46 protein-coding genes and 1 pseudogene (2 of these 47 cut by a window edge) are annotated in these 57,671 nt (G+C 42.7%); 40 read left to right on the plus strand and 7 right to left on the minus strand.

What is annotated here, in order from left to right; genetic code table 11:
- The 7 genes and pseudogenes from NP165_RS19425 to NP165_RS19455 all read left to right on the plus strand — a co-directional run.
- On the plus strand, positions 1–194 hold the 3' end of the coding sequence (locus tag NP165_RS19425; RefSeq protein WP_257086112.1) for a hypothetical protein. Its footprint begins 1,525 nt before the window's first position; the window shows 194 of its 1,719 coding nt (coding positions 1,526–1,719); its start codon lies beyond the left edge, outside the window; the stop codon is at positions 192–194.
- A gap of 1 nt (position 195) precedes the next feature.
- On the plus strand, positions 196–1,431 hold the full coding sequence (locus NP165_RS19430; RefSeq protein ID WP_257086113.1) for a hypothetical protein: 1,236 nt from the start codon (positions 196–198) through the stop codon (positions 1,429–1,431).
- Positions 1,424–6,115, plus strand: coding sequence for an OmpA family protein (locus NP165_RS19435; protein WP_257086114.1), 4,692 nt, complete (start codon positions 1,424–1,426; stop codon positions 6,113–6,115). The genes NP165_RS19430 and NP165_RS19435 overlap by 8 nt, the downstream gene beginning before the upstream one ends.
- A 126-nt stretch (positions 6,116–6,241) precedes the next feature.
- Positions 6,242–7,669, plus strand: a complete 1,428-nt coding sequence (locus NP165_RS19440) for a TolB-like translocation protein (protein WP_257086115.1) — start codon at positions 6,242–6,244, stop codon at positions 7,667–7,669.
- Positions 7,651–8,758 (plus strand): annotated as a pseudogene (locus NP165_RS19445) (hypothetical protein); the annotation flags it as partial. The gene NP165_RS19440 and the pseudogene NP165_RS19445, both read left to right, overlap by 19 nt.
- A gap of 3 nt (positions 8,759–8,761) precedes the next feature.
- Positions 8,762–9,874 carry an SMP-30/gluconolactonase/LRE family protein gene (locus NP165_RS19450; protein ID WP_257086116.1) on the plus strand — a complete coding sequence of 371 codons (1,113 nt, stop codon included), beginning with the start codon at positions 8,762–8,764 and terminating at the stop codon, positions 9,872–9,874.
- Positions 9,875–9,928: 54 nt separating this feature from the next.
- Positions 9,929–10,315, plus strand: a complete 387-nt coding sequence (locus NP165_RS19455) for a hypothetical protein (protein WP_257086117.1) — start codon at positions 9,929–9,931, stop codon at positions 10,313–10,315.
- Here NP165_RS19455 and NP165_RS19460 read toward each other — a convergent pair.
- Complete coding sequence (locus tag NP165_RS19460; protein ID WP_257086118.1) at positions 10,272–11,900, minus strand: sigma-54-dependent Fis family transcriptional regulator; 1,629 nt, start codon at positions 11,898–11,900, stop codon at positions 10,272–10,274. The genes NP165_RS19455 and NP165_RS19460 overlap by 44 nt on opposite strands.
- The gene (gene tssH, locus NP165_RS19465) at positions 11,887–14,565 is read right to left on the minus strand and encodes a type VI secretion system ATPase TssH (RefSeq protein WP_257086868.1); all 2,679 of its coding nucleotides are present in this window, start codon (positions 14,563–14,565) and stop codon (positions 11,887–11,889) included. The genes NP165_RS19460 and tssH overlap by 14 nt, the downstream gene beginning before the upstream one ends.
- A 453-nt stretch (positions 14,566–15,018) precedes the next feature.
- Between tssH and NP165_RS19470 the strand changes: the two genes are divergently transcribed.
- The 13 genes from NP165_RS19470 (at position 15,019) to tssG (ending at position 30,505) form a co-directional block, all read left to right on the plus strand.
- Positions 15,019–15,537: an Hcp family type VI secretion system effector gene (locus NP165_RS19470; RefSeq protein ID WP_004748728.1), complete on the plus strand. Its 519-nt coding sequence runs from the start codon at positions 15,019–15,021 to the stop codon at positions 15,535–15,537.
- A 72-nt stretch (positions 15,538–15,609) separates the two neighbouring features.
- Positions 15,610–17,688 (plus strand): type VI secretion system Vgr family protein, encoded by a 2,079-nt coding sequence (locus NP165_RS19475; RefSeq protein WP_257086119.1) that lies wholly within the window; start codon positions 15,610–15,612, stop codon positions 17,686–17,688.
- Positions 17,688–18,170, plus strand: coding sequence for a hypothetical protein (locus NP165_RS19480; RefSeq protein WP_257086120.1), 483 nt, complete (start codon positions 17,688–17,690; stop codon positions 18,168–18,170). The genes NP165_RS19475 and NP165_RS19480 overlap by 1 nt, the downstream gene beginning before the upstream one ends.
- 24 nt (positions 18,171–18,194) lie before the next feature.
- Positions 18,195–19,514, plus strand: a complete 1,320-nt coding sequence (locus NP165_RS19485) for a hypothetical protein (protein WP_257086121.1) — start codon at positions 18,195–18,197, stop codon at positions 19,512–19,514.
- The gene (locus NP165_RS19490; RefSeq protein WP_257086122.1) at positions 19,495–20,478 is read left to right on the plus strand and encodes a DUF2169 family type VI secretion system accessory protein; all 984 of its coding nucleotides are present in this window, start codon (positions 19,495–19,497) and stop codon (positions 20,476–20,478) included. The genes NP165_RS19485 and NP165_RS19490 overlap by 20 nt, the downstream gene beginning before the upstream one ends.
- 1 nt (position 20,479) lies before the next feature.
- Entirely contained in the window at positions 20,480–21,424 is a 945-nt protein-coding gene (locus tag NP165_RS19495; protein ID WP_257086123.1) for a hypothetical protein, read from the plus strand.
- Between the two features lie 236 nt (positions 21,425–21,660).
- The gene (locus NP165_RS19500; RefSeq protein WP_257086124.1) at positions 21,661–23,652 is read left to right on the plus strand and encodes a serine/threonine protein kinase; all 1,992 of its coding nucleotides are present in this window, start codon (positions 21,661–21,663) and stop codon (positions 23,650–23,652) included.
- A 2-nt stretch (positions 23,653–23,654) separates the two neighbouring features.
- A complete protein-coding gene (gene tssA, locus NP165_RS19505; RefSeq protein WP_257086125.1) occupies positions 23,655–25,262 on the plus strand; it encodes a type VI secretion system protein TssA in 1,608 nt (535 codons plus the stop codon).
- Positions 25,263–25,288: 26 nt separating this feature from the next.
- The gene (gene tssB / locus NP165_RS19510; protein WP_257086126.1) at positions 25,289–25,792 is read left to right on the plus strand and encodes a type VI secretion system contractile sheath small subunit; all 504 of its coding nucleotides are present in this window, start codon (positions 25,289–25,291) and stop codon (positions 25,790–25,792) included.
- 11 nt (positions 25,793–25,803) lie between these two features.
- The gene (gene tssC, locus NP165_RS19515) at positions 25,804–27,279 is read left to right on the plus strand and encodes a type VI secretion system contractile sheath large subunit (protein WP_257086127.1); all 1,476 of its coding nucleotides are present in this window, start codon (positions 25,804–25,806) and stop codon (positions 27,277–27,279) included.
- Between the two features lie 61 nt (positions 27,280–27,340).
- Positions 27,341–27,751 (plus strand): type VI secretion system baseplate subunit TssE, encoded by a 411-nt coding sequence (gene tssE / locus NP165_RS19520; protein WP_257086128.1) that lies wholly within the window; start codon positions 27,341–27,343, stop codon positions 27,749–27,751.
- Positions 27,752–27,761: 10 nt separating this feature from the next.
- Positions 27,762–29,510: a type VI secretion system baseplate subunit TssF gene (gene tssF, locus NP165_RS19525; RefSeq protein WP_257086129.1), complete on the plus strand. Its 1,749-nt coding sequence runs from the start codon at positions 27,762–27,764 to the stop codon at positions 29,508–29,510.
- Positions 29,507–30,505 carry a type VI secretion system baseplate subunit TssG gene (tssG, locus tag NP165_RS19530; RefSeq protein ID WP_257086130.1) on the plus strand — a complete coding sequence of 333 codons (999 nt, stop codon included), beginning with the start codon at positions 29,507–29,509 and terminating at the stop codon, positions 30,503–30,505. The genes tssF and tssG overlap by 4 nt, the downstream gene beginning before the upstream one ends.
- A gap of 56 nt (positions 30,506–30,561) precedes the next feature.
- Here the strand turns inward: tssG and NP165_RS19535 are convergent, their stop codons facing one another.
- Both NP165_RS19535 and tssM read right to left on the minus strand, forming a co-directional pair.
- Positions 30,562–31,014: an Lrp/AsnC family transcriptional regulator gene (locus tag NP165_RS19535; RefSeq protein WP_257086131.1), complete on the minus strand. Its 453-nt coding sequence runs from the start codon at positions 31,012–31,014 to the stop codon at positions 30,562–30,564.
- A 27-nt stretch (positions 31,015–31,041) separates the two neighbouring features.
- On the minus strand, positions 31,042–34,434 hold the full coding sequence (gene tssM, locus NP165_RS19540) for a type VI secretion system membrane subunit TssM (RefSeq protein ID WP_257086132.1): 3,393 nt from the start codon (positions 34,432–34,434) through the stop codon (positions 31,042–31,044).
- 1,440 nt (positions 34,435–35,874) lie between these two features.
- Between tssM and tagH the strand changes: the two genes are divergently transcribed.
- From tagH to NP165_RS19605, 13 genes are all read left to right on the plus strand, one after another.
- Positions 35,875–37,368, plus strand: coding sequence for a type VI secretion system-associated FHA domain protein TagH (tagH, locus tag NP165_RS19545; protein WP_257086133.1), 1,494 nt, complete (start codon positions 35,875–35,877; stop codon positions 37,366–37,368).
- Positions 37,361–37,861, plus strand: a complete 501-nt coding sequence (gene tssJ, locus NP165_RS19550; RefSeq protein WP_257086134.1) for a type VI secretion system lipoprotein TssJ — start codon at positions 37,361–37,363, stop codon at positions 37,859–37,861. The genes tagH and tssJ overlap by 8 nt, the downstream gene beginning before the upstream one ends.
- An 11-nt stretch (positions 37,862–37,872) precedes the next feature.
- The gene (gene tssK, locus NP165_RS19555) at positions 37,873–39,198 is read left to right on the plus strand and encodes a type VI secretion system baseplate subunit TssK (protein ID WP_257086135.1); all 1,326 of its coding nucleotides are present in this window, start codon (positions 37,873–37,875) and stop codon (positions 39,196–39,198) included.
- The gene (gene icmH, locus NP165_RS19560; RefSeq protein ID WP_257086136.1) at positions 39,195–39,986 is read left to right on the plus strand and encodes a type IVB secretion system protein IcmH/DotU; all 792 of its coding nucleotides are present in this window, start codon (positions 39,195–39,197) and stop codon (positions 39,984–39,986) included. Before tssK ends, icmH begins: the two co-directional genes overlap by 4 nt.
- A 151-nt stretch (positions 39,987–40,137) precedes the next feature.
- On the plus strand, positions 40,138–40,284 hold the full coding sequence (locus NP165_RS19565; protein ID WP_306439769.1) for a PAAR domain-containing protein: 147 nt from the start codon (positions 40,138–40,140) through the stop codon (positions 40,282–40,284).
- Between the two features lie 264 nt (positions 40,285–40,548).
- Positions 40,549–41,124, plus strand: a complete 576-nt coding sequence (locus NP165_RS19570; RefSeq protein WP_257086137.1) for a hypothetical protein — start codon at positions 40,549–40,551, stop codon at positions 41,122–41,124.
- 9 nt (positions 41,125–41,133) lie between these two features.
- Positions 41,134–41,625 carry a hypothetical protein gene (locus NP165_RS19575; protein ID WP_257086138.1) on the plus strand — a complete coding sequence of 164 codons (492 nt, stop codon included), beginning with the start codon at positions 41,134–41,136 and terminating at the stop codon, positions 41,623–41,625.
- 278 nt (positions 41,626–41,903) lie between these two features.
- Complete coding sequence (locus tag NP165_RS19580; RefSeq protein WP_257086139.1) at positions 41,904–42,464, plus strand: hypothetical protein; 561 nt, start codon at positions 41,904–41,906, stop codon at positions 42,462–42,464.
- A gap of 365 nt (positions 42,465–42,829) precedes the next feature.
- Positions 42,830–43,417: an imm11 family protein gene (locus tag NP165_RS19585; protein ID WP_257086140.1), complete on the plus strand. Its 588-nt coding sequence runs from the start codon at positions 42,830–42,832 to the stop codon at positions 43,415–43,417.
- A gap of 92 nt (positions 43,418–43,509) precedes the next feature.
- A complete protein-coding gene (locus NP165_RS19590; protein ID WP_257086141.1) occupies positions 43,510–43,968 on the plus strand; it encodes a hypothetical protein in 459 nt (152 codons plus the stop codon).
- A gap of 255 nt (positions 43,969–44,223) precedes the next feature.
- Positions 44,224–44,796: an imm11 family protein gene (locus NP165_RS19595; protein ID WP_257086142.1), complete on the plus strand. Its 573-nt coding sequence runs from the start codon at positions 44,224–44,226 to the stop codon at positions 44,794–44,796.
- 146 nt (positions 44,797–44,942) lie between these two features.
- Positions 44,943–45,500, plus strand: coding sequence for an imm11 family protein (locus NP165_RS19600; protein WP_257086143.1), 558 nt, complete (start codon positions 44,943–44,945; stop codon positions 45,498–45,500).
- Positions 45,497–45,853, plus strand: coding sequence for a hypothetical protein (locus NP165_RS19605; RefSeq protein WP_257086144.1), 357 nt, complete (start codon positions 45,497–45,499; stop codon positions 45,851–45,853). Before NP165_RS19600 ends, NP165_RS19605 begins: the two co-directional genes overlap by 4 nt.
- Positions 45,854–46,041: 188 nt before the next feature.
- Here NP165_RS19605 and nfsA read toward each other — a convergent pair whose 3' ends face one another.
- A complete protein-coding gene (nfsA, locus tag NP165_RS19610) occupies positions 46,042–46,764 on the minus strand; it encodes an oxygen-insensitive NADPH nitroreductase (protein WP_257086145.1) in 723 nt (240 codons plus the stop codon).
- 294 nt (positions 46,765–47,058) lie between these two features.
- On the opposite strand from nfsA, the gene gcvA reads away from it, so the two are divergent.
- Complete coding sequence (gene gcvA / locus NP165_RS19615) at positions 47,059–47,985, plus strand: transcriptional regulator GcvA (RefSeq protein ID WP_257086146.1); 927 nt, start codon at positions 47,059–47,061, stop codon at positions 47,983–47,985.
- Positions 47,986–48,072: 87 nt separating this feature from the next.
- Here gcvA and NP165_RS19620 read toward each other — a convergent pair whose 3' ends face one another.
- Positions 48,073–49,803 carry a BCCT family transporter gene (locus NP165_RS19620; RefSeq protein WP_257086147.1) on the minus strand — a complete coding sequence of 577 codons (1,731 nt, stop codon included), beginning with the start codon at positions 49,801–49,803 and terminating at the stop codon, positions 48,073–48,075.
- Positions 49,804–50,123: 320 nt separating this feature from the next.
- On the opposite strand from NP165_RS19620, the gene NP165_RS19625 reads away from it, so the two are divergent.
- The 5 genes from NP165_RS19625 (at position 50,124) to NP165_RS19650 (ending at position 56,017) form a co-directional block, all read left to right on the plus strand.
- Complete coding sequence (locus NP165_RS19625) at positions 50,124–51,311, plus strand: aromatic ring-hydroxylating oxygenase subunit alpha (protein WP_257086148.1); 1,188 nt, start codon at positions 50,124–50,126, stop codon at positions 51,309–51,311.
- A 1-nt stretch (position 51,312) separates the two neighbouring features.
- Entirely contained in the window at positions 51,313–52,749 is a 1,437-nt protein-coding gene (locus NP165_RS19630; RefSeq protein ID WP_257086149.1) for an aldehyde dehydrogenase family protein, read from the plus strand.
- Between the two features lie 139 nt (positions 52,750–52,888).
- The gene (locus NP165_RS19640; protein ID WP_442538126.1) at positions 52,889–54,325 is read left to right on the plus strand and encodes an FAD-dependent oxidoreductase; all 1,437 of its coding nucleotides are present in this window, start codon (positions 52,889–52,891) and stop codon (positions 54,323–54,325) included.
- A gap of 28 nt (positions 54,326–54,353) precedes the next feature.
- The gene (locus tag NP165_RS19645; RefSeq protein ID WP_257086150.1) at positions 54,354–55,670 is read left to right on the plus strand and encodes an NAD(P)/FAD-dependent oxidoreductase; all 1,317 of its coding nucleotides are present in this window, start codon (positions 54,354–54,356) and stop codon (positions 55,668–55,670) included.
- Complete coding sequence (locus tag NP165_RS19650; protein ID WP_257086151.1) at positions 55,667–56,017, plus strand: EutQ-related cupin domain-containing protein; 351 nt, start codon at positions 55,667–55,669, stop codon at positions 56,015–56,017. Before NP165_RS19645 ends, NP165_RS19650 begins: the two co-directional genes overlap by 4 nt.
- A gap of 519 nt (positions 56,018–56,536) precedes the next feature.
- On the opposite strand, the gene NP165_RS19655 is transcribed toward NP165_RS19650, so the two are convergent.
- Positions 56,537–57,109 carry an NAD(P)H-dependent oxidoreductase gene (locus NP165_RS19655; RefSeq protein ID WP_257086152.1) on the minus strand — a complete coding sequence of 191 codons (573 nt, stop codon included), beginning with the start codon at positions 57,107–57,109 and terminating at the stop codon, positions 56,537–56,539.
- Positions 57,110–57,313: 204 nt separating this feature from the next.
- Between NP165_RS19655 and NP165_RS19660 the strand changes: the two genes are divergently transcribed.
- A protein-coding gene (locus NP165_RS19660) for a TetR/AcrR family transcriptional regulator (RefSeq protein ID WP_257086153.1) crosses the window boundary here: on the plus strand, positions 57,314–57,671 show its 5' portion. It continues 194 nt past the right edge of the window; 358 of the gene's 552 nt are visible here — the first part of the coding sequence; it begins with the start codon at positions 57,314–57,316; the stop codon falls past the right edge of the window.

Below are 57,671 nucleotides of genomic sequence, written 5' to 3' on the forward strand. Positions count from 1 at the left end.
AAACATGGAGTCAAAAGATTTTTTTGCGCGAGGCTGAGTTTGTGGATCAGTACCGTAAAGAAGTCGTGTTTAGTGGTTGGCTACCAGAAGTAAAGCGAGTCAATCTAACTCGTCATTGCCGATCTCATAACTCAGATAAAACGGTATTAATGTCAGTAATTTATCAAGACATTGAACTAACGGAACTATTATAAAATGAAACGAACAACGTTAAGTATCATGCTTCTTTCGACAGCTATGTTATTAACAGGCTGTGGTGAAGAAAGTAATCAAACTTCGAATACTGCAACAACACAATCCGTAGAAAAAGAACCCGCTCAAAAGGCCTGTTACAATGTTGGTGAAACAACGTCACTTGTACGTAAAGAGGTGACAGGGCCACGTTGCCAATGGCAAAGTGAGCACAACTTTATTGTTTACTCTGAAGACCTTTCCAAGCCTGAATATCCAGGCACGCTTCCGGTCAAACCAGGCTATGCAGTTCGCCGAGCAAAAGAGTGGCCTCGTGAAGATTTATCTGATGCTAGCTCCTATGACAAACCAAGAATTCAGTTTTGGTGGAACAATGTCAACTCTAAAGACCCATTGGTAAATGATTACGAAAATGGCTACAAAATTTGGAGCATGAAAATTGATGGGACAGATTTACGCTTAGTCTCGGATGATATGCCAAGTACGGCGTCACCACAGAACTTTATGATGAGTCGTTCACCCAACAATCGTTATGTTGCTTATGCATACAGTTTTGGTGAGCCTCTGATAAAAGCGATCTTTGACTTAAAAACGCAGCAGACTATTCAATTGGGGAGTGCGCGTACTAAACCTTATTTGGTCTGGGCGGACGATTCTAGCTACATCTATTTCTCAGACGGTTTTAAGCGCTTTAAGTACACACTCGCGACGGGGATTAAAGAAGAGGTAGATGTCGACATTTCAGAATCTACTGTCATTGTTGACGGTAAGCTTATTTATGTCGGTGACCTAGGGGTGGTTGTGTTTGACGCCAAGACTTTAAAAATGCTTTATAAAATTTTCCCCGAGGACGAATTTAAACCAGAAAAGACGATCAAGGAACGTGTTTATGTTCAAACAGCTATCAGTCCTAATGGTAAGTACGTATGGGCGGTAAACTCATACCGTAAAGTTTTGATTAACGTTGAGGAAAAAACGTGGCTTGCTTTCTCTGATGAAGGAGAGGAAAAGAAAGTTTACGATAAGGTTGTTAACATTAGTAATTATGGTCGAGAAACTCAAGTGGGAGCAGGGGTAGTAACGATAAAACGTTATGACTCTGATTATCGCTATGAGTTGACGGGAAAAGGGCGACAGTCCTGGGTAGTTATTCAGTCCGGTCAGAACGCGATAACACCTGTACTTTATAACGCAGATGCCAATGGCGGGCGTTTTCTGGAGGTAGATAGTGATGAGTAATGATATTAACTACTTACCGACAGACATCTATTTGTTTGGTGTTGAGTATCCTACCGTTGATGGTAAAAAAGGTTCCGCCTATGTCGATGTGAATTCAGGTGATAACTTGGCAGTGATTGAGGCGTTAAGCAATATCCGCCCTATGCCACGGCTTCCAATTGCCATAAATTTAGGGGAGGAAAGCGCAGCCCTTTGGGCGACAGACGATTTAGGCCGTTTACATGTACTGGGTGATTCTACTCAGAAAAATCAAAAAACCAATATCAATCAGGTTTTAGCACTGCGTTCGCCAGTACATAAGTTAGCACAGAAGACGTACAAGCTTTCCTTTCCCGAATGGTCAATGCTTACAGAGTTAGCGATTGGCGCACAGAGTGACGCTCGGCCAATTAAAAAAGCGTGCGCAGACCTTGTCTCTATCTTAGAACATCTAAAGGGGTATGGTGGTGAGCAAACACTTAACTCTCTTGAAAAGAAAGTAGAATACGCTGTCACAGAAGTAAAACGCTCACAACTTGCGTCTAAATATGAAGAGAGTACTCAAGCACTAACTGATGAGCAAGTTGCGTATAACAAATGGTATGACTCTGTTCCTGAAGATGAGCCAATTCGTGGTTTTATTGTGCCAACTTTTTCATTTCTAGCAATTGCATTTTCAACAGATGAATATGATCTCGCAGTTGTTGATATAAAGCGCTTCGACGAAGAAACGGGCACACATCAAAGCCTACAAGATGGAAACGTCGTAACACAGGCTCAACTCGATAAAAACAGCGATGCGCAACGGCCGATAGCCTTATTATCATTAGATTCTACAAAGTTTACTGATGGAATGTATACGATCAAAGTGATTTTTGACCGAGAGCTTGGTGGTAGTATTCCTGAATTTGCGATAAACGCTACCAATGTAACTAAAGAATATGATGAGGTTGGACTCATCTCCAAAGTCAGCTACGAGCTACGAGAATACATCACGCTCAGCCAAACGACACCGTTTGGTAAGATCGCGGTTGTAGCGGGTGATATGATCTCTCTTGAGGAATCGTTGATATACCAATTTCCTACGCAGTTTAAAGCCCTACAAGCCTTCCGAACGGGAGAGCTTGAAAACCTAGAGAATAGTGGATCTACGGCAAGTATGAGTGCTGCGCTATGGGAGATTGGCACAAAAGTTACGCCAAGTTTGGTTAATGCTGGCATTAATATTCATCAAAACCCATCAAGTAAACATGACGTGATTGGGAGTTTAGCAAACACGTTTTGGGGGCAAGTAGACAAGGGCACGTTACCCCCGGCAATGATTTCTGCATTGGAGTTTTCATTTGGGGTATCGGCCACCGCAGCGGCTTACCAAACTCTCCAAGATTTACGTCAAGCAGCGACGGAATCTGAACGAGCCCTTCAAGTTGGGTTAAAAGCGCTCCTCAGAGAAAAAGGGTTTGATAGAGAGAGGTTCTTTAGCAATGTCATTGAACCAGCAAGAAATGGCAATGCTCGAGTCGTTGCAGGAAGTGCAGCTAGAACCTGGTTAACAGGTGATGGCAGTGTGAAAAGCTTTTTATCACCTTTTGCTGGTGCAGGACTCAATGCGATTAACACGGTTTATGAAATAAAGAATATTACTGACAAAAGTGAGCAGCTTCGTTTAGCAGAAGAGAAAGCTAAACTCAGGGAAAGTTATTTAGAGCAGGTATCACGCGATTATCTAAATTGGGTCCCGGTCTGGCAAGAAAGTCTAAAGAACGGAGAGTCATTACTTAAGCCAATCATAGAGAAATTGGGAAACAAGGTTACTTTTACTGATAGTATCCCCAATGACGTTGCTGAAGACAGTGCTATGTTTGTTCAAGATCATAAAGGTGCTGGCTTACGTTTGGTTTTTCCTTTTGATAATAATCAGGTTCAAGCCAACCACTTGTCGTATCTGTATGCTATCGGTGATGAGCTATCGAAGATTCCCAATGCCGTCATTGAAATCGAAGGGCATGCCTGTCAAAACGGGAATTCAGAATACAACCAAAATCTCTCGCAAGAGCGAGCGCAGAATGTTGCTGAGTTCTTTTCTTCAGTCAGTGATGTTCGATTTTTTGGTGAGCGTCGACCAATAGTCGAGGTGCCAAACAACGAAATCAAACGAGAAAACGCGGAACTTAATATTAACCGACGCGTTGAAGTTCGAATTTACCTACAAGAGTTTGCGGCGAGAATTCCACCGAGTCGACTTGGTTTTAAGGCTATGGAGCAAGCGCGTCTCGCTCAATTAAATGCAAATTTGGGTGAAAGTGCGATTGCGAAAGAGCTAAAGTTAGCCATCTTCGAAATGGTTGTAGGTATGGCTTGTTATGTTCCAGTTATAGGGCTGGCTGCGCGAGGCTTTTTCGTCGTCAAAGAAGGTGGGAAAATGTTGATGAGCGGAGCACAACTCCTTGACGCTGCGCTCTTTGACTATTACTTATCTTCCTACAACGAGGTGAGAAAAAACATATCTGCAATTGAACAACTTAGCCATGAAACGACAGAAATTATTGATTCATTGGCAGAGATTAATACTCAATTGACCGAGATGTATTTTACGTCTTCAGAGGCGTTAGTTGAGCACCTAGGAAAAACTACGGGAGCAAAGGAGCTGATTAAGCGCTATCAACGCCGTGCGCTTGCTATTAATGGTTTAGTGCTTTTGATTCAAAGAGCTTGTGCTGAGGGCGAACAAGAGTTCACAGAACAGTGGCGAATATTAGCTATCGATGAATACATTCAGCGATACATCGAAACCGACGGCTGGATATTAAACACAGAATTAAAAGAAAACTTGTGTAACTTGTGGCTCCAAGAAGTCATGCGTCGTGAGGGACACAAGCAATTAGTTGAAAGTTACGGTGAAGAAATGGCTGAACAAATCATCACTCGTAACAAAGCCAACTATATTGCTCCAAAGCGGAAAGATGTTTCAGGGGCTTTTAATGTCGCGTTTCCAGTACAAGACAAGCTCTATAATCGCGATCAACAACGAGGCTTAGTAGAGTTTGCTACACAGTTTAATGTTGAGTCTAAAAAATTATCAGAAGAGGATCTAGGGTTCGTTCGGTTATTAGTCTCTGAGCCTCATGAAAAGTCCAAATGGGTCACGTTTGATGAGTGGGAGAAGGCGCGATTAAAAGCAAATAAAAAGGTGCGATTATCGCCTTTCCACCGTTTGAAGTGGCAAATGGTGTTAGGCAAACAAAGTCTGAAACAGATGACGTCAAATGTGTTTCAGTGTGAGATGTCTTATCAGCGCACTGACTGTTTGTTTAATACCAGCGGACCTAAGTTTAACTTGATGTTCAAACCGATGAAACACGAGGAATTTAGTGTAGATCCCAAAGGTGAGTTGGCCGAATTTTTTGAGGCGGAAAAAGCAGATGACAATGTCCTCATCGGTTGTGAATTTGAACCGTATTTTTACTTTGGTGACGATGTCTTCTCAGGGGTGAAACCTCTAATCGCTGAATATGAACTAGTCGATTACCGTGGCTATTTATCCAAAGTTGCTCTTGGGCCAGTGTGGGGATCGATGGTAAAAATTGACTCCCAACAAGATGTCCTCAAAGAGTATGTAAACAGCGGTGGATTCAAAAATATGACCTATGAGTTCACACTATCTGGAAGCAACTATAAGCTACCGGTACGAGTAGACAAAACACTCGGGCGGTTTGTTACTTCACCTAGACAGATTCCGGTGGGAATCGACACAAACCATAACCACACACTATCAGCGAAGTCGGGCTTTGTCGCTAACGGAAATAGTGTGTCAGAGAAAGACTTATTAACACTAGATTTTGTGCTGCACAGCAAAGTTCATAAAGGCCCAACAAAGCCTATTATCGATGACATCAAGCACAGTGCGATTGCGGTCAACTACGGAAATAAACGACAGTTTATGAACGAGGACAGTATGTTCACTACCGCAGATGAGCTCAAAGGCTTTGATTGGACTTCGAATAAGCCATTCTCTATGGAAGTTATGCTCATTGGCGGCAAGCATAGAAAAGAGTCGTATCAGGGCCAAAACCTCGAATGGCAGAGTGTCCCAGCTTCACTAAAGCTCTCTACCACTTTTGATAATGAAGCAGTATTCGGCTCTGAAACTACTGCTGGCCCTGAGTATCTAAGTAACCTTACTTATATCGGGATACTAAAGAAGGACGGTTCTAAATGGACGCTAAATGACAACGATGCGATCAACAAAAATATAGACGCAGATTTTGTCTCTGAGGCTCTATCCAACATAGACATGGATGAAGATTTCGATGGCAAGGTAGTCTACACGTCTCGTTTCGAGCTAGCATTTAAAGCGCTGAACGGTCAAGAAATCAAAGGGCTTAGACCATTTGGACCCGTTGTTTCGACATCTGGTCGATTCCAAGAAGCAGTTCTAAAGGTGTCCTCTCTAGCACAACGCAATACAGCGGAAAAAACGCCGTTCAAACTTGGAAGTTTTGAGATGTCGTTGGGCAGGCAGTATAAAAATGTAGATGAATTATCTTATTTTTCTGATTGTGAAGACCCAAGCTATAAAGTTGATAAAGATATGTACATCAACTGGGCAAAACTGAAACCAGCAGAGCGTACAGAACGTTTGGTAACTTGGATTAGAGACCCATACTTAGCAACTATCATTGAAGCGTCCATTCTCAACAAATGAAAAACCGCCTTCGGGCGGTTTTTCATTTCTTTCGAATTTTAACTGAAATCAGCATTAACCCGCAGCAGAAATATCGTACTTCTTCATCTTATGGTTGAGTGGAAACAAGAATTAGGAATGTAAGTTATGAACAAAAAAGTCGTATTTGGCTTGACCGCATTAGCTATAGCGGGCGTTGGGGTAGGCAGTGCCTTTAGCCCACAAGTTAGGCAATGGTTAGATGAAAGAGCGGCTGCACAAACGGAGCAAGAAAAATATAACAAAGCGCTAAATACAGTAGTTTCTTATATGGGGCTCTTCGATGGTTGGACATCAGAGAAAACAGATTGGATATTGGAAGTTGCAGACCCACGTACGGCGCCGTTGGCTCAGTGGGACAACCCTGGAGACAAGCCGCAAATTATTACTCAGATTTATCGTGCAGAAAACCGCAAACAAGCTGGTTTATATACCATGAATTTAGACGGCAGTAACCTACAAACCTTGTTGACTCCAGAAGAAGTTGGCAGCCTAGTTGGTTTTACCAAAAACTTGCGCCCGCAGCGCTCACCAAATGGCCGCTTCTTATTTTTTAACATGGGGTTATTCGCATCGTTAAAAGGTTGCGCCGTTGCAGACCTTAAAACCCGCCAAATCGAACGCTTCGGTGGCGATTGTAACTTTGGTGGCTGGCTACCTGACAGCAGTAAAGCTTACATGTCGCAACTTGGCAAAGCGTATGAATTTGATACAAACAGCATGGTTATGAGTGAGCTGCCGTTGGCTTTACCTAACCCGGATTCTCCTGAACTGAGAAAGAAATGGCTTGAAGGTAATTGGGGGGATCTTGCCTATGACAAAATTAAAAGAGTAAGGCTGTTAAATGATGGGAAAGAACTTCTGGTTAAGACAAGGACCTCACGTAGCAAAAAAGTTTTGGGTAGAGCCGATAAGGAAACCAACCTCGTTTATCAAGTTGGCGATTGGCAACATTACAAGGAGGAGCGTTATTACCCTAAGGAATGTTATCTAGCCGAAGAGCGGAGAAAGTACAATGCCTTTGCAGAGTATATCTACTGGCGGGAGGATGGAGGTGCGTTTACCTGTAACACCAAGGACGGTTATCGTTCGTTTAATACTCGACAAATCAACAAAGCAATTCCTTTGGCTAACAAAGACAGTCGCTACACGTTGCAACTAGGCGTATTAAGTGGCGATGATTCGCCTACACCGAGACTGTATAGAGCGCGTCAGGCAGATGAGAGCTCTCCGATTGATGAACTAGCCTACCAGTATAAACCGCCTGTAGAAGGCGATAGTGTTAATGGTTTCTCCCTTTTTGTTCCAGCGAGTTTGCAGCTTCACTTTTCTGATTATGATTTACGTCAGGAATTCCCTGCTTTGCCAAGCCATGCCCAGTATAAAGATGCTTACGCTCGCTACCTCGCAACTCAGGAAAAAAAATGCAAAAAAGTGACCTACGAAAATTCGACAGGTGAAGAAATCTTTCGATGTGAACGGACATGTCAAATTGAAAGACAAGGCGATCATTTTGTGACGGTAAATTGCCAATAAACCTGCCTAAAGAACTACCTCAGCCAATCTTGCTTAAACTCGCAGAAGACCTGCAACCCGTCGATAAAGAAACTCAGATGGATGAGCGGGATAACGTGTTAGTGCCGGTAGTTCCGCTATTCAAATCGGGTTCTTCATGGGATGGCTACACAGCAGGGCGTGTTTACATTATTTGGAAAGGGGAAGTTTGGCGCGAACTACAGGTAACAAATGATGGATATTTTGCTGATGTAGACATGAGCAATAGCCGAAAAAAAAACAACTGAGACAAGACACGTCAATATTGATGGCTCTTCATTGTTCCCAGGTGAGAATGTTGCATTTGAACCATTCTCAATTTTGCAAGATGGGGTAGAAGTATTTAGCGGTGAACTAGACATCAATGAGCAGGCAAGAGTGTTTAGTTTGCTCGCTGAAGAGGTTGAGGTCAAATTTGCTGGTTTTGCACATGAGCAAATGATGGTTTCGACGAACCCTAGTCCCATGAAAGCCTCTGGTGCACCGAGTGATGAAGTATTGGGCTATCCGCTGCCTCATATCTGGCTACCATACAAAATTAAAGGCGAATGCCAAGATGTGTATCTGTATTACTCGTCTCAAACATTGAGTGATGGTGCTGTTTCTGAGTTAGAGAGTAACTATAAGTCGATGGCAATTTCACTATCTGAGATGTCGGATTACAGTAGCTCTAAAGGTTTCACTCTACAAACGGTTTTTACGTTACCAAAACTTTCTGAAAGTCAAAAAGTGAAAGCGGTTGTTAATGAGCAGAACAATTGTAATGTCGCGGCAGTAAACATACCGCCTCCCGGAAGCGAGATCATATTACGCTATCGTGTTCTGGGCTCTACCGATCAACCTGATGACTATTTTATGTTACAAAACGACGAGCATAGTTGGTCGCAAAAAGCATATTTTCGTTGTGCCAAGGTCGATGAAGATGGTTATCTCAATTTACGATTTAGTGGCTGGCCTGAAAAGGTTAAAGAAGTCGATATTTTAAGGGGGGCTCATGCATCACGAGGGAATGAAACTCTCGAAACGTTTAAGTTGCGCGAAAAAGTAAAAGTCACGGATTTATTAGGCTAGAAAATGAAAAAAACACTACTAATCACGTTATTAGGCTTAGCAATCTTTGGTTGTAATGACCAATCTCGACAGAGTGCGTCCCCTGTTTCGAGTTCTGTGCTAACAGAGCAAGAAAAACACCCAGATCGCGTTTATGTCGGCGAGCATAACTATTACGTAATGGAATCGGCAGTCACCAATGAGAATTGGGTATCCGATGACAAAATAAAACCTATGTCGGGTCAGTTTCCTAAATACTATGTCTTTAATTCAGATGAGTGGCCCAAGGAAGATATTAACGATGCTAGCTCTTATGATCTGCCGCGTTTTCAGTTTGCGTGGGCGAGTGATGGTGATCGTTACAACTTGCAAATCTGGAGCATGAAAACGGATGGCACGGATTTGCGTTTAGTGGTGCCAGATACCAAAGCAGATGACATTGTGTTTATTCGACGCTCTCCTAATTTACGCTATGTAGCTTGGATAGAAAGACGTACACGTAAGTACGTTTATGACCTAAAAACAGGTGTGAAAACACGATTAATTGGAGGAGGTTACCCTGGCATGGTTTGGTCAGAGGATAGCCGTTATTTGTATTTTCATACTATGCCAGGGCAGAATTTTGACGTTGATGACGCCCGTTGGGATTCTGAAACTGGCGAAATAGAAGCGGTGGATTTTGGGATTGGTCCTGCCGCTGTAATGAAAGACAATCAGTTGATTACGCTTAATGATTACGGGTTAGTAAAAATAGACTTAGAAACTAAAGAAAGAAGCTATATCGACTTTGTTGATCGATTGCCGGATAGAGATATCTTAATGAAATTTCGCTCGATAAGTCCTGATGGTCATTATGCTTGGGGAGAAAATAGTAAATACGATTTCTTCTTTGATATTAATAACCACACGGTTAAAAAATTCGCTGCAGAAGAAAAATTCCTAAGGGCTCTTATTCTGGGAACCGATGCTCGCTTTAGCGCACGTGACCGAGTGTCTTACCTATCAGTGGTTGATCGCGAGAAAAAACAAACCTGGCAATGGTATGCGTTAGGTACTGGCGAAATAGGTGTTAACTCGAATATGAGTCTGTACAATGGCTTGGCGAATGATGGTCTTTGGTTTAAGGAGAGTGAGTGATGGACGACGTATGTACTTACGATAAACCAATGTACTAAAGCAGAGTTCTTACCGGTGCACATCTCGGTATCATCGTTGTCGCAAACGGGGCTTGCACCCGGTGTAGGTGAGTATCCTTTAAAGCAGTCTCAGAAATTGTCTTTACCGGGTGGTCAAAAATACAGTGTGGAAGGCGTGCCTTGGATGGAGATTGAAGAAGATGCTTCTCGAATGAATGATTCGGCTTTTCTCTATTGGCAAAAAGAGTTAGCGAACAACTCAGTGAAAAGAAAAGCGTGGATCGAGGATTGGATTGTGAAAGAACCGACGAATGTTAGTGCTCCGCAGCAAAAATCAATTTTGAAAAACCGCCTTCGGGCGGTTTTTCGTTTCTTTCGAATTTTAACTGAAATCAGCATTAACCCGCAGCTGAAATATCGTACTTCTTCATCTTGTGGTTGAGTGTACTCATTGGCAGCGCGAGTTGTTCGGCAGCTTTCTTGGTGTGCCAATTACAGGCGTTTAAGCAATCTAGGATAACCGTACGCTCATATTGGCTCACAACCTCTTTTAATCCCATAGAGGGATCGTCTAGATCTGTATTGGCAACCTCACTCTCGGGCTGTTGTTCTTTGGGGAGCGCGACCATATTGTCGGTGTAAGTGACTTCTTCAGGGATTTGCTCGCCAAACTCAATATGAGTGATGGTTTCAAAATCCGAAAGAAGAACAGAGCGCTCGATAATGTTTTTAAGCTCCCGCACATTACCAGGGTACGGATATTCAAGAAGCTGCTTTCTTACATTGGCACTCAGGCCGGGAGATTGTGGTAAACCCAACGTATGGGTAGTGTAGGTAACGAAATGCTCAGCGAGGGGGATGATGTCTGCTTGTCTTGCTCTTAATGGTGGTAAGGTAATAGGAAACACGTTCAAACGATAGAACAAATCAGCTCTAAAGCCACCATCTTTAATTTGCTGCATTAAGTTACAGTGTGTCGCTGCGATAACACGAACATCCACTTCTATCTCGTTGCTTGCTCCAACCGGGCGAACTCTACGTTCTTGAAGCACGCGCAGTAGCTTAGCTTGGAGAAGCATGGGCATATCACCAATTTCGTCTAAGAATAGCGTGCCGCCGTTTGCGGCTTCAAACAGACCAATCTTGTCTTTATCTGCGCCAGTGAACGACCCCTTTTTGTGTCCGAAAAGTTCGGATTCTAACAATTGCTCTGGGATAGCAGCACAGTTTTGCACGATCATTGGCTGTGTAGAGCGGTTAGAGTTCTCGTGAATATACTTAGCAATCACTTCCTTACCCGAGCCTGTCTCACCGCGTAACAGTACATCGACAGGCAGTGAAAGAACCTTATCAAGACGATCCAGTACATTGAGCATTTCTTCACTCTCTGCAATAGGGCCTTGGTAGGTTTTTTGAGTTCGTTTTTTAAGCTGTGTGTTTTCACGAACTAAGGCTTGATTATCGGCGCTTAGGCTTTTAATCACTTGCCCGTACTGCTCCAACCAAACCGCTTGGCGAATGTGACTCGCGGCCATGCGACAGAACTCGGTTAGGGCAGTTTCATTATCAATGACACTTAAATCCAACAGTACTAGCAGACCGATGGTTTTGCTCTCATTATCGACAAGTGGCCACGCGAGTAGGTTCTCACTTTTTAAGCCTGACGTTTGTTCGCTTTGATAGACGCTTTCGCAGTCATAACCGTTGTACTTATACAGCTCGTTAATCAAGACTACTTCACCATTGCGAACCGCAAAATTAAATGGATCAGTTTCGCTGGCAGAGTCCAGTTGAAGTGCAGCCCAAGGATGGGAAACAATCACTTTATCGTTATGGTGAGCGGTACTAGGAATTAACGCTTGCCCGGTTTGGTCGAGTACGTAAATGATCCCGTGTTTTGCCAGCGTCATATGCCGCGCAGCGGTCAAGACTGCGTCCAAAGTCTGGGTTAGCTGGCTGCGATCAGCCAAAGACTGGCTGATCGCGAGTAACGCACTGCTTATTTCGCTGTGGTTAGCTGAATGCATAAGTTAGAGTCCCTTGATCATCCACAGACACTTCGATTTGCGTGTGTGAATCATCCTTATCATGCACCAATAACTGAGTTGAAAGTTGAGGCAGCAATTGACGGTTGATGACTGCATCAATGTTCCGTGCACCAGTCTCCGCGAGGCGACAGTTACCCAGTACGAAATCGACGAGACTGTTTTCGTAGCGCAGAGACAGCTTGTGGTGGCTTTGTAAGCGTTCAGATACCTTGTTCAGTTTATGGTGAATAATTTCTGTCATTGCTTCATCAGAAAGAGGCAAAAATGGTAGGACCGACATACGTGCCAACAGGGCTGGTTTAAAATGCTGATTCAGCGTTGGGCGAATAGCTTCTGCGATGATATTGGCATCAATGTCTTTAGATTGGTGAACCAGAGACTCAATTTCGTGAGTTGCCAAGTTGCTGGTCATGATGATCAGTGTGTTTTTAAAGTCGATCGTGCGACCTTCGCCGTCATTTAATGTCCCTTTGTCAAATACTTGATAGAACAAGTTCAGAACTTCCGGATCGGCTTTTTCAACTTCATCAAGCAACACAACAGAGTAAGGACGTTGGCGTACTGCTTCAGTTAGCATGCCACCTTCCCCAAAACCCACATAGCCTGGAGGTGAACCAATAAGGCGAGACACGGTATGCTTCTCTTGAAACTCTGACATATTGATGGTGGTCATGAAGCGTTCGCCGCCAAACATTTGGTCTGCTATCGCACGAGCGGTTTCCGTTTTACCTACGCCACTTGGGCCTACAAGTAAAAACACACCTGTTGGCGCATCAGGGTTACCCAAGCCAGCTTTGGCGGTTTGAATACCTTCTGAAAGAGCTTCGATAGCAAACTCTTGCCCTTTGATATTCTTAATTAGGTTCTCTTTTAGATTAAGTGTGGTTTCAGCTTCATCTTGAAGCATTTTACCCATCGGTATACCAGTCCAGTCTGAGATAACATGGCTCACTTCATCTGGGCCAACTTCGAAGTGAACAAGAGGGTTTCCATGACGAATTGCATCGAGTTGTTCCTGACAAGCTGAAATTGCGATACGAACGGCTTCTTCATCCATTTCAGTGTAAGGAGAGGCTTCTTGCTGTGGTTCTAATTCCTCGTCATCAACCATTTCCTGTTGTTGTGATTTGCCAGAAACCAATTCGTGAAGGCGAGAGCGTAGGGCAATCATTTCTTCGATTTGCTCTTTCTCTTTATGCCATTGCGCTTCTTGTTCAACTAGTTCTTCTCTTGTTGTTTCCATCGCCACTTTGAGAGCAGGAATGTTAGCAAGGCTGTGTTTATCGCCAGTTTGTTGTAGGGCATCACGTTCGAGCGCTTCTAATTCGCGTTGCTGAGCCGCTAGCGCTTGTTGAAGCGTTTCCACAGAGGCTGGAATTGCGTTAAGGCTGATGTTCACTCGTGCACACGCGGTATCCAGCACATCGATAGCTTTGTCCGGTAGTTGACGACCAGAGATATAACGAGCAGACAATGCAGCAGCTGCAATAATCGCGTCATCACGCACATAAACATTGTGCGATTTCTCGTAGGCAGGGCGTAAGCCACGAATGATTAATGCGGCCTGTTCTGGCGATGGTTCATCTAGTTTCACAAGTTGGAATCGGCGAGCTAAGGCTGGGTCTTTCTCAAAATACTTTTTATATTCTGACCAAGTCGTTGCGGCAATAGTTTTTACTTCTCCGCGCGCCAGAGCTGGTTTAAGTAAGTTTGCTGCATCACTTCCGCCGGCTTGGTTACCGCCTCCAACGAGAGTGTGTGCTTCATCGATGAAAAGAATGATAGGAGTAGGTGAATTTTTTACTTCATCCAATACGGCGTTAAGGCGCTTCTCAAACTCGCCTTTCACGCTGGCACCGGCTTGAAGCAATCCCATATCTAGGCCGTAAAGCTCGACGCCCTTTAGATTATCTGGTACATCGCCTTGAATGATTTTGAGGGCTAAGCCTTCTACGACTGCAGTTTTACCGACGCCAGGTTCACCGACAGCGATAGGGTTGTTCTTGCGACGACGCGCAAGAATATCAATGATTTGGCGGATTTCTTGGTCGCGACAAAACACTGGGTCTATCTCGCCGTTACGTGCTTTACCAGTAAAGTCAGTGGTGAATTTGCTCAATGCAGAGCCATCTTCACGAGCTTGTGTTTGTTCTGAGGTTGCTACTTGCGCTTCTAATGAATGAGCTGTTAATTCAGCAAAGCGTCGCTTTAGGCTGTCAGAGTTTACGCTCTCTAGAATCGAAGCGTAACCGTGTTGACCGTAACGTAACGGATTGCTCACAAGGGTAAGTAAAAGGGCACCGGAACGGATTTGCGTTTCAGACAAATCTAAAGAGGAGACTAGCCAGCTCTCTTGTAGCCATTCGATTAATAAAGCAGAAAATACAGGTTTGCTGCCATTACCTTTAGCATTGGTGTCGAGCGACGAACGAATAGATTGTCTTAACAAAGGCTCGGAACAATCAAAATGACTTAATAAGATGTCAAAATCACTATTTGGCCTTTCCAATAGACTCAGCAAATAATGCTCGATTTGAACTTCGTTCGCTTTTTCCGAGACTGCGAGCGCAGCTGCATCTTCTAATGCCACTTTGGCTAACGGGTGTAGACGTTGAATTAATGAAGAAAGGTTTATATTTATCATAGCCATATTATTCGTTTTAGGAGAAGAAACTTCACACATTATACTAAAATTGGCAGTTCTCTTTCACACCGGTGATATTATGACTGGCATTTGTTGGGCGAATTAATATACGTATTAGCGCTTTCGTTTATAATATTTTATCTCTGGCTGTTATTTTGAATTACTTACTAGTCAATTCACCTTAATTACCAGGTTTAATAACTTATTTTTCTATTTTGTTATTGGTTATTTTGACTTTATATAATCCAAGCAATTTATTATTATTCAAATCCAATTTTTTGGTTTATTTTCCAATAAGTTGTAATTAATAAATTAGAAGATTGAGTGTGAGTCATTCTAAGTTATTGTATTTTAATGAAATTAAAAGTTGGCATGAAGTTTGATTGATGGGTGGTAATCGCGGTGATAAGCGATTTGGTGATAAAACAAATTTGATTTAAAAAGGAAATAGCGATGCCAACTCCAGCATATATGTCTATCAACGGTGAAACTCAAGGCCACATTACTAAAGATACTTACTCTGCAGATTCTGTAGGTAACACTTGGCAAGAAGCTCACGTTGATGAGTTCCTAGTGCAAGAGCTTGATCACGTACTAACAGTTCCACGTGATCCACAAAGTGGTCAGCCAACAGGTCAACGTGTACACCGTCCAGTTGTTGTAACTAAAGTTCAAGACCGTTCTTCTCCACTACTATTTAACGCTCTTGTATCTGGTGAAAAACTGCCTGAGTGTGTGATTCGCTTCTACCGTACTTCTGTTCAAGGTAAACAAGAACATTACTACTCAATCAAGCTAATCGATGCATTGCTTGTAGATATTCAAACTCGCATGAACCACTGTCAAGACGCAGCAACAGCTGACCGCGTGACAGAAGAAGTACTTAAGTTTACTTACCGTGCAATCGAAGTTACTCACGAAAACTGTGGTACAGCAGGTAACGACGACTGGCGTGCTCCACGCGAAGCATAATTGCTTTTTGCGTAAAGACTCAGGGCCAACATTTGTTGGCCCTATTTCCATTATTTGTATCAGGTAAAAGATATGGTGAATGACGTAGAATTTAAATTTGAATTGCCTGGGTGCGGGCATGAATTTCGGGTCGAGAGCTTTCAAGTCACAGAAGAGATCTCTAAGCCTTTTCAGATCAGTCTCTCATTACTTTCACTTGATCCAGATATCTCGTTTGATTCCTTGATTCGTAAACCGGGAGCTTTGACTCTTTTTGGTCAAGGTGTCGGGGCTGCACGAGTATTCAATGGTGTTGTGAACGAAGTTCGTTACTTAGGCTCTGGTCGCCGTTTTTCTCGGTATCAATTGGTGTTAGTACCTCAAGCTTGGTTCTTATCTCAGCGCCAAGATTGCCGAATTTTCCAACAAAAATCCGCATCAGATATTATTGGTGAAGTGCTCGATGATGGCTCTGTCACTGATTACCGCTTTGAATTGTCGGGCACGTATCCTCCTAAAGAGTACGTACTTCAGTATCGCGAATCTGACCTTCATTTTGTGCAACGAATGATGGCTGAGCATGGCATGTGGTACTACTTTGAGCACTCAGACTCTACCCACACAATGGTTATTGTTGACAGTAATGATGCCATTGCTCCCCTAGCAAGCACACCTCTAAACTCTTCTTATTTAGGGCCTATTGTCTATCATTCAGATGGTGGTGGCATTGCAGATCGTGAACACATCACCAATCTAGAATTAGTGAATCGAGTTAGAACAGGACACGTTACTTATACCGATTACAACTATGAACAGCCCAAGCTCCCTCAGGAGATGACAAGCGCTGGTGAATTAGACCAAGACTTAAAACAATTCGAGTACCCAGGACGCTATGTTGATCCAGCAATGGGACAGGTGAGGACAACAGAATGGATGTCAGAACACACAGTTGATAACCAACAAGTGGAAGCGGGAAGTGATGTCATGCGATTGGCATCCGGCTACAGTTTTGACATAGGTGAACATCCGCGTTCGGCGATCAATCGTGATTACATCATGCTTTCGGTTGTACATACGGGGCAAGATCCTCAAGTCCATGAAGATGAAGCTGTCGGCATGCCAACCACCTATTTCAACCAGTTTACTTGTATTCCTCGTAGCGTCGAGTTTAGAGCACCGAAACTGGCTGATCCTGTTGTCGATGGACCACAAACGGCTGTGGTGGTTGGTCCGGCGGGAGAAGAGATCTATACCGACAAGCTTGGTCGAATCAAAGTACAATTTCACTGGGATCGCTACGGAGATAACAACGAGCACTCTAGCTGTTGGGTACGCGTAAGTCAGTCTATGGCAGCACCTAACTGGGGAGCGGTCTATCTGCCGCGTATCGGCCACGAAGTCGTCGTGACTTTCCTTGAGGGTGACCCAGATCGACCATTAGTGACGGGGGCTGTTTACAACGGTTTGCATTTCCCTCCATATTCATTGCCCCAAAACAAAACACGTACTACGTTCCGCACTCAAACGCATAAAGGGACTGGTTACAATGAGCTCAGTTTTGAAGACGAAGCAAACCAAGAAGAAGTGTATATCCATGCGCAAAAGGATATGTCGACTAAGGTGCTTCACAATCGTTACCGAGACATAGGTCAAGATGAGTTCCTAAAAGTGGCTCGCCATCAGACTAACGAGGTACATGGAGATCATAAAGAAACGATCCATGGCCACAAAACGACGCAAGTAAATAGCACCTTTACAGAAACAGTAGAACAAGACGTTAAAGTCACTTACAACGCCAATGAAAATCAATATGTTAAGAACAACTCTGACTTAGAAATTGGTGATAATCGCACAACCAAAATTGGTAAAAACGATGACCTTGATGTTGGAGAGAACAGCAATTTAACTATCGGTGCTTCAAAGAGTTCAGATATTGGCGCAGACGATAACCAAACCGTCGGCGGGAATCTTACTGTGTCAGTCAAAGGGAATACTTCTTACAAAGCTGATGGGGCGACTCAAATCATTAGCGGGGAGAAAATCGTGTTGAAAACTGGGGGATCGTCCTTAGTCATGAGCAGTGATGGTTCAATCAAGCTTTCGGGTTCTTCAATTACTATTGAAGGCAGCGATAAAGTTGTGGTGAAAGGTGGCAACGTAGCGATTAACTAATGATGGAAAAACAAACGCTTACAACAACCATCACAGAGCAGCAAGCCGAAACGAAGGCTTGCTTTTCACGTTTTGGAACTATTGTGTCAATTAATGAATCAACCGCCACTGTCCGAGTGGATTTTGAAGGAAACCCATTTCAGCAGCCATTGACCGCGCGGTTGGGGCGCGGTTTTAGACGTTCTGAACTACAGATGGCAATCGATAACAAATTAAGTTGTCGCATTGAGTTTCTGAATGAGGATTTGGGTCTACCGATTGTTACCGATATTTTTTTCTCGATGCTTGATGATTCTGACGAGTTCATTCTACGTGCCAAGAAGATGGTGATTGAAACGGAGCAAGAGCTTATCGTCAAAAGCGGCGAGACAGAAACGCGCTATAGCGGTCGAGACGGGCGTATTACCACTAAAGCGAAATACGTTACTTCGCAAGCGGAGAAAGCGCAAAAAATTCAAGGTGGGACGATCGCAATCAACTGATTGTGTTTAGGATTGGATACATAGATGCAACAAAGACTGGGTGTCGAACACCTTAATCAACCTATTACCAGTCAACTCGTTGAGACTGCGATTATGAATACCGAGCGCACCATTAATGAGTTGTCTGAACTGTCTCCAACGTGGCTGAGCTTTTGCAACGAAAAGTTGCAATTAGCGTCTGAGAGTTTAGGTTTCCTTCTTAAGCAACGTGTTCGTTTTTACGAGAAAGGTTACCCAAGCCGTGATCTTGACTACCTGAAGCTGATCGATCACCAAATAGAAGAACTTAAGCAGGTCTATCTCTCTTTTTATCGCTTTGCTCCTGGAGTTGTGCACCGACTGAAATATGAAGAGCGAGAAATCTACGCTTGGTTGATGCTACAGCCGGAGCTAGGTCATGATTTAGATAACTTAATGTGTGGCTTGAACATCCTAAACGACCTAGAACCAGCAGTGGCGAAGGTGTTTGCAGTGCAATCTCAAATTGAGAATTTTGATAGCGTACTTGCGGAGCTGATTGAAGGTCAATCAAAGAATAGTTCATTCTATTTAGATTGCTTGCGTTTGCGTCAGACCTTGAGTATTGGCCTCATCAAAAGATGGGTAAATGCAGGAAGTATTCCGCCTCAAGCCGCATTTCCGATTCTGGCGGTTCAAGACGTGGCAGAGGGCGTTGAGTGGATAAATGAGAACGCTCGAGAAGATCAATACCTATTTGAATGTTTGATTACCAAGAGTGATAGAGGTACTTGGTTTCGTCAACAATTCGGGATTGAAACGGGGAGCGTTTTGTCTACTCAAGCAGTTACCTATGCAAAGTTACTAGAGCTAAAAGAATGTATGGCATTTGATATCGACGCGCCAATGGCACCGGTGCACTTTGTGTTAAGTGGAGATTGGCAGCGTACTTCTGAAATAGTTGAGTATATTGAACAAATAGACGAGTGTGATGGGGAGGTTTGGGTTCAGGCGTTGTACGTGGTCTACGGCTCACTCCTGCCTTTAGGACCTAATCACGTTGGTGTCGAATATGAATGGCATGAGGTGGTGGATCTTCTTCGGGACTGGATTGATGAGGAGAAACACATACAAAACGTCGCGAGTCGACTCGGGTCTGCACTAAGCTTTGAATCTACCTTAGAAGCGATGCAAGATACAAATATCGATGTGCAATTTCGTATTTGGTTGTGGAGACAGCTTTGTATTCAATCTCGTGTTTATGTTCCATGGGATATGGCTATGTCAGTGGAGCAACAAGAACGTATTTTTAACGGCTTAAAACTTAACCCATCTTTAAGTGTTCGATTTAATTTGAGGGGCAGCAATGCAGTTGTGGGATATTGAAGAGAATCGGGAGTTATCACTTAAAGGACGCTTTCAACGCGATGAAAATGGTGACGAAGTTTGGGTTGTCGTGGCAAAACGCTCTTGGCAACTGAAAGGCTCAGACTGGTATGAGTTGGAAGAGAGTGAGATTTTCGATGACCCACAGTACTTAGGTGAGTCCGGTCACTCGGCAATGAAAGTCGATCATGAATTCTCGTATACAAAAGCAAACACAGATGTATTAATTTTTGGCAAAGCCCGAAGCCTTGGAAAAAAACCAGTGGTTTATCAAGAGTGCCGTGTGCTGATTGACGGCCATATCGATAAAACGCTAGCTATACACGGTGAACGTGTTTGGGTGGAGCATGGTAGTAGCGTTACTTTAAGCAATCCTCGCCCTTTCATTGAAAAGGATATCGATTATTCATGCTCTATTGGCGGCGATATTCGTAATCGGATTGGAGGAGGGATTGCCAGTTCCAATCGAGAATTACTTAAGCAAAAAGTGCCGTCTATTTTTTATCCAAGAGAAGATTGGAATGCTACTGGATCGAGAGTGCGCGTTGCAGGTTTTGGCCCAGTGCCCCCTTTCTTTGAATCTCGGCAAAAACTGGCTGGAACATTTGATGAAGAATGGCTAGAGAATCGGAAGCCGATGTTACCTTTAGACTTTGACAAACAGTTTTATCAGAGTGCGCCAAAAGACCAACAGTGTCAGGGCTACCTAGAAGGTGGGGAGCGATTGGTCATGAGTGGATTTTGCCATGATGATGCGATTTCTTTTCGTATACCGAAAGACAAGTATCAAGCAATAGCAACTTTTAAGGACGGCAGCTACCAAGCTGATATGGCGATCTACACGGTGTTTGTTGACTCAGAAAATAAAAAAATATCTATAAGCTATACCGCCTCTATCCCATGCCAAGGAAAAGAGCATCTATTGTTGTCCACGACGGTCATTAACCAGCAAGAGGTTTCGTGACATGGATAATTCTACGGGTCGCTACGTCCTTGGAATGGAAGTGGTAACTCCAACAGGTATGAATTTAGATATCGCTAGCTCTGTCGCGAAAGCGGATTTATCACGATTTGAACAGCGTACGGGTGATGATGGCATAGAACGTTTTACCTATGCAAAAATCGAATATACCCAGCATGATGTGCTATTCGAAAAGATCTGCGAGTTGTCGGGGTATTTAATTGAATCACTGCTAAAACAATTGCCGCGTGCGCTGAAATTAATTCCACTACTTATTGCGGTTCCTCACAAAGTCCCATTATCAAAGATGCAGCATTGGCTAGAACAAAGCGATTATTCTTCCTATTTGTCCACAATCGAAGTCGTACACGCAAGTGGGCCTAGCTTTATTCTCCATGCGATGAAATCTTTGGATAAATATGATGCATTGATATGTGTTTCATTAGACTCGCTTGTAGACTCTATAGATGATTTGATTGATAACGCTATGGTAATGAGTTCAAGTAACCCATGGGGAATTATTCCAAGTGAAGGTGGGGCTGGACTGTTACTTTGTCGAAGAAGTACGATAAGTACCTTAAACCTCGTACCGAAAGCGGAGCTAGGCTATATCGATATTGCTCTCGAAAGTATAGACCGACGCGGAATGTTTCGTTTGGTTCAGCGCGCTAGTAAGCAACTTGAGGCGTTTGGTGAGGTTTATTCGGATATGTCGAACTTACGCGCACATACCGAAGATTACGGATTTGCGCTAGGCGCGAAAGCAGAGCGATTTACTCATCCACAGCAACCTAATCTTATCAACGATTTGTGGGGGACAATGGGTTGCTGCTCTTCACTCGCTCTGATTGCATTTGCCATTCACAATCATCATTTCAAGCAAGAGGCAACATTATTAATGTTTGATACCAATGGTGATAAAGGGTTGTTGCAGTTGCTCGCCCCGTAATTGGTATTTTCTTATGAGTAGTCGCGAATAAATCGGGGCTATTGTTTACTCTGTTAGAAAGTTATTACATCAACACAGATAGCGCAGTCAAAGCGTATGTTAAAGAGCCTATTTCCTTAGGAGGAATCACTAAAGTGATAGGCTTATTGTTCGTTTTAAATATCAGCCTTGAAACACGGTTGCCTATATAAATATTATCTGCACCTAAGAGTATTTGTTCAATAAAAGAGTACAAAGTGTCTGATAATCAAGAGGCAGCCAAAAGATATATTGATCAATTGGTTGTTAAAGCTATTGAGAAAAAGAAACAGAACGAGTTGAAGTTGGCACAAAAAAATAAGCCAAAGCTTGAATATGTGCTCTTTTCCCAATTTGATGTACTAGACACGCTTCGCTCCAAAAATGGTAGGACGACGGTTTACCATCTCGCCAAAAAAGGCAATCCTGAGAAGCAAGTCTGCTGCAAAGTCGTTAATGAAGACGCACCAGACATTGCCAACAAAATGCTGGTTGATGAAGCCAGCAGGCTGGAACTCTCACAACATCCTAGCGTTGCGGAATTTATCAAGGTTGGCAACGAATTCGAACGACCTTATTTGATGTACCAGTGGATTCAAGGTGAAACGCTCGCGGAAAAAATGCAGCGTCATTATTCCAAGGGTTTCCGCCATGATCATATTGCATGGTTGGTTTACCAATTGGCTGGTGCACTTGAATTTATGCACACAAGAGGTATTTGTCACCTTGATATTAAACCTTCCAATGTTCTGGTGAGTGAAGGCGATTACGTAAAACTGATCGACTTTGGTGCTGCTTGTTATAAAGGTGAATCTGAAAAACATGCGGAAGCAAGTTTGAGCTATGCTTCTCCCGTTTATTTACAAACAGGCACTACTGAGCCACAAGATGACGTCTATTCATTAGCGCTGTTAACTGGCCACCTTTTCCTCGGCGCTGTCGTTGGAGATACATGGAATAAGCAGTTGTTAGGCCGTAAACGCCCAACACAAATTCCAAGTCATATTTGGACGTTATTAAAAGAGGTTACCGATAACCCTAGAGGTCATGGTTATACAACCATTTCTTTTGCTCAACAGCTTGCCCAGATTGATACACAATCTCTTGACTCGAACGCAAGTGCGCCAATTTTTAGCAATTTACGTAACGCGGATCTTGTGCTCACCCAGGGTAAGTCACAAGACAAAGCGAGCTCTGGGCGCTTTAAGGTGCTTGAAGCGACGTTGGTGGTGAGTATTGCTGCCATCGCGGGACATTATTTCTACACGCAGTATCTGTCATCACAAAAGTTGAATGCTCAACAGGATACTGTATCTACCGAGTCAGTGAGTGGGATTAAACCTGCTCAAACAGCGTCATTTTTAACTCAACCTCCTTGGGAAATAGAACTGGCTCTCAATGGAAAAGGAAACAACTTCTTCCAAACGGCTCCCTATCGTGAAGCATATGAGATTCAACAAACAAACTTATCTAAGTTTTATGAAAAGAATCAAGCAGAGTTAGAGTCCTATCAAACACTTGCGGATGAACTGCCGACTCAGTTGTTCGATGTAAGAAAAGAGCTCGTTGCATTTAGGGAAACATTAACAGGTGGTCGAGCTTTGTCTCCTGCTGCAGATAAAGCCTGGACGTCTGTGATGGCTGGGTTAAACACTGTGTCCGTGAATTCTTTAAAACTATCGGCAGTCGCGGGTAGTAAAGATAAACAACTCACTAGCCTGATTTTAGAAGGTGAGGCGACGTTAGCAGATAACGAATTAAAAGCAGCTTGGTTGCTCAATCAGTCAGAAACGTACTTTTATAGCCAAGTGCTGCCTAAAAAGGTATTGAGAAATATTAGTGACTCCATTGAGAAGAACGCGAAAGAGCGCTTATATGATAAAGCCATTGATGAAGCCGAGGCGGCTAGAGCATTTTTTGGTCACACGCCCGACTTGACACAAAAAGTCAAAGATTTGAAAGTTGCTCGAAGCGAATTCATTTTATTTAGTTCAGTCACGGAACAGTCCGTTTTCAATGATCAAGAGTTGTACGACGCATTATCAGACCTAGAACGGAACGCACCGAAGAAGTTTAATGAAATCATTGAACTGCTAAATAGCATGGCTGCGGACTCTATCAATAAAAGTCATCAACTTTCGACCCCCGCACCTGGCGCAATTGCGGTAGAGCGTGCCGTCAAAGATTATTTAGCGGCAGATCGAGGTTAATCATGTCTGTCATTGATATAGATCAACTACTAAATCCCATTGCTGATTCTTCGCCAGCGGGCCAAGATGCTCGTTATGAGCCATGCTATGAAATGATGGAAGCGGAAGTCAAAAAGTTTGGTTCTTTGTTCGGTGAAACGGTTGATTGGAGTTCTGTTAAGATTTATTCAACGGAAGTGCTAGGACAGCACAGTAAAGACCTAAAAGCGATTTGCTATTTAGTCCGTGCATTAACTGAAGAAGCTGGTTTGGAGGGCTTTGAAGACGGTTTAAAACTGCTTAATGAAGCGTTAACTCGTTATGGTTCTGAACTCTATCCGACAAGAAAACGTGGTAGAGAAGGGGCCGTTGACTGGCTAAATCATCAGTTCAAACTGGTCAGTAGCAAGCTAGCAGAAGAGCAACTCTCATGGGAACTTGTGTCTCGATGCGTCGCTACGATAGAGGAAGTCCAGCGACACTATGATGAAGTGTTCCCAGACTCTGAAGCCGATTTTTTTGAAATTCGTACTCAGCTTAACGGTCTATCGCAACATGCGGTAGTGTTGGAGCAACCAGCGCCGGAAGAGCAGGTTGTTGAAACGAATAATCAATCGAATACCTCTGAACCTGCTCAAGAAGACATACAGCAACCGACAGCAGAAACATCAGAAAAGGGTGTACAGAAAAAAACGGCGACGGAAAAAGCCATTCCACCGAGTTCAGCGAAGCAAACGCAGCGACCGCGAAAAAAAGCGGTAACCAAAGAAGTGGATGTTGATACTGATTTTTCTTCACCAACAGCGTCAAAGCGCACGTTGAAAAAAGTTGCAGAGGTGATGATTTACTCAGACCCAAGTGAACCTCTCGTGTATCGAATCTACCGTCATTTAACCTGGAATGATATTGAAGCTTTGCCTGATCACCAAAATAATGAAACGGCACTAAGCTTGGCGGTTTCATCGGATCAACAAGCCGAATATCGTGAGAAAGCCAACCAAGACAGCGATGTAGACACGATCAAGCGCTTAGAACGCACGCTGACTGATGCACCTTTCTGGCTTACAGGGCATTATTTTGTTTATTCAATGCTAACGAATCTTGGGTTTGACGAAGCCGCTCTGGCCGTTAAACAAGAGGTGAAGCGTTTCGTAGATTCACTCGAAGGCATTGAGCACCTTTCATTTAAGAATTCTATACCATTTGCAGATGAAGCAACGCTGAGCTGGTTGTCGACTAATGTCGCAGAATCATCGAGCTCTCAACCTGTTATTCAGACGGTTGTTATCGCTGAAGAAGATTCATCTCTGATGGAAGATATAACCCTCGATAAACTTGGGGAATGTGCAGCTGAACTTGCTCGAAAACTCGAACTCGATAGCTCAGGACGAGGGCAGTTCTTGCTGTATTTACAATTGATAACAGCTTACCAGTCAGTTGGATTATACCCTTTGTGTCTACCCTATCTTGAAAAGAATTGGGAGGTACAAAAGCAGTTTGATCTGGCTAGCTGGGAACCACACTTATCGCTTCAATTAGAAGATCTAATTCGAAAAACACTTCGTCAGTTATTCCGAACTAAGGAACTTCTACCCGCGAAGTACGAAGAGTGGGAAGCAATCTATAACTAATTACAAAATTAGATAAGGAATTCATTATGTCACGTGATGGCTCGGTGGCCCCGAAAGAGCGAATTAATATCCGTTATGTTCCATCAAGCGGCGATACGCAAGACGATGTAGAACTACCGCTAAGTATGATGGTAGTTGGTGATTTTACTGCTCGCGCAGATGAAACGCCAATTGAGGAGCGTACACCGATCAATATCGACAAAGAAAACTTTAACGAAGTACTGGAAGGTTTTTCGCCTAACGTTCAAGTGAATGTTGCAAACCGTCTTACTGACGATGAAGACACGCAAATGAGTGTTGATCTGACGTTTAAGAACATGAAGGATTTCTCGCCAGAATCGATTGCCAAAAGCGTTCCTGAACTAAATAGCTTACTTGAACTGCGTGAAGCATTGGTAGCGCTGAAAGGGCCTCTGGGTAATGTTCCTGCGTTCCGTAAGAAGATTGCTGCTGTGCTTCAAGATGAAGAAGCGAGAAAGAAACTTTTGGATGAACTAAGCATTGGCGACGTCCAAAACGCGAAAGAATAGTAAGGGATAGCATGTCTGTAGAAGCACAAGTGCCAGAACAAGAAGCAACCTTAGTAGAATCAGGTTCACTTCTGGATAGCATTCTTAATGAAACACGTTTAAAGCCAAGTGATGAAGGTTTTGATGTCGCAAAACGTGGTGTTGAAGCGTTTATTAGTGAGCTACTAAGCAGTTCAAAAACAGAGAAAGTTGATCAATCTCTTGTTGATCTAATGATTTCTGAAATCGACCAGAAGCTGTCTAAACAAGTTGATGCCATTCTTCACCACGAAGAAGTCCAATCGATAGAATCGACGTGGCGCGGTCTTAAATACTTAGTCGACCACACTGAGTTCAGAGAAAACATTCAAATTGAACTGATTTCGGCGAAGAAAGATGAAGTTCTTGATGATTTTGAAGATGCTCCTGAAGTGGTAAAGTCTGGCCTTTATAAACAGATTTACACTCGCGAATATGGCCAGTTTGGTGGTAAGCCTGTGGGTGCGGTAATCTGTGATTACCAATTGTCTGCATCGTCACCAGACATCAAACTGATGGAATACATGGGCAATGTGGGGGCAATGTCTCACGCGCCGTTCATTACGTCTGCGTCTGCTAAGTTCTTTGGTTTAGATAGTTATGAAGAGTTACCTAACCTAAAAGATCTTAAATCAGTATTTGAGGGGCCACAGTACGCGAAATGGCGTGGTTTCCGTGAGCACGAAGATGCGCGTTACGTTGGTTTATGTACGTCTCGTTTTATGCTGCGCACACCATACTCTGTTGAAGATAATCCGATCAAAGCGTTTGATTACGATGAAAAAGTGACAGATAGCCACGACAATTATTTGTGGGGTAACTCTGCTTATGCGCTTGCGTCAAAAATCAGTGAGTCATTTGCGAAGTACCGTTGGTGTCCGAACATTATTGGCCCACAAAGTGGTGGCGCGGTAGGCGATCTACCTGTCTACAACTTTGAAGCAATGGGACAAATCGAGACGAAGATACCGACAGAAATCCTGGTATCAGACCGTCGAGAATTTGAACTAGCGGAAGAGGGTTTTATCGCATTAACAATGCGTAAAGGTTCCGACAATGCTGCGTTTTTCTCAGCTAACTCAGTTCAAAAACCAAAAGTATTCGCGAATACTCCTGAAGGTAAGCAAGCGGAAATGAACTACAAACTAGGTACTCAGCTACCTTACATGTTCATCATTAACCGTCTTGCGCATTACATCAAAGTATTGCAACGTGAGCAAATCGGCTCGTGGAAAGAGCGTTCTGACCTAGAAATTGAGTTGAATAAATGGATTCGCCAATACGTTTCTGACCAAGAAAACCCACCAGCAGAAGTGCGTGGTCGTCGACCACTACGTGCTGCTAAGGTAGAAGTATCGAACGTCGAAGGTGATCCAGGTTGGTATAAAGTATCTTTGTCTGTCCGTCCTCACTTTAAGTACATGGGGGCCAGCTTCGATCTGTCACTAGTTGGTAAACTTGACCAATAATCCATTGTTAGCAGTATCAAGCAGCCAGTGAAGACTGGCTGCTTTTTTCGTAGGATTTAATATGGAAAAAGGATATCGCCTTCTAGAACGTATAGAGTTAGGTGAACCCAAGAACTGCTATGAGAAAATTGTTTCGCATAAGCACCTTATAGAGTCAATTCATCTTCATCTAGCCGATCTGCTAAATACGCATTCAGGTAACGCTATGATTGATAGTGAATATGGCTTGCCAGATTTCAATGATGTTCTGTCTAACAACACAAACCTTGTTCGCCACATCCAAAAAAACATCAAATCAACCATAGAACGTTTCGAACCACGACTATTGGATGTCGAGGTCCAATACCGCGAGGACTATCACAACCCACTTCAGTTGGGATTTGGTATCGATGGAAAAGTGTCACATAACGGCGGTAGGGTCCCAATGTCGATAGATGTCTACATGGGTATTGACGGCCAATTTAACGTTTAGTAGGTATCGCGTGAATAAAAGTAAGTACTTTCAAGATGAACTTGCGTATCTGCGTGAGTCAGGTAGCGAGTTCGCAAAATATCATCCGAAGTTAACTCACTTTCTCTCCGAAGGAACTTTCGACCCTGATGTTGAGAGATTGCTTGAAGGTTTTGCGTTTTTAACTGGTCGTATTCGAGAAAAAATCGATGACGAGTTACCAGAGTTGACCCAATCTCTTATGACCTTGCTGTGGCCGCACTACATGCGTTCTATACCGTCCCTGTGTATTAGCGAATTGACGCCACATACCGGCAGCGTAACTGAGAAAACTCAGGTTAAACGTGGCGTAGAGATGGCCAGTGAGCAAGTTGAAGGGACGCAGTGCCTGTTTAGAACTTGTTACGATGTGGATCTTTACCCAATTACCATTACACATATTGAGCAGACTAATAGTCGTAACAGCTCGACTATCGATGTCACCCTTTCTACGGAGCACGGTCTTGAACTATCACGCATTGGGCTGGATACACTAAGATTACATCTTCATGGCGAAATTCATATCACTCGAACCGTATTTTTATGGTTGTTCCGGTATTTAGATTACGTCGAATTGGATGTCGGTGGTGGCTATAAACATAGACTTGGCCCTGATTTTATTAAACCTGTCGGCTATGGAGATGATGAAGCGCTGTTGCCTTATAGCGAGAACTCATTTTCAGGGTATCGTTTGCTGCAAGAGTATTTCTCACTGCCAGATAAATTCATGTTCTTCGATATCAATGGTCTAGAATGGCTTAAAGGCATTCCTCAAAGAAATACAGTAAACATTAAATTTCACTTTAAGCGTGCGCTGCCTTCTGAAGTAGTGTTGAAGAACAAGCATTTAAAATTGCATTGTACACCGGCGGTCAATTTATTTGAGAAAGATGGTGACCCAGTTCGTTTAGAGCATAGGAGAAGCGAATACAAAGTACGTCCTCAGAGTACGACTCAAGAACATTACGAGGTCTATTCGATTAAGCAAGTTGAAAGTTGGAGTAAAGAAGAACGTCGGCGTAAGTCTTTGATTGAATTTGAATCTTTTGAACACCAAATTAACCAAAGAGACAAGCGAGAGTTCTACAAATCAAAAGTAGAGGAGCGTATCAGTGGGCGAGGGTTAGAGCGTTATATCTCGTTTCATACACACAATGGCAATATTGCAGATTTGGGTACGGAAACTGTTTTGATGAAGCTATTGTGCAGTAACGCAGATCTTGCGGAGAGGTTGTCCGTCGGGGATATTACTTACGCGACTCACAAGTCACCGACTTATGCGACTTTTAAGAACATTACTAAGCCAACACAATCAGTGAGTCCCCAAGTAAACGGTGAGTTACAGTGGCAGTTGATCGCCAATATGTCTTTGAACTACATGTCATTGTCAAACATTGATGTACTTAAAGTTTTGCTGTCGACTTATGATTTTCACTCCAGAGTAGACAGACAGGCGCACCGTGCTGCAATGCATAGGCTCGACGGTATCATCTCATCTGAGATAGAACCGATTAATCGTGTTTTCCGAGGTGTGTCAGTTCGTGGCAACCAATTTAAGTTGGTGACGAATTCAAAGTTCTTTGTTAATGAAGGTGATATGTTCCTGATGGCGAGCGTATTAAATGAATTCATTCGTCTCTATTCGAGTGTGAATTCATTTACAGAGTTACAAGTGTTTGATGAAGCGAGTGGTGAAATATACAACTGGGCAAGCTTACCTGGGCAACAAGCGATATTATGATCAACGTATTATCTGATAGCTCATATGAGTTTAGCTTCTATCAAGCAGTACTCTTACTAGAGAAACATTATCAACTAGAACCAAATTCTAACTTCGTTGCGGTAGGAGAGAACAAGTACTTCCACCAAGAGCGTATAGCGTTTAGCGTTTCACCCAGCTTAGGCTTTCCAAAAAGCGATATGGATTTTATTGTTCATATGGAGCGTAATGGGCAGCAGTATACACAGGTAGAGACGAACTTCCTTGGATTGCATGGCGCGAGTTCACCTTTGCCTGCTTCTTATACCGAGAAGTTGGCAGGACGTGACCCTGACGATAATCCAGTTAAAGATTTTTTTGATTTCTTCCATAATCGATACACTAGCTTGTTGTATCGCGTGTGGAAGAAGTATCGATATCATGTTCAATACCAAAGCGGTGCAAGCGATACGTTTTCTGGTCGAATGCTGCATTTGGCTGGGTTATCAAGTGTAATTCAAGAGTGCGAAGTAGCAGAGCTAGACAGAGCGAAAATACTTTCTTACGTAAATCAGTTATCGACACGTACTCGATCACCTAAGCTTATTTCAGGTATTGTTGCCCATTACTTTTCATTACCGAATGTTCGAGTTGAAGAATGGGTGTACCGTAGAGTAGAAATTGCTGAATGCCAAAGGAATAAACTGAATCGTGCGAATTGTGCTTTAGGAGATACATTCTTGCTTGGGAAGAGCATTGTAGATTTGAATGGCAAGTTTAACCTATGCATTGATGACGTTGATTTTGCCACATTTGAGCAGTTTAACAGCGGTGGTGAGTCGCATAAAACATTGGTTGCCTTAATGCGTTTTATTTTACGCGATCCGATGTCGTGGGATTTAAAAATGACTGTGAACTTAGACACGATACCGGACAATAAATTAGGAAGTGAGGAAGGGAATAGTTTGGGGCAAACTTTCTGGCTTGGAAAGCCAAACCCCAAAGATGCGACGATTAAAGTCATTGGCAGTATATAATAATGCCGCTCTGATGAGCGGCATTACTGTCTTTGGGTTCTTTTAAAGAGAATAAGTTAGCGACTGATTGGCTGGTGGAGCACTACAGTTGTATCTAACTTTTGTATGCCATTGAAAGATTCAATTTCATTACACAAGTGATGGATAGACTGTAAGTCTGGCGCTTCAATAAGGGCAATAATATTGAAGCTACCACCAACCACACTTGTCAAACGAACTTCAGGAATCTCTTTCAGGGCATTAGTGACTTCATTTTTTTTGCCTTTTTCACAAGAAATAAGCAGGTAGCTAGCTGCTTTTCGTCCTTCATTCTCCACTCGGATTTGTGCTGTATAGCCTTTAATAATCCCAGTTTTCTCCAATCGATTGATTCTTTCTGCCACAGCAGTACGAGACAAACCGATGTTTCGAGATAGATTCGCAATGGACTCACGCCCGTTAGATAACAGACTGGATAATATTTTACGATCTAGTTTGTCTAAGCCTTGTAAAGTCATGTTTGAGATCATGTGTTCTGCCTATTTAATTTTTATAAGTTATTTAATCGACTCTGGAAGTTTAAAGTTATACAACTCGGCCAGAGTAAATGGGTTTTTTCGCGTCAAAGGAGTGATAAGTACACTTAAATCCCTACCTGACACTTTTATGTCACTGACGAAGCTGCCGTCATGAGTGTTTGTCAGGGTCGATTCACCTAGCAATTTATATATCGCCCACTGACCACTCTTATTTAAAACGTGCTGTTTACCCTCATCTGTTACATCTTGTACCGTGATTGTGATATTGAAGTTGCCATTTCTTGGTGGCCACTCAACTTCACGAGCTCGGCTTGGACCGTGATAGTAGTTAATATATGAGTTAGCAATTTTTATGCTCGCTCGTATCGCACTAGAATCTAGGTCTAATACTTTTGCATTGAACGGAATATGGACGCGGTTTGTACTCTTATTGAACAATGTGTCTCTTATGACGTTATAATTTCGTAGTTGAGTCAAAAGAGTAGGGGATAATTGCATTGTTTTGCCATCCACCTGTTTTGGTCTCCACGAGTTTGTGTCATAAAAAGGTGCAAAATTCTTTTTGATGAATGTATCTAGTAAACCGCCAGAGGCAAGTAGTAACTCGAATTCTTCGACGGAAATCTCGTCGGTTGCAGAGAGATCAAACGGGTACTTACCCTGACCCATTTTTTTGAACTTAGTGTAGATCTCGCTGTACCAGCGGATTTGGATGCCATGTGATGCTTCAGTCATCAGAACCGACCAACTTTGATCGACGATTTCAAGCAACCAGTTTTTGACTGGCTCTGGCGATCTATGAGCAATTTGTTTTAGTTTGATGAGAGGATCGGCTTCTGTACTGCGCATACGTTTACGCGCAGCGGCTAACGCTGCCAACTGAGGGTTGGATGCATCGGCGATGTCTTTCATATAATTACGTAGATTGCCAAGCGCAGTGACCGTCTCATCCCATGGCGTTGGGGAGTTTGACGTTTCGCTAATCTGAAGCTGGTTTAACGGGTGGAAAGCTTGTTCAACTCGGCTCATCAGAAGGTAATCCGGTTTAATGGCTTCTTCCGCTAATTTCGAAACCGATTCCTCCGCGACAAGTAGTTTAGGGTTCACTCTAGAAATAAGCACATTCTTTTCACCCACTGGAGAAAACTGGGTATTGTCATAAACTTGTTTTAAAACAGTCGTCATAGGTGAAGATGGACCAGAGATAAGATCAATGGCATTTGCCAAGTCGCTGATATTGTTATGGTGCTGGATTTTTAGCTCACTTAAAGCGTTTCTCCAGTGGCTGATGTAATCGTCTGTGTATTTCTTACGTACTTGATCTTTAAATGCGTCCTTGTCTTGTTTGCTCGGTACGACATTGTCTGATAAGCCCAATACCCAATTGTCTGTAATGACTTGCTTAGATAAAAGATCAACGTGTGGGCGATAGAAGCTATTAAAGCCCGCCGACGTGTAGATTTTATCAATGTTCAACTCGTCGCTGTTACGTGGTGAAGCAAACACATGACTAAAATCAAATCCTACGGCACGAGGTAAATCAAGCGTGCCTAAGGCAATGGCGTCCGCTTGATTTAGAATTCCAGCGTAAACTAGATCGACATTAGAGTTTTCTAATAGGGAATGCCTTGTAGCACGGACCACATCCATGTTGATGTCCACAGGGGCAAACTGAGTGCTGAAATAGGTGTCTAGATAGAGCATTGCCTGATTAACAACATCCGGTTGAGAACTTAACCTGTTTAAAACGGTTAGCGTTTGATGACGCAGGAATTTAATGTCACGCTTTGATGGTTCACTGAGCATTAAATAGCCTTTCAGCAGTGGAAGAGGGTGAGTAGAGTCGTGCTGATTTTGTGTTAGCTGAGTTTGGTAGCCTTCTTCAATGACCGGCATGAGCTGTTTAGCCACGTCTTTCAAAAGTGACTCGTACGCAATGTTAGTGCTTTCATTCAATCGGCTGATGTGTAGAGGTAAGGATTCTTCTTCGAGTGCTGCTTTACCGCTTAACCAGGCACTGTAAGTCGGTCTAACCGAATGTGTTGCAGCGGACAGTAGCGAATCAAAGTCTGCTGATTTCGCAACTTGGTTATTGTCTTCTGCATCCAATAATTGGTTAATTACGTTAAGGTTGCTGCCGAGTGTCGTGACGAAGAAATATCCTCCTCCGGCAAGTAAAATGACTGACACGAGCATCGCCAAATGGCTTTGTCTTTGAATACGACGTAAGTAAGTTTGGTTTTCGCCTGCAAAATCACTTTCAGGTAAGATTTGAGAATTAACCAAAAACCTTGAAAAATAGGGAGTCTCTGTAAGCTGAGAGTGTTCAGACGCAATGATTGGCAAATTAAAATAGTTACTACAGCTCTTTGCTAAAAGGTTATATTTACGTCCGCCTTGCAAGCTAGAGCAGAAGAATATTTCTCTAATGTCTAGAGCATAAACGCCATTATTAACGTCACATAAGCGCTCTAGCACATAGCCGATTTCAGACTGACATAACTCAAATTGTTTAGGAAAAGAGAGGATTGCTTGCTTTTCATCAACATCGTGAGAATTTGCAGAAGCATCAAGTGCATTGCTCTCTAGCACTTTTACAAGATTACCGTAACCATCACGGTAACACTCTGTAATGACACCTTTCGCTTCTTTTAAGGGAATAGAAAGAAACTCAACACGCGTTTTTAACGTGCTGAAGTGCATGTACTCCTTGAAGCCCTCAAGCTTATCGAGTTTAGACATCATCATGTAAATAGGGAGTGCAGAAGATGTCTTTTCGCTGATTGAATTCAGTCGCTGCAGCAAAGTAGCAATTGTGTGATCTTTCTGCTCTGGTTCGGAGACAATTAGAAATTCGAAGTCTATAAAGAACAGGCAGCCTGAAAACGGCTTCCTTGGGTTGTGACGAATGACTTCTTCAATGAAAGTATTCCAGAGTGAACCATCACTGTTGGAGTCTTCTTGAAACGTAAGTCGGTGCTCTGGCTTTATGTATATGGCTTCATCAGACTCGTACCACTCGAAAAAGTCATTCTTATTCGTGCGAGATCGGTCTATTGGCTTTATTGCATTGGAATTGAATAGAAACTGGCGTCGTCCAGCCCCTTTGTTGCCAATGAGTAGGTAAACAGGCTTTGTGCCTGATTGAGAAAGAAGAGGCCGGATCACTAAAGAGAGTGTTTCTTCTTCCGTTTCTAATCTTACACTATTGGAATGGTTTTTTTTCTTAATCCACAAGGTTAATTGATAAATAAGATAAAAGGCTGCTACAACACCTAGCCCCAACCAAAGATAAAGTTGGTCAGTATCTCTAAACCAGACCAGGTATACGGTTGTCAATACTGTTGCTAATAGAAAAGCCACGACGCTGGAAACCATTAAAGGATTCCTAAGTATTTTTTGTTTGAACATAAGCCTATAGTTTCTTTATTTACATCTGCATTTTTAGTTGTTACCAGTCATTTTCTGATTAACATTATATTTATAGTGGTTAAGAAAAGGGTGAAACGTTCAGTGTCCTTTCCTGTTAGTGATTTCTCATACATGCCTTCTTATCTTCGTTATTAAAAAGGCTGAGCTAGCAAATAGAAAATACACTCATTTGACATTGAACACCGTTTTTGAGCTAGATATTTTATGAAAAAATTCGATCTAGTTACGAAAGTAAAAAACTGCAAACTGTCTTCTTTGTCTGTGCTTTTATTAAGCCAAATGGTTTTTATCTAGACAGTAAATGACTTTTCTCGTAATTCAGCTTTCAAACTATAATCAGTATCTTGAAGCGTTTTATAACTGTGGTGAATATATGGTTGTATATCTTGTAAAGCCTTATGTTTTTTAATGTTTTATTGAAGTGGCCAACTTTGCTCTAGGTTCATATTAGTCGCATACCGAAAATTTTTTAGATTGAACTCTTGAACGATTACATATGATGCCTGTAATTATTTTGTATTAAGTTGTTGATCTTAAGTTAAATTTTAAGATTTTCTTGTACTAAGAATGCGGAGAATACTTGGGCTGATTTGTGCTCTCACATAGTAGTTAGAAATCATAATTCTTCACGTTCAACGAAATAAATTAATTAACATAGTTTTGCCTTCCCGACAGTTACGCAGCGCAGTTCTTTGCAATCTGTAGGATTCTATATTTATTAATAAAAAATTGAATAAGATAAATATAACTAGCACGTCAATTTTGGTATTCATGCGGTAAAGATCTACATAATGAAGTTTGGTAATGATAATAGTGTTATTGTAGTTAGTGATGTGCGTTCCAAAACACGTCGGCGATGAATTTTATTGTCTGTATTGTAAATAACATCTTTTGCTAATAAAAATGGTTGAAATTGAAGTGTGGTTATTTTTTGATTTAACCCAATGTTTGTTTGGCACCCCTTGGTTATTGATGTCTTAATTGTATAAATTTAGAAAATACAATTGTGATAAAATGTTAATGCCTGGTTGTGTTTTGTGTCTGATTTTGTATTTCTTTGTTAAAGGCTAAACAAGTTGTGACTTCGGAGGTTATGTACGTATTGGTAGTTAATGTGTGGCTATTTGTAGGTGAATTGACTTATTTGACAGGGAGGATTTTTACCTTGTTGAAAAAGAGAAATTAATTGATATCTTTCGCCCTTAGGTAAAAAAGTATTCGTAGATGACCAAAGGCTAAGAGCAAGGCGGGCCAATTTGAGCTTTGGGTTATGGCGATGATCAGTACAGCAGTTAACTTAGGCCGCAACCCAGATGCATATATCCAAATCGTTCCAAATGCCGCCTTTATTCCCATGTTATCAATGAAGGAATCGGTGGAGTAGAACTCTCTATTTCAAAGCTATTTTAAAGGTTAGTAATGCGCTTAAATCAGCTAGTACTATTCATTTCCAAATGCCCAGAAGAATACACCGGCGCTAAACATATAGAAATGTCAGATGGTGGTGGTTCAATCGGTCGAGCTGCAGGTTGTACTTTATCCCTTAAAGACCACAACCGTTTCATATCCAGTACTCATTGCCTTGTCAGTGCCTATGGTGATACGTATTACATCAGCGATGTGAGTACGAACGGAACCATGGTAAACGGCCATAAAATATTAAAAAACCAGCCAGTCTCAATTTGTGATGGTGACATCATCACTCTAGGTCAGTATGAAATCGGTGTCGCTTTCGAGCGTGTTTCTGCAGAGCAGGATATAGCATCAGATATCGCCCCTGAACGTGTATCGAGCGATCCTTTGCTCACTTTAGGTGACGTTGTGACAAGAGACGAAACGCATAGCGACGACGTCGAAGATCTGTTTATAGAAACGAAACAAGATGATATTGATTGTCATGATCCTATTGAACACTTGACGTTTTCAATGCAGCGTGAAGATGACTATTTAATCAGGGATGAAAGCGAGTTGGATAGAGCATCGCCTAAACCGATTAAACATGTACGCCAAATCGCCGATGATAGCTTAAGTATTCATTCTGAATTTGATACACCAAACTTAATTCCTGAAGACTGGATGGCGGGAAGTGCTTCTAGCAAGGCAACGTTTACGCAATCTAATACGCTAAACGAAAATGAAATTATACCGGAAGACTTCCAGAAAGATCCGATCATTTCGCGTACAGATAAAACAAAAAGCTCATCTCAAAACTCGGCCCTTCAAAAAGCCCAACAAATCCATAATAAAGATTCCAACCAGAAGACGGTAGATAAAAATTGGGAAGATGTAACCCAAGCAATTACTCCTGCTAAGTTTGATGAACAGTTAGAGCAACCTGAAACACCGACAAAAGTAGGGCATTTAAACAGTACGTCAGATAAACAAAGCAGCACTATCCCAGCGAATGAAATTAGCCAAGCGTTTTTTGAAGGACTTGGGATCACGAACCCTGATTTGATAAGAACCGAAGCCTTGCTGTTTAGTCAGATGGGAAGATGTTTGCGCTTGTGTATGGAAAAACTGCAAAAGGAATTGCACGAAGTTGAAGCCTTAAAAGAAGAAAAAGACTTAACTCAGTCAGAATCTAACTTAATCGAATTGATGCTCACATTAAATAGTCAAAACTTGTTGGCACCGAACGAACTTATTGAACAAATGCTTGATGAAATTAATGATCATCAGTTGGTATTTAACACAGCACTCAATGAACTACTCCTTGAGCAATCCGAAATGAGTGACCCGGTCACGTTCTCTAATGAGTTTTCACAAAAATCAATATTCACAACCAAATCAAAGTTATGGGATGAATACTTGGCGTTTTATGCAAAAAATCGTAGCCAGTTAAACGAAACCTCTTTGAAAGGGTTGATCAGAAAGAACTACAACAAAGCGATGAGAGGAAGCCATGCGTAAGGTCGTTTTATTAATAGGATTTGCTTTGCTATCCGGATGCACTATGTGGGACCAGTTTAAAGAAACTACGGGCATTACGCCTGAAACCTCGTCTATTGAATTGTTGATTGAGGCGTCGCCAGTTCTCAATGAACGTGTCGGTGGGCAATCATCTCCCGTTGTTTTACGCGTTCATGAATTGAGCTCACCAGTACTGTTCCGTAGGTTAGATTTCTTTGCTTTGTTTGAAAGCGACAAAGCGTCATTGGGAGATGAATACATCAAACGTTATGAGTATGAAATTCAACCGGGTGAAAGTGTAGAGCAGTTACTGACGTTAGCTCCAGCGACAAGGGCTTTGGGATTCTCAGTGGCATTTCGCGATATCGACGGTTCTTCTTGGCGGAAAGTCGTCGAGATAGAAGCAAAAAGTAAATACGTTATGAAGCTTAATCTAGAAGGCAGCGACTTAATGACGGACGAAGATGGCGGCCTTGAGCAAGTTTACTTTTAAGGGAAACAAACATGTCTTTATACAACCCAGTTGTTTGGCAAGATGGAATGTTCATGAAGCCGCAGCATTTTCAACAGCTCGATCGGTCTCACAGTAAACGTTCTAGTATGCTTAGTGCTAATACATCACCACTTTATTGGGGTATTCAGCGGTTAGAAATTAATTCGCAACTGTTAGCACTTGGGAAAATAGGAATCACCCGAGCTGAGGGTATTCTTCAAGACAGAACCCCCTTTGATCTACCTTTGCAAGCGGAACTTCCAGAAGTGAAAGATGTTGATCCGTCTATCGCTAACAAAGTGGTGTATCTCTGTTGCCCATTGCCTTCTGAAAGGTCGAAATTGTTTGGCACGAAAAGAGATAGCGCGAGATATACGATGGAGTCTCAGGAAGCTGTCGATGCGTGTTATGACTCTGAAGATATGGCGAGCCTCGTTGTAGGTAAACTGAACTTCTGTTTGATGTTCGATCACGAAGACAAAAGTGCTTACACCTCGATTCCCATTTTGAAAATCTCAGAAGTTAAGCCAGATGGCAGTGTCATTTTGGATGAAAGCTTCATTCCTACATGCACTGACATTCAGGCTTCTAAAGTGTTGAGCAAGTTTACGACTGAATTTGCGTCTATGTTAAAGCACCGCGCAGAGTCTATTGTTCAAAGGTTAGGTGCTGTTGATCAGCAAGGCGTCTCTTCCGTTTCAGATTTTATGATGCTCCAGGCGCTGAATCGGTACGAACCTCTATTCTGGCACTTTGCGAATGTAGAAGGCATTCACCCCGAGGTGTTGTATCGCACTCTACTACAAGCGGAAGGAGAGTTGTCCACGCTTTGCTCTGCTTCACGTAGGCCAATCGAGTTCACCAAATATAATCATGGTGATTTAACCAGCTGTTTGTCGCGTGCACTTGATAGCGCGAAAATGACATTAAGCGTAATGTCTGAACAACGTGCTATTCCATTAGCACTAAAAGAGCAAAACTATGGTATTCGAACAGCGGCCATTCCAGACAGCAATCTTATTGGCAACACGACATTCGTTTTGGCAGTAAAAGCGGATGTGACGCTAGATGTGTTGCACACTCAGTTTGTTAGCCAGACTAAGATCGGCTCGATTGAAAATATCAGAGACTTAATTAACTTGCAGCTGCCAGGTATCGAAATTAAGCCAATGCCAGTTGTGCCTCGTTCGCTTCCATATCATGCAGGCTACACATACTTCGAGCTTGATAAGACTGGTGATGAATGGGCTGCATTGGAGAATACAGCAGCGATCGCCTTCCATATTACTGGTGACTTTGCGAACCTAACACTACAACTTTGGGCAGTACGTCTATGAGCTATGCAGAAACCGACGTTACCGTAGTTTTATTCCAACCGGAGCCAGGTAAGCCAATGGAGGTAATGCCCGCGCCGGACTTATCTCGAAATATTGCGGTACAAGACCTTAATATTGAAAGTATGGGTATCAACCCGTTGGTGGATCAGTTCTCTTGGTTGATCGCGAGCTTGTCCTGTATGTCGTCCATCCCTTGGCTAGATGATCCTATGCCATTTCGCGAGCAAGTAGCGCGTGAGATCCGAAAAGGCGAGCGTAAACTCAACGAAATGGAATTGGATCGCGCTTCGATACTGGTTATCCGTTACTGCTTGTGTGCTGCTATTGATGAAGCGGTTTTTCGTCAAGAGTGGGGCGCAAACAGCCCGTGGAGCCAGAATAGTTTGTTGTCAGAGTTCCATAATGAAACCTCAGGCGGCGACAAATTTTTTGTCATTCTAGAGAGAATAAAGGCTGATCCTAGAAAATATCGTCACGTGATTGAGTTTCTTTACCTTCTATTACAACTTGGTTTCCAAGGTAAGTATGGACGAGAAGAGCGTGGTGACGAGAAACTTGCAGAAATTGGTAACACCGTTTACCGGCTTGTGCGAGATGAGCGTTTGGCAGAACAAGAAAAAATCTCATTAGTAAACCTAAAAGCGAAATACATTAAAAAACCGCTAAAGAAGGTCATTTCGCCTAAGCGAGTTTTGGGCTTTAGCGCAGCCGCGTTTTTAATGATGTACGCCGTCACTTATATAGTCATTGATGTGAAGTTTCAGCAACTGCTTGATGTTTATCGATAAATAGTAAGTTATCAAAATGAGAACTTCTCCCAATATTAAAGCGAACTGTGCATTTTACTGGCTGTTTGGTGATATTAACTAGTTACTTAGAGAGATTGCAATGCGCAATCTCTTTTATTATTCACTTCATATTTATTCAAGTGGATTGGTCATGGGCGTAACAATTTGTGCAAATGGACTGAGTGTCGTTCATAAAGGCTCAGGCGGTGAAGCAAACGCAACACTTCCAGATGTTTGCTTAACTACCGTTGGTAAACCTGTTGTTCCGATTCCTTATGGAAACAACGTAAAAAAATAATATAAACCCAATAGATTCCACTACCATTGAAATATTAAGCGATATAGCATCTTTTGATTTAATGTTAATTTACAAAGGAAAGGGCTTGGAAGATGGGGAGGCCGGGTGTAATGTCTGCCAAAAAATGGGAGTAGGAGTTTACATTGGAAATAAAATAAAAAACTTCAAAAATAATTCAAGGAAATACCTACTAAATTAGAGATGGAATCATTTTCTTTCAAAGGTAATATAAATTTACGTGAACAAATAAAAAGGGAAAGCGACATGATGGATTTTTCAGTGATTTCTGAAGATTTAATGCGTAGTCCATCTCACTTCCAGTGTGTTGATAACCGAGAGTTCTTATATAGCACTAATAGCTTTCAACCAACAAGTAGCATAGATCCTATCAAGTGGTCTGATAGCAACACGCCTTCGAAGTATGTGCATCCGATCGCCAATAATGGTGATATATGTGTGACTAAAGAATTGGCGGAAATTATTATGAGTTTTGATCCTTATGGTATTGAGTTTTATCCCGCATCTCTCCTTACAAAGGATGGTGAGATTTTTGAAAGGTATATCCTTGCTATTAATAATACTCAAGATGTTGCTGACTTAGATAGGAGTGCGATTGAGATATCACCTTATGGAGGGGGTGTTATTATACATAGGTTATTTCTGAGTGCTGAAAAGTTGGAATCAATACCGGAAGAAAAGCGAGTCATTTACAGAGTTAAAGATGCAGGCTCGGCTGTTTTTTTTGATCCGAAAATTTATGAACTAATAAAAGATGATAGTAGGTTTTCGCTCTTAAGAAAACTTAAAAAGAATACATCTATGCGAGCGCCTAAATTTTAGGAAATAGTAATGAAAAAAGACTACGTAATCTTGACAAAACAAGACCAAACTAACTTTCCATTTCAAAAAACACCTAAGCCAATTGTATCAGTCGAGCCAGATTTGTTGTTGGAAATGACATTCTCACCAAAGCTATTTATTATTGGTGATATTGCTTCAAAGGTGGAACAGTTAGTACAGCATGGCGTAGAGTGGTTGGATGCGCGTGTTGACTGTTCACCTAGTCAACCGTCTGATGACCAGATTAAGGTATATGAAAATTATCGAATGCCCTATGTCCATCAAACGTACAAATTGACAGCGCAAGAAAAGCAGTACGGAAAATTAAACTGGCTTGATATTGAATGTACAGAGTTTGATTTTTCAATACTTGAAGGTGTTCCATTAGAAGAGCGTCTAATTTTCAAACTTGAAGAAGACTATGGATTGGTGTTCATTCATCGAAGCGTGATCGACTTGTTGAAAAAATACGTCAAAGATGTTTGGGTAAGAGATGTATAATAAGCGCCGAACGACGCTTGTTTTTTTAAACTGTTTGTATGTTTATACAAAACTAAAGTTTAAGGAGACGCTCTGAAATCTCGACCAGCAGTCGTTCATGTTTGGGCTGACAAATCGGCAATCATATTAAGGATTTCATATGGATTATTTCCTGTGATGATCAAGAGTGTAGTCGGATAAGTCCGGGTTTTAACAATGTTTATAGTCTCAATAGTTCTTATTGGACGATGCCTAGATACGGGAAGGATTATGAAACCATGACAACGAAGGGTAGGAACGTGAGCGATTATTTTTTTGCTAGGGAAAACAGCCCTATGCCTATGTTTGAAGTATCTGAAGAGTTTGAAGAAGCAGTATATAGCACTAGGTTCACTTTCCCAAGTAAGCCGATTCCTGTTCTCGCAAAATATAGACCAGAAGAAGATTATGAAATAACAAGTATCATATTGGAGCCTGAGTTTTCCATATCGAAAGTAACATACAATTCTATTGATATGAATAATATTTATGGTGTGAATTGGATACCTATTAAAGTTATAGATAAGGGTGAGCATGACTTCATGATGTTACAGCTAGCACATGAAATTGATATAATTGATCATGATCGGAGTGAGTTAAAAAGAGTTAAAAGAGGAAACATCTCCGGCATGAGAAAGTTAGTAATAGATGTTAATAAACTTTTAGCTTTGCCATTGTATAAAAGATTGATATTTAGAGATCAGTCTTGGGGGTTTCACATTTTTTATCATAAAAGTATTGTAGATAAAATAATGTCTCAAAATCCAACTGGTATCAAATTTGTCCCGATAGAAAATTTCAACGAGTCTTGGGCAGGATAAGATGTATATAAAATTTAATAAGGATAATTTAAGTACCCTATTACCAGGAAAAGACCAGTTATAGTGTCCCCAGCCCAGATCTGCTTATTTTTATTGAAGGTGAAGCTACATTTATAATTTAGGGGAATGTTTTAGAAAAGCTAAATGACTTTTGGCTGAAAGGTAAAGATCTCTGGAGTGGCAACTTCGATTTTGAAAGCCATTCTGATAATTATCAGAAGAAATTTAACGATTATAAGACAACTGATTTATTGCAGTTTCTTAGAAAAATGCCGGTTAGGCATGGCTAAATTTGTCAAAATAAACATGTGCTTACACAAATAATCACTAGGGGATAATTATGAATTTAAAATTGGATAATGACCATGTCAGATATTAACGAAGAATATTATGTACTAGTGTGTGGATCTGGAAAGGTGCCTTCGCCTTATGTAGCTGATACTAAAAGTCACTATTTAATGCTCCAAAGTCCTGCGTCACTTAAAAGACCGATTCAAGTTGAAACCGCAGCGGACCCTAATGATAGTATTCCGCTTATCGAAGCAATGGCAGCTCCAAGTGACCCAGTAATTTCGGAGAGAGTCAAGAAAGTGATTGAGTATTTTGATCTCTATAAAGTTCAGTTGTTTCCTGCCATATATACTCATAATGATGAAAGTGAGTATTCATATTATATTCTGGTGGTAGAGAATGTAATTAATGCCTATGACTTTAACAACGGCAAGTACTTTGAGAAGGAAGATGATGGTAGCGTTGATGCTATCAATTTTCGCTTAGATGCGAACAAATTGGCAATGATTCCTTTGGAAAAACGCTGCATTTTTACGATTAGAGGTATGTCTGAGTATTTAGTTCATAGATCTGTAGCTGAACCGTTAATGGCTTTAAATGCTAGCGGACTTCGCTTAGTACCGCTTCTTCAGTGGGATATTGGTTTCGAGATGACAGTTTAATAGAGTAAATAATTATGAACGATTATCAGGTTTTTCATCGCAGTAAACAGTATCAACAAAATAATAGCCTTATACAGGCGAGTAAAGAACGTATGATGGAAATGCAACCAGATTTGGTAGTGGATTTTTGTCAATGCCCACGTTTCTTCTTTGCCGAAAAATTTGCGGATATACTTTCAGCAATGAACCCAAAAGGGATAGAACGCATTAAAAATCCATTTCGTCCGCATTTGGATGACGAAGTGCAAATTGATATAGGTACAGACGATGAACTAGAAACGATTGATGACATCGACTACGTTTTTTTCCACATATTTAATCGCTATGATGTATTGGATCTAGACACGACGCACTGGAACTGCGAGGCACCTTCAATTGGCTCGATCTCCAAACCGGTATTGGATGAGAGTAAACTTAATACGATCCCTCTAGAGGAACGCTTAATATTCAAGTTAGATCAAGATCCTTCATTCGTGTTTATGCATAACAGCGTTGTAGATGCGATGTTGAAGGCGAATATGCAAGATATTTGGGTACGCTGGGGTGATTGAATTGATTCGTATTGTTCAAGGTTGAAACTTCCCCTTAAAACCATTTAAGTACACTTTAATATTCGTGAGAAGCTTAAGAAAACCTAAAAAGAACACGTCTATATGTACGCCTAAATTTTAAGAAGAAAACCATGATAGAAGATTATGCTATCTTGACAAAACAAAATTCCATTAATGGGTATCAGTTAATCTGACGTTAACAACTTCTGTTAGAGCAGCGTGTTGTTGAAGACAATAGCGGAATAAATTAAAATCATGCATTTCTCAATTATTAGTGAAGATTACCGGGCTCCGAGCACTAGCTTTACATGTATAGACAATAGAGAGCCCTTATACAGCAAGTCGACCTTAGAACCGACTAGTTCATATGAACCTATTGTATGGGAAGCAACGGATGGTTCAATCAAAGGGGTTGGTAACATTGCTGACAATGGCGATCTTTGTGTAAGCAAAGAGTTAGCTGAATTAGTAATGAGTTTTGATCCTTACGGTATTGAATGTTATCCCGCAGAGCTTAGGTTCCGAGATGGAACATTAAATAAGCGATATATACTTGCGATAAACAATATTGTTGATGCGATGGATGAGCTTAAGTCTAGAACAAGGAAATCGCCGAAAAGAAATAAAATTCTTGTTATGGAGTTATATTTATCTGAAGAGAAGCTCAGACAAGTCCCTTTTCATAAAAGAGTGCTATTTAGAGTACATGGAGCGGAAACAGCTACGATTTTTTGTGAGGAGATTTATGATCTTGTGAATTGTGGAAATATGTTTAATGATTTAAGAACGTTAAAACTAGACTGTGACAAAGAAGTTCCAAAGTACTAAAAATGACACATAGAAATTCAACGACAAAAAATATCAGGGTGAGGCTCACATCAATCCAGAAAAGAAGATGACATGTAAGCGAATAATCATGAAGGACTTGGAATTCGACGTACTTAAGTGAAAAATGTCGAAGTTAGGATACTAATATGAACTATTACTTACTATATAGTAAATTCGAAGAAGATGAAGGGAGTTTTAGTGTTCAAGAGCCATGGGATAGTGTGCTAAATTTCTATACTTCACAAGAAAAAATGTTTAACAGCAAGCCCTATATAACAGTTGATCGGTGTTACGCTGAAACAGGTATGTCTGACTATTTAAAAATAGGAGTAGGTATGCTTGCTAGTAACAGGGTTCAGAAAATATTTTTTGATAATGGTTTTTTAGGGGCTCAGTTTATTCCTGTCACTGTAGAAAATGATGGCTTATATCATAGTTATGCTTTTGTGAATGCTATAGCAAATTATGATCTTCTAGAGCCGGAAGCTTCGGAAGCAAGCCGTTTCAACCGTAGACTAGGTGTATATAGAAATGTTTATGAAGAAAAGATCGATATAGAAAAATTCAAGTCAACTTCTATTACCCATGACTGCTTTACTTTGTCTAGTTATAAAACTTCTTACTATGTTAATGAAAATGTAAAGGATGCTTTAGAAGCTGCTGGAGTGACTGGCGTTGAATTTATACCTATGGAGTTTGCATGATTGAACAAAAGTACAAGCAAGATGGCTTGCTCTCTGAGACTAGATCTAATTCATTGTTTCCAAAACTAGCAGATTTAGTTTTAGTGTTCTTTCCTTCACCTGGTGTTTTTGTCAAGGATTCACTGAAGGTGCCGGATACATTTACGGTTGAAACCGCTATATATTATGAGGCAAATGGCGAGCCCTTTGACGATATGTATGTATTCTTACCGGCTGTCTTACAGAGGCAGTATGATTCAGGCCAAAGTGGCTCTGGTGTTGTTTATGAAAAAAATACACTAAAGCTTGAACCTGAGTTAGTTCAAGCTTTAGTTGAACAATCACCTAGTACCATTGAACATCGTTCAAACTAATTTCTGTATGGATGCACTAACTAACTGCATCCATCACGTTTCTATGCTTTAGGCCAGATCTTTATATGGCAGATTGTTCGCTAGTATATTTCTTCCTTAATAGCTTTGATTCTGGGCACTAGGGCCTCTGCGAATACGACTCAAAGAGAAAAAGTAGGGCATATATGTGCTGTGAATTTCCCACGACACTATCGTTTAAGTAGGCCTTTCTCGTTCAGATAAGGCAAGATGTGGGGGCGTGACTCGCCAGCTAATTTGGTCGTCACTTCTTGCGACCAAGTGCTTTGTTTTTGGTTACTTGAACGGTTTGCGTAGTAATCGTGCATCTTTTGATCGTAGCTTTCAATATCAGCTAAGTTCAGTGTTTTGTATTGATTTTCGTGTACGATGACGTGCGCAGGTAAACGAGGTTTAACCTCAGGGTTTTGATCTGGATGTCCAAGGCACATACCAAATAGAATCGCAGTATTTTCAGGTAGACCTAACAATTCATCTACGTGTTTGGCATTGTTTCTTAAACCACCAATATAGACACCACCTAATCCCATAGACTCAGCAGCGAGTAGACAATTTTGCGCCATAATGCCAGAGTCGACCGCACCAATCAGCGTGAGTTCTGTAAAGTCTGCTTGTACATCCGGGTTGATACTGGCGTGGCGTTGATAATCAATGCAGAACACTAAAAATTCGGCGGCATTTTCAACATAAGCTTGGTTGCCTGCGAACTGAGCCAAACGTTGACGTTTCTCTTTATCAGTTACGCGGATGATAGACACCACTTGCAGTAGGCTCGATGAAGAAGCGGCAAGGCCTGCTTGCAAAATAGTATCCAGTTGATTGCTGTCGATGGGCTGTTGAGTAAACTTACGAATTGAGCGATGAGCTAATATGGTTTGAATAGTGCTATTCATGCTGATTTAACATCCTTTTGATATTGTTCTGCCATAATACTGACGACTCACCTTAACGGTATTTAGCGACTAGGTAAACCATCTCAAACCCGTGTACTCGAAGCTTCTAAACAGCAGGGCTCCGATTTAAGAAATGCTAAGGATTCATTCTTTGGCTTTGTTTTGACTAATCTCTCTTTTCTTAACATTATCAATTGTTGTTTTTCCGAATTACCCCAGAATGACGCCATTCAACGCGCAACGTCAGATTGCCGTGAACTAAAATCATTATAAAGCTGCTTATCTGGAAGTATTATGAAAATCAAACCCCTCCCACCCTTGAACAGCTTAGTTGCGTTTGAGGCCTCTGCTCGACACCTAAGCTTTACCCTCGCGGCTGACGAACTGAATGTCACACAGGGGGCAATTAGTCGCCAAATTAGACAGCTAGAAGAATATTTGGGCAAAGCGATGTTTACACGTGCGAATCGTAGTATCAACTTAACGCCAACTGGGCTGCAATATTACCAATCGATCAGCCAGTCCTTACTCGATATCGCTCAAATCACTGGCGAAGTGAAAAAGTGGCAAGGTGAACAAAAAATTACGGTTGCGACCACCAACGCAATGGCGGCACTGTGGTTACTGCCTAAAGTGGCGGAATTTCAAAACGAACACGATGACATTGATATTCGCATATTGGCCTCAGACAACATCCTCGATTTGCGTCGCTTAGATTGCGATATTGCGCTGTTCTATTGCCGGACGCCGCCTGCGGAAATGGAAGTTACCACGCTTTTTTCAGAAGAGGTCTTTCCGGTTTGCAGCCCGCTTTATCTGGACAAAATAGGGCACCCGACGGAACCCGAAGAGCTTTTCAGTAAAACCTTGCTTTATTTGGAAGATTCCCAGCGAGATTGGGTGAACTGGGAGCAGTGGTTTAGTGGTGTGGGATTGCCCAATATGACGCCACGGAATCGCATGAATATTAATAACTACCCAATGTTGCTACAAGCGGCAATCAATGGACAGGGCATCGCCTTAGCCTGGGGTTCTCTGGTGGATGATTATCTGCAAAGTGGCGCTTTGGTTAGGCCAGTTGAACACGTGTTGTCTACGCCATCTAAGTTTTCGATGCTAGAGCCGAAAGGAAGAGGACTGATTCCTGCCAGTGTTAAACGCTTTCGTGAATGGTTACTACAGCAGCTTCCAGAAGAAGTTGGGGAAAGGGGATTGGTATAGGCGACAGTGTATCTGTCTCGTGTAAAGGTAAGTAAAAATGAAAAGCGGGAATCAAAGTTCCCGCTTTTTTATTTTAATGACAGTGGCTTATGTGAGAGCTGGTTTTTGCTCTAAGCTACTGCTTTGCTCTGATTCCATTGCAGCCTGTGGCGTTGCGTCAACTTTTGCTTCAACCAGTGGCTCGACAGGGCCATCTAGCTTGTCTTGCTCTGGGTGTACGTGCTCAGGGAGCATCGCCCAAGGTTTTGGTTCGCGTCGGATACTATGGAACAGTGTCAGGCTCATTACTGCAATGAAGATCGCAATAGGGAAGCCCGCAATAATAGAGGCCGTTTGCATCGCTTTTAAGCCACCCGCATAGAGTAGTACGCCTGCAATGGCCGCAATCATAATGCCCCAAAGTACACGAATGGATTTGGGCGGTTCACTGTCCCCCGCAGCATCCAACGTACACAGAACCAGTGTTCCAGAGTCGGCAGAGGTAATGAAGTAAGTGCCAAGCAGCATACAAGCTAGCACACTGAGCAATTTACCGAACATGCCCGTATCTAGGTTATCAAACAGAGTAAACAGTGCGCGTGTGGTGTCTGCTTTGGTCGCTTCTAAGATCGGGCCACCTGTGTAGGGTGCCGGTGCCGCTTGACCTGCCTCTTGAGCTGCAACCACTTGCGCTTCGTGTGCTATACGCGCATCTTGTTCTACTTTCAGTGCTGCGCCGCCGAACACAGAAATCCACAAGAAGGTGATCAATGTTGGCACAATCAACGCGCCCCCAATCAATTCACGGATGGTGCGGCCTTTTGAAATACGCGCAATGAACATGCCCACGAACGGTGCCCAAGTCATCCACCAAGGCCAGTAGTATGCTGTCCACCAGTTTTGCCAGCCTGAGTCATTTTGTGCATCGCTCCAAAGGCTCATTCCCACAATATTCTGCGCGTATAAGCCAGTGCTTTCGAGCAAAGTGTTGAGAATGTAGCGAGTAGGGCCGATGTACAGCACGACAAGAACTAGCATAAGTGATAGCAGCATGTTCCACTCTGACAGGCGGCGAATGCCTTTACCCACACCAGACAGCACTGAAGCGACGGCACAAGTACACAAAGCAACGATGATAAATAGCTGTATGCCTAAGCTGATATCAAGCCCGAACGCTTGGTTGAGGCCAGAGTTAATCTGAATGACACCCATCCCCAAGGTTTGAGAAATACCAAACGCAGTAACCGCGACAGTCAGGATATCGACGGTGTGACCAATCGGGCCATAAATGCGATCGCCGATCAAAGGGTGCAGGATAGAGCGTAGCGTAAACGGCAAATCTTTACGGTATGAAAAGTACGCCAAAGCTAGCGCGACAATAATGAAGACTGACCACGGGTGCAGGCCCCAGTGGAAAAAGGTCAGCTTCATTGATGTAGTGGCTGCTTCATTGGTCAAACCCTGAGTAAATGGGTTATCGGCGTAGTGCCACATAGGCTCAGCCACAGACCAGAAAATCAAGCCAATCCCCATACCACCAGAGAAGAGCATCGAAATCCAAGACAGATAGCTAAACTCTGGCTTTTCATCGTCTTTACTTAAGCGAATATGGCCGTAACGGCTGACCATTAGATAGATTAGAAACCCGACAACCAGAGAGACGAGTCCAATATAAAACCACTTCATATTCTGCAAAAGAATACCCGAAATAGTCTCAAAGTATTGACCCGCTTGGTTGGCGAGAATGGCACAGAAAAGTACAAAACCGATCACGACGATCTTAGATGCGATCGTTACGGTCGGATTGAGTCCTTTCAAAATCCCTGATGTTGCTCTCATTGGAGTCCCTCACATTGCTTTTGTTTGTTGCGCTATTGATTGTTTCTTTATTGTTAAATTTTTGAAAAGAGTAGAGAGAGCCCACCTCTGTTTCAACTGATTAATACTCATCGATTGATGAGTATTAATCATGCAAACAATAATCTTGTCAATTACGAGGTCACTTTATTGTTCTGGATCAATGCACGGATGACAAAAACTCATCCATGCCCTTCGAAAAAGTCGTTTGTTTGTTGCGAGGTTGTTAATCAATATAAGCATCACTAACACAACACGATGTTGTACGCACTGGATGCAACTCGACTTTCGGAGATAAGAATATGAGCAATGTCAACCAAACCATTATTCCTGTTGAACTTGTTGATAAGGTACTAAACCCAATCAGCGAAGCGACTGGGATGCCAAATGAAGCCTACACAAACGCAGAATATTTTACATTCGAGCGTGACCAGGTATTTGGTAACACATGGGTATGTATTGGTTTTGCCTCTGACCTTCTTAAAGATGGTTATGTGATGCCAGTTGACTTCATGAACCTACCACTACTGATGATGAGAAATCGTCAAGGTGAGGTTCAAGTCTTCCACAACGTTTGTAGCCACCGTGGTATGAAACTTGTGCATGAAGCGGGCGAAGTGCAGGGCATGATCCGCTGTCCTTATCACTCATGGACATACGATCTAGACGGTAACCTAAAAGGCACGCCTCACATTGGTGGTATCGCGAAACATAAAGATGACCGTTTCAAATGTGAAAAGCATGGTCTGAAGCCACTGCGTTCAGCAGTATGGATGGACATGGTCTTTGTTAACCTGTCTGGTGACGCAGCGAGCTTTGAAGAACACATTGCACCGCTAGAGCAACGTTGGAAGCCTTTCCTTGGTGAAGACGGCATGGGTCTACTGCGCCGAGTGAATATGGGCGGCAACCTAGAGATCGAAGTGAACAGTAACTGGAAGCTGGCGGTAGAAAACTACTGCGAAGCGTACCACCTGCCTTGGGTACACCCAAGCTTGAACAGCTACTCGCGTCTGGAAGATCACTACAACATCATGTTTGACGAGCGTTTTTCTGGTCAGGGCAGTCTTGCTTACAACCTGTCTGACACCGCAGGTACGCACTTACCAAAATTCCCAAGCTGGCCTGAAGACAAACTGCGCCACGCAGAATACGTCGCGCTATTCCCGAACGTACTGCTAGGTATTCAGGCAGACCACGCGTTTGCAATGATGATCGAACCAATCAAAGCGGATAAGAGCATCGAGCACCTACGTGTTTTCTATGTGGGCGATGAAGCAACGAGCGATGAATATGCGGCTTGTCGTACTGCTACGGTTGAATCTTGGAGAGTGGTATTTGGCGAAGATATCGGTGCGGTAGAAGGCATGCAACAAGGTCGTTACTCACCAGGTTTTGGTGGTGGCGTATTCTCACCTGAAATGGATGTCCCAACTCACTTCTTCCAAACATGGCTAGCGAAACAAGTGAAAGCGGCAATGGAGCAGTAATATGACGCATTACCTTAATTATATTGACGGCGAGTGGTGCGATTCCGAACGCGCACTGACGGTCATGAACCCCGGCACCGCCGAAGCGTACGCAACCATTGCCGAGGCAAGTATCGAAGATGCTGACCGTGCGATGGCAGCTGCTCGCCGAGTCGTGAATCAAGGCCTTCTGTCGGACGTTCGTCCGGCAGTAAGAACCGAGTGGATGCTAAAAGCCGCTGCTGCAATTCGTGAAATTGTTGATGAAGGTGGACTGGTAGCATGTCGCGAAAATGGCAAGTCACTGCAAGACGCGAAAGACGAGTTTTTGGAGTCCGCACGTTACTTCGAATATTACGCAGGTATGGCGGATAAGCTGGAAGGCACGTCGATCCCATTGGGCAAAGACTATGTTGATTTTACTCAGTATGTCCCGTTTGGTGTTTCTGTGCAGATTGTGCCTTGGAACTTTCCAGTCTCAATTTGTGCACGTTCACTAGCACCTGCGCTAGCGGCAGGCAACGCTGTAGTCATTAAATCGCCAGAGATTTCTCCACTTGCAATGACTGTATTGGTTAAAGCGATTGAAAAAGCAGGCTTCCCTAAAGGTACGATTAACCTGTTGTGTGGTAAAGGCTCGGTTGTCGGTAGTCATCTTGTAAAGCATCAAGATGTTGACCAAATCGTATTTACTGGCTCTGTACCGACGGGGCAACGCATCCTCAAAGATACAGCGGAACGCGCAACACCATCGGTTATGGAACTGGGCGGTAAATCGGCGGCTATCGCACTGAAAGATGCAAACCTAGAGACACTGCTCAAGAGCGTACAAGTCGGCATCTTCTTTAATGCGGGCCAAGTGTGTTCGGCAATGTCTCGACTGCTGGTGCAAAAAGAACGCTATGAAGAAGTGAAAGCGGCTGTAGTGGAAATGGCGCAAGGCCTAACTATTGGCCAAGGCGAGAGCCAGCCAGATATCACACCAGTGGTTTCCGCTGATCAGCAAGCCCGCGTACTTGAGATGATTGAGCAAGCGCGAGCAGAAGGCGCAAACATCCTAACGGGTGGCTACGCTCCTGAACTGTCTGGTTACTTTGTGGCTCCGACAGTCATCGAAGCGACACCAGATATGAGCATTGCGCAGGAAGAAGTGTTTGGTCCAGTGCTTGTTATTACACCGTTCGAAACCGAGCAAGAAGCCATTGAGATCGCTAACGGCACTGACTTTGGCCTAGTTGCGGGTGTCTTCGGTGAGAAGCTAAACCAAACATTACGCGTCGCTCAGCAACTGCGTGGTGGGCAAGTGTTCATCAACGAATGGTTTGCTGGTGGCATTGAAACACCATTTGGTGGAGTAGGATTATCTGGCTTCGGCCGAGAAAAAGGACAAGAAGCGATTTATAGCTATGTCCATACGCGCAACATTGCCATTCGTTTGCAGCAAGAAAGCGACGTATAGCCACCGTGTAACTCGTTTTCATCACCTCGCACTTGCTTGGATTCAGACCACAAGACAGGGCGAGGTTGATGAAAACAATTAACCCCAAATATGGGTTAAACACACGGGAATTCAGAACAAGGTAGTTGGAGTAAAAGTGATGAAAAAGTGGCTCTGTATTATTTGCGGCTTAATCTATGATGAAGCACAAGGTTGGCCATCAGACGGGATTGCACCGGGAACAGCATGGGAAGATGTGCCAGATGACTGGTTATGCCCAGACTGTTTAGTTGGAAAGGCTGATTTCGAGATGATTGAAATCACCGAAAGCGCGACAGAAGAAGTCGCTGCGGTGTCTTCGGTATCAGTAGATTCGCCGTCTCAGGTTCAACCAAGCACGGTTCAGCCACTTCCATCCGAAGTTAGCCAACCTATCTTTTCGACCGATCCTATCGTCATTATCGGCAGTGGTCACAGTGGTTATCAGCTTGCAGCCGCACTTAGAGCACAATCTGCGACGGTTCCTATCACCGTATTTACTGCTGATGATGGTGCACTGTATAGCAAACCTGCTTTATCGAATGCGTTTGCGATGAATAAAGACGGAGACGCCCTTCAAAGTGAAAGCGCGTTGGAGTGGGAAAGCCGCTTGAACATTCGCGTTTACCCGCATACCCGTGTTGAACATATTGATCGTGCAAACTCAACCTTGCACACATCGATTGGCAAATACGCCTATAGCCGCTTGGTGCTGGCAACAGGTGCATCGCCGATTGAAATCCCAATTGAGGGTGATCGCTCTTATGTGGTGAGTGTGAACGACTTAGTCGATTACCGCCGCTTTAGAGCAGAACTCCAAGGCAAAAAACGCATCGCGATCCTAGGTGATGGCTTAATTGGCTGTGAATTTGCTAACGACCTTATCGAAAGTGGCTATGAAGTGACTGTAATCGGGTTGGGTCAATGGCCAATGGAACGTTTAATCCCGCAGCAGCTAGGTGAATCATTGCAAAATGCACTGAGCCAACGTGGCGTTAAATGGCGACTTCAAGACAGTATCGCAAGGATCGAACCAATGACGGAGTCCAGTGCGGTATTACATCTAACCAGTGGCAAACAGATCGAAGCTGATATGGTGTTAAGTGCTGTTGGACTTAAGCCAAACGTTGCGCTAGCGCAGCAAGCAGAATTAGAAATTGGTCGTGGTATCAAAGTGAATCAATTCGGCCAAACGAGTGACGAGAACATTTATTCATTGGGCGACTGTGTTGAAACTGAAAGCGGTTGGCAGCCTTATATTGCGCCTATTAATCAGATGATTCCATCGTTGGCGAAAAGTTTACTGGGTGATCTATCTTCAATTTCACTGACACCTACCCCCGTGATTGTAAAGACACCGATACTCCCGTTGACGATTTTCCCTGCCGCACCTAATGCACAGGGTCAATGGCACATCGAGCCGCAAGCCGATGACTTAACAGCCGCTTTCTATTCTCCAGAAGGCGTCATGCTGGGATTCGCCCTGTTAGGCAGACAAGTCCAGTCACTACGTGGCTCTTGGATTGAGCAACTATCACTTAAGAAGTCTGCGGCTTAAGCTGTCTGCAGAAAGTGGAGACATAGAAATGATTCATTTACCAAACGATGACGCAACATGTGGCTGGTATCACGCGTTGCCGGCACTCCCAGAAAAATCGGTTCTAAAAGGTGAGCAAAGCGCAGATTACGTTGTGCTTGGCGCAGGTTTTGCGGGCCTTGCGATGGCACGACGCTTAGCGGAACACAAACCTAATGCACGCATTACCTTGATTGATGCACAGCGTATCGGGCAGGGTGCATCAGGCAGAAACTCAGGATTCGTCATAGACTTGCCGCACAAGTTCTCGTTAGAGCACCCAGATCCGGCACACAAACAAAAGCTACTGGGGTTAAACCGTTCAGCGATTGCTCAGTTAGACAGTTTGATCAGCAAACACAATATTGATTGCCAGTGGTCAGCTAAGGGCAAATATCAAGGTGCAGTTGGTGCTCGGGGTGAAGCTTATCTCGATCACTTTGAACACCTAATGAAAGACCTTGGTGAACCATACTTCCACGTTGACGGCTCTGAACTGGCAAAAGTATTGGGCACCAATTACTACAGCCGCGCGATCTACACGCCGGGTGGCTATTTGATGCAACCTGCGGCGCTGGTTCGTGGGTTAGGGGAAAGTCTGCCAGAAAACGTACAAGTGCTGGAAAACTCACCCATTAGAAACTTAAGTAAAGAAAATGGTTCTTGGGTACTGCATGGTGATTCGGGCACCATCAGAACCCAAGAGCTGTTATTAGGAACCAGTATTTTTACACGTGAATTTGGTTACTTGAAAAATCGCCTGCTTCCAGTGATGACATTTGCAAGCTGGACACGACCGCTGACAGATGCAGAAATGCAAAGATATGGTGGCGAGCTTAACTGGGGACTAACACCAGCAGACCATGCGGGTACAACACTACGCATGACGGCTGATCGACGCATTTTGATTCGTAACACCTATAAGCATGTGCCGAAGTATGGCTCAAGTGTTAGCGATAAGATGCGACAACAGATCCGCGACGATCATAGACAAGTGTTCCTAGCGCGTTACCCAGAGTTGGCGGACGTACCTTTCACTCACACTTGGGGTGGTGTATATGCGATCTCGCGTAATTTCACCAACTTCTTTGGCCAGTTAGACGAAGGCGTTTACGCAAGTGCTTGTGACAACGGAGTCGGAGCCGCTTGGGGAACGATCTCGGGGACACTATTGGCTGATTATGTTGTGGGCGCGACGTCAACCTCTCTCGATGATATTCAAAAAGTAACAGGCATGCCTTGCTTGAACCCACCTGAGCCTTTCTTAGGTATGGGTGTGAAAAGTCGCATTCAATTAGCGAAATGGCAAAGCCGGAGCGAATTATGAAACAAGTAAAATTAGTCGACAGTAAAACCCTAGATTTTAACGTACGTGGTGACACACCAGGTATGGCATACGTTGCACGTGCACTTAGTCCAGAAATTTCGCCAAACATCGGCGTTGGCTTTGCCAAGTGGGAAGGCGCTAAAGTGGCGTGGACGGTTTTGTACGACGAAGTCATTTTTGTGATTGAAGGCTGTTTTGAGCTCACAGCAAATGGTGAAACACATTTTGTTCACCCAGGTCAGATGCTTTGGATCCCAGAGGGAACCGAACTAGTCTACGGTGGTCATGCATTGTTTGGTTATGTGGTTCATCCAGGCAACTGGAAAGAGTTACATGGCATAGAGTAATCACCCTCCCTTCATATTTACAAAGAGTTACCCACGCCTTATCCGCCATGTGGGTAACTCCTTTTTATTTCCGAACTCTGCTAGATACAATTTTAGTTGACCACTACAACCAAAGCTCTTCGAACAGAGATTAGAGAGAATACTGAGTAAAGAACATGAACTGCCCGCTATCTACAAGGCAAAGAAGTTATAGGGAATGCTTACAAATAATAGGTATGTTACAGAGACTAATATGATAGGCATGATCGAGGAACGCCCGAACATTAATGACTAAGAATTGATTGTGAAGTGTAGATTTTGGGGCATGTTTACCACTAAAGCACAACCACTTTTCAAAGTGGTGGCAAGAGTTTCGTTCTGAGGCGATTTAGTTTCCCACTACCAAACACATAGATTGAAAGGTCATGCTTTCTAAGAGGGCTTCATTTCCTTATTCGATATATCAACACACCTAGAGCCAGTAGATTTTGTTTCGTTAGTGATCGAGCTCTTTGAATTCAAGTTATCAGAGTACAGCGATTAAATGTTCGCAGCCAGCTGAGTAACTTTTTTGTGCCATTGTTCGATATCTTTCTCTTTGGAAGAGATCACTGGTCCAAAATAGGTAGCTCGTTTGTTTTTGATGCCAGAAAAATCCAATACCGTTTTCTTTAGGTGCTTGTAGATAACGTTGCCTTGGAAATACTTGTACCAAAAGACAGGGGTATCAAGCGTTACAATAATTTCTGAGGTTTTCCCTTTTAGCAGCTTTTTAGGAATGGTCTTTCCTTCCTCATACTGAAAAGCAAACCCAGGAAGGAAAGTTCTATCAAGTAGCCCTTTGAACTTTGCAGGTACCGTTCCCCACCAAACAGGAGAGAGAATAACGACATGATCGGCCCAAGTGATCTGGTCTTGTACGTTAACTAAATCTGGCTCCAGCTCTTGGATTGCGTTGTATCCTTCATGTAAGTTCAGCTCAAAATCTAAATCCCCAACATGTATGACTTTGACTTCATGTTTGCTACCAACGGTTTCACGATATTTGTCTGCTAGAGACTTAGTTAAGCTATCCGTTTTAGGGTTGGCATTAATCACAAGTACATTTTTCATGGATTACTCTCTCACATTATAATATTTAATTGGGTCATATGACCCATAAATGCGATGCTAAAGATTAAAAACTGACCTGTCAACAAGATTGTGGGTCAATTGACCCATGGTTAGCTACTGATATAATTTGAGTTTCCATCATGGACTTCGATATATGGGGTTATACATTTGAACAGTCGTAGTATTGAAACAAGAAACCAGATTATGGAGTCGGCTTTAGCTATCTTGAAGGCCTCCGGTGTAGAAGGGCTTACCATGAGAAAGGTGGCTTCAACGGCAGGTAAGAGCCTTAACAATGTCCAACATCATTTCAAGAATAAAGACACGCTTTTGAATTACTTAGCGGATTTTTACTTTGCTCAATGCTATGAAGGAGTTGAGCAATATGCCCCAAGCAAAGATGTCAGCGATCCAAAACAAGTGCTTTATGAATTTGTCCTGTTTATATTAGGGGAATCTGAACACATTAGTGACGCATGCCTTGTCTTAAGAGAGCTTTGGGCTGTTTCTACTCGAAATAAAGAACTTGAAGATAAGCTCAATCAATTCTACGCCTCTTCAG

The sequence above is a fragment of the Vibrio japonicus genome, from assembly GCF_024582835.1.
GTDB classification, from domain to species: domain Bacteria; phylum Pseudomonadota; class Gammaproteobacteria; order Enterobacterales; family Vibrionaceae; genus Vibrio; species Vibrio japonicus.

Excerpts from the sequence above, each read along its gene's own strand:
- NP165_RS19430 (WP_257086113.1), top strand. The coding sequence starts at position 196 with ATGAAACGAACAACGTTAAGTATCATGCTTCTTTCGACAGCTATGTTA.
- NP165_RS19435 (WP_257086114.1), top strand. The coding sequence starts at position 1,424 with ATGAGTAATGATATTAACTACTTACCGACAGACATCTATTTGTTTGGT.
- NP165_RS19440 (WP_257086115.1), top strand. The coding sequence starts at position 6,242 with ATGAACAAAAAAGTCGTATTTGGCTTGACCGCATTAGCTATAGCGGGC.
- NP165_RS19450 (WP_257086116.1), top strand. The coding sequence starts at position 8,762 with ATGAAAAAAACACTACTAATCACGTTATTAGGCTTAGCAATCTTTGGT.
- NP165_RS19460 (WP_257086118.1), bottom strand. The coding sequence starts at position 11,900 with ATGCATTCAGCTAACCACAGCGAAATAAGCAGTGCGTTACTCGCGATC.
- tssH (WP_257086868.1), bottom strand. The coding sequence starts at position 14,565 with ATGATAAATATAAACCTTTCTTCATTAATTCAACGTCTACACCCGTTA.
- NP165_RS19470 (WP_004748728.1), top strand. The coding sequence starts at position 15,019 with ATGCCAACTCCAGCATATATGTCTATCAACGGTGAAACTCAAGGCCAC.
- NP165_RS19475 (WP_257086119.1), top strand. The coding sequence starts at position 15,610 with ATGGTGAATGACGTAGAATTTAAATTTGAATTGCCTGGGTGCGGGCAT.
- NP165_RS19480 (WP_257086120.1), top strand. The coding sequence starts at position 17,688 with ATGATGGAAAAACAAACGCTTACAACAACCATCACAGAGCAGCAAGCC.
- NP165_RS19485 (WP_257086121.1), top strand. The coding sequence starts at position 18,195 with ATGCAACAAAGACTGGGTGTCGAACACCTTAATCAACCTATTACCAGT.
- NP165_RS19490 (WP_257086122.1), top strand. The coding sequence starts at position 19,495 with ATGCAGTTGTGGGATATTGAAGAGAATCGGGAGTTATCACTTAAAGGA.
- NP165_RS19495 (WP_257086123.1), top strand. The coding sequence starts at position 20,480 with ATGGATAATTCTACGGGTCGCTACGTCCTTGGAATGGAAGTGGTAACT.
- tssA (WP_257086125.1), top strand. The coding sequence starts at position 23,655 with ATGTCTGTCATTGATATAGATCAACTACTAAATCCCATTGCTGATTCT.
- tssB (WP_257086126.1), top strand. The coding sequence starts at position 25,289 with ATGTCACGTGATGGCTCGGTGGCCCCGAAAGAGCGAATTAATATCCGT.
- tssC (WP_257086127.1), top strand. The coding sequence starts at position 25,804 with ATGTCTGTAGAAGCACAAGTGCCAGAACAAGAAGCAACCTTAGTAGAA.
- tssE (WP_257086128.1), top strand. The coding sequence starts at position 27,341 with ATGGAAAAAGGATATCGCCTTCTAGAACGTATAGAGTTAGGTGAACCC.
- tssG (WP_257086130.1), top strand. The coding sequence starts at position 29,507 with ATGATCAACGTATTATCTGATAGCTCATATGAGTTTAGCTTCTATCAA.
- NP165_RS19535 (WP_257086131.1), bottom strand. The coding sequence starts at position 31,014 with ATGATCTCAAACATGACTTTACAAGGCTTAGACAAACTAGATCGTAAA.
- tssM (WP_257086132.1), bottom strand. The coding sequence starts at position 34,434 with ATGTTCAAACAAAAAATACTTAGGAATCCTTTAATGGTTTCCAGCGTC.
- tagH (WP_257086133.1), top strand. The coding sequence starts at position 35,875 with ATGCGCTTAAATCAGCTAGTACTATTCATTTCCAAATGCCCAGAAGAA.
- tssJ (WP_257086134.1), top strand. The coding sequence starts at position 37,361 with ATGCGTAAGGTCGTTTTATTAATAGGATTTGCTTTGCTATCCGGATGC.
- tssK (WP_257086135.1), top strand. The coding sequence starts at position 37,873 with ATGTCTTTATACAACCCAGTTGTTTGGCAAGATGGAATGTTCATGAAG.
- icmH (WP_257086136.1), top strand. The coding sequence starts at position 39,195 with ATGAGCTATGCAGAAACCGACGTTACCGTAGTTTTATTCCAACCGGAG.
- NP165_RS19565 (WP_306439769.1), top strand. The coding sequence starts at position 40,138 with ATGGGCGTAACAATTTGTGCAAATGGACTGAGTGTCGTTCATAAAGGC.
- NP165_RS19570 (WP_257086137.1), top strand. The coding sequence starts at position 40,549 with ATGATGGATTTTTCAGTGATTTCTGAAGATTTAATGCGTAGTCCATCT.
- NP165_RS19575 (WP_257086138.1), top strand. The coding sequence starts at position 41,134 with ATGAAAAAAGACTACGTAATCTTGACAAAACAAGACCAAACTAACTTT.
- NP165_RS19585 (WP_257086140.1), top strand. The coding sequence starts at position 42,830 with ATGTCAGATATTAACGAAGAATATTATGTACTAGTGTGTGGATCTGGA.
- NP165_RS19590 (WP_257086141.1), top strand. The coding sequence starts at position 43,510 with ATGATGGAAATGCAACCAGATTTGGTAGTGGATTTTTGTCAATGCCCA.
- NP165_RS19595 (WP_257086142.1), top strand. The coding sequence starts at position 44,224 with ATGCATTTCTCAATTATTAGTGAAGATTACCGGGCTCCGAGCACTAGC.
- NP165_RS19600 (WP_257086143.1), top strand. The coding sequence starts at position 44,943 with ATGAACTATTACTTACTATATAGTAAATTCGAAGAAGATGAAGGGAGT.
- NP165_RS19605 (WP_257086144.1), top strand. The coding sequence starts at position 45,497 with ATGATTGAACAAAAGTACAAGCAAGATGGCTTGCTCTCTGAGACTAGA.
- nfsA (WP_257086145.1), bottom strand. The coding sequence starts at position 46,764 with ATGAATAGCACTATTCAAACCATATTAGCTCATCGCTCAATTCGTAAG.
- gcvA (WP_257086146.1), top strand. The coding sequence starts at position 47,059 with ATGAAAATCAAACCCCTCCCACCCTTGAACAGCTTAGTTGCGTTTGAG.
- NP165_RS19620 (WP_257086147.1), bottom strand. The coding sequence starts at position 49,803 with ATGAGAGCAACATCAGGGATTTTGAAAGGACTCAATCCGACCGTAACG.
- NP165_RS19625 (WP_257086148.1), top strand. The coding sequence starts at position 50,124 with ATGAGCAATGTCAACCAAACCATTATTCCTGTTGAACTTGTTGATAAG.
- NP165_RS19630 (WP_257086149.1), top strand. The coding sequence starts at position 51,313 with ATGACGCATTACCTTAATTATATTGACGGCGAGTGGTGCGATTCCGAA.
- NP165_RS19640 (WP_442538126.1), top strand. The coding sequence starts at position 52,889 with ATGAAAAAGTGGCTCTGTATTATTTGCGGCTTAATCTATGATGAAGCA.
- NP165_RS19645 (WP_257086150.1), top strand. The coding sequence starts at position 54,354 with ATGATTCATTTACCAAACGATGACGCAACATGTGGCTGGTATCACGCG.
- NP165_RS19650 (WP_257086151.1), top strand. The coding sequence starts at position 55,667 with ATGAAACAAGTAAAATTAGTCGACAGTAAAACCCTAGATTTTAACGTA.
- NP165_RS19655 (WP_257086152.1), bottom strand. The coding sequence starts at position 57,109 with ATGAAAAATGTACTTGTGATTAATGCCAACCCTAAAACGGATAGCTTA.